We start from the raw sequence: 57,671 nt of genomic DNA on the forward strand, positions 1-57,671 counted from the left end.
TGAAACAAATTTGACTCGTATTGAAAGCTTCTTAGATAAGTATTCAGATGTTCCTGTGGAGATATTTAAGACACATACTCTTGGAGCAAATAAGTATGAAAGTTTAGGACTACATGTACCTAAATTGAAAGTGGTATCAGATGAAGTGGTTGATAATATTGCAGAACGATTCAGAAGAAAATCAGATAATGTTATAATTAATCAAATGTAGATGATATTGAATATTATCAAATAGTTTTAATATATATATTATGGAAATAAAGATATCTTTGATACTCCCATCATTAAATGTATCTGGTTATATTCAAGAAACCTTAGAAAGCGTAAAACTGCAATCGATCCGTGAAATTGAGATCATTTGTATAGATGCCGGATCTACGGATGGAACAGTTGAGATAATAGAAAGTGCAGCTAAAGATGACACTCGTATTCGATTGATTCATAGTAGCGTACGCAGTTACGGATACCAGGTCAATTTGGGGATTGATGTGACCAAAGGCGATTATATTGCTGTTGTTGAAACTGACGATTTTGTTGATCCGGATATGTTTCGCAGGCTATATGATGTTGCAAGGGCCAATGATGCGGATTATGTAAAGGCTGATTATGATGCCTTTTTTACTCAGGATGATGGGACCCATTACTATTTTAGTAAACATTCTTTTCACGATACAAATATGTACGATAGGGTGCTGCTTTTCAAGACATAGGATTTCTGTTTTGGACAGGCATTTTTGCAGAGAGGGCTATCTATTTACGTAATATTTTATATCACTATCGTATTGATCGCGAGACCGATTCATCATATTTAGGGAAAGGTTTACAATTTTCATATACAGAGTTTTATACAATTAAAGACAAATTAAGTCATATGTCTAAAGTTGATGATAAAGTATATCACTTGCTTTTTTCCAGGATGGCAAAATCATTTGTATCTTCTTACTGTTGTATTGATAAATCTGTCATATCCAAAGAAGAACACAAGAATATATATGAATGGTTTTGCAGTGAATTAAAACATGCATTAAACCTAGGATATCTGACAAAGGATGAAATTCTAATCGGCCAAATGGGTAAGTTAGATTGCCTGCTTGAATCTGAGGAGGAGTATCTTACAAGGTATTCGGAGAAAGAGATTGATTCTTGTGTAGAGACGCATGAGTCGTTTGTAATATTTGGCTGTGGGGATTATGGTTAAAAAGCATATAATAAGCTAAGGAGTAATGGGAAAACAGTATTATTATTTTACGATAATAATTCGATGCTTTGGGGCAAAACTTTCGATGGGATTTTGATAAATAATCCTGAAAAAATGACAGATATAAACAAAGATTGTATAGTGATAATTGCAAATGAAACTTATTTTAACGAAATAGAGCAACAAATAATGAAGCTCGGAATACAAAAAGAGAGAATTATTGTCTTGGACTCATAATCGGGAGGGTAGCCTTAAATTGGATAATTCATCTAAAATCATCATATATGGTGCCGGCATAATAGCAAGGCAGTTGTATTATAGCCTGGTCAGGCATAACAAAAAGGATGAAATCTTTTGTTTTGCTGTGACTAGTATGCAAGGCAACCCTTCAGAAATTGACGGAATAGATGTTAAACCATTTGAAGAATGCCTGCCGAAGGCTAAGGATTGTTACATATATCTTGCAATGGGTGAGAGGCTGTGGAGTACAATAACAGGTTTTATTGAAAAACATGGCTGTAAGGTCTATAGAAAGTATGGATTCAGGCAAATAAACGAGCTTGTATTTGATGATTTTATTTATGATTTTAATGAAAACAACTCGTTAATAGAAATACTTGATGATGTATTTGATGATACGTATCAGAACATAGTGGAAAAAGGTACGTCTATCGATGACCTGCAGGATATATTGAATGTTCAGCATTGTAAATACCTTATGCTTGTTGCTAAGGATTCTAAGTGGCTCGAAAAAGGGTTTGCCGGCTTTGATTTAAGAGAAGATTATGAAAAACAACTTGGAAAGTATAGAAATGCGCATGATATTCTCTCCAAAGCCGGTAAAAAGAATATTAATACAACTTCTAAAAATAATTCGGTAAATGTCTTTATGTGTACCAGCCACTATAATAAGGCTGACAATATAACCGGTGAACTGCCGGAATGGGTAGTTCCGGTTCAGGGTGGTGCATCATTAACAGATTGTCGTATAGCTGAAATCCGGGACGATTTAGGAGATAATATTTCTGATAAAAATCGTCTTTATAGCGAGATGTCAGTAATGTATTGGGCTTGGAAAAATGTGAAAAATGTGTCATATAAGGGCCTTTGCCATTATAGGCGACGTTTTATTTTGAGCGATCAAGAGGTTGATATATTACCTGAAAGTGTTATCAATGTGATACTTACAACTCCTCGTGTAACTACATATGGACTAAGGCATCTGTTTGTGGATGAGTATCCCCTTACGACTAACGATTTTTTGGAAGATGTTACAAATGCAGTTGAGCACATGCATCCGGGAGAAGGAAAGATATTTGCATGTTATTTGGATAACAGATTCTATTATCCCAATAACATGCTGATAGCACAGGCTTGTGTATTTGATGATTATTGTGAATGGATATTTGGGATACTTTTTGAGCTGGAAGAAACGTATCGTGTGCAATGTATCCCTATCAAAGAAAGAAGTATTGGTTATGCAGCGGAATTGCTAACGGGCTATTATTTTATGAAGATGAAAGATAAACTGAAAATAGCGGTTACAGATTATAATTTTTATGATTAAATACCCAGAGAAACATATGGAAGAGGCATTGAATGATTTTTTGCAAAAGCATAAAGGGACGAATATCGCTCTCTACGGTCTCGGCACGGAGACTGAACGGTTCATTAACAAATATTCTTCACAGATCTCAATCATTGGCCTTCTCGACGGTTATAAGGATTCCGGAGAAATCTATGGCTATCCTATAATTCCACTATCTATAATCCTGGATTATGATATAAAGCTTATCATCGTAATAGCCCGCCCCGGTTCCTGCAAGGCCATAGCCAAAAGGATCGGTGATTTCTGTCGCGAGAATGATATAGCTCTGTTTGATGTCCGTGGGCGTGATTTATTGGATACTGCAGCAGTAGCGTTTGACTTTAAGAACGTCAGTGGTGCATCCAAAGAAGATCTGATAAATATGTCATCCGATGCAGATGTTATCAGCTTTGATCTTTTTGATACGCTGGTGATGAGGAAAACCAGATCTTATACGGAAGTGTTTGAACTTCTGAATATCCAACTCCGTGATGAAGGCATTATCATCCCTGATTTTGCTAAACATAGACTCTTTTCGGAAAAAGAATTGTCAAAGGATAAACCACCCAGACTAGAACAGATTTATGATCATGTTTTGAAGTCTTCAGGTGGTTGTTCTTTTAGTGCGGAAGATTTGTCAAAACGTGAATGGGAGCTTGACTATTCATTGTTAGTGTGTCGTGAAGCAGTCAGAGAAATGTTCGAGTCCTTTGTATCCAAGGGTAAGAAGGTGGTTATAACCACAGATACTTATTATTCAAAGGATCAGATAATTCAGATTCTGGACAGAAATGGAATTAGTGGATATGAAGACATTCTTGTATCATGCGAATATGGAACCGCCAAGACCCAGGAATTGTTTTCTGTACTATCAGACAAATATATTGGAAAAAGGATACTTCATATAGGTGATGATGAATTTGCTGATATTGAAAAAGCTAAAAGTCATGGCATAGATGCATTTAGGATTTATAGTGCTGTAGATCTGTTTGATGCCCTTGGAGGACTCGGAACTGAAGGAGAGACTATAAGTTTATCCGACCGTGTAAAGATGGGTCTTTTCCTGGCACGTATCTTTAATGATCCGTTCCGGTTTGAGGATGAAGAGCGGAAGTTGTCCGTGAAAGATGCTTCTGATATAGGTTATCTGTTTTGCGGACCCATGATCTCTGATTTTACACTTTGGATGAACGATAGCATTGAGAGACAAGGATATGATCAAGTTCTCTTTGGAGCAAGAGACGGATATCTTATAGAGAAATTGTTTCAAATGCTGAGAACTTCCACATCACACTATTACTTTCATACATCCAGAACCGCTGCGATCCGGGCAGGAATGGAGTCTCAAGATGATATTGACTATGTTGACAGCATGAAGTTTTTCGGATCTTCTGAAGAAACATTAAAAGTACGCTTTGGTATCGATGTGAATGATTTAAATACCATTGATCGCAATTCAGCTATTTTGGAAAAAGGAAAGTATCAAAGGGCAAACTATCATAAATATATTGATAAGCTTGGCATTGCTGGTGGTGACCTTGCATTCTTTGACTTTGTGGCAAAGGGCACTACACAAATGTATCTTCAAAAGCTATTTTCTCAACATATGAAAGGATTTTATTTTCTTCAGCTGGAGCCTGAATTTATGGCGGATAAAGGATTGGACATAGAGCCTTTCTATTCGGATGAGGAAAAGAACTCAAGTGCTATCTTTGACAATTACTATATACTGGAGACAATATTGACTGCGCCATATCCTCAGATGGAGGAAATGGACAATGAAGGGAATCCGGTTTTTGCAAAGGAAACACGAAGTGCTCAAGACTTGAGAGTATTTGACCGGGCACAACGTGGTATCATGGAGTACTTTGAGGATTATCTGAGTATTCTGCCTGAATCAGCTCGAAAAGAAAACAAAAAGCTTGATGAGAAGCTTCTTACTCTTGTGAATAAGGTGCAGATACTTGATGAAGATTTCTTGTCCCTGAAAGTTGAGGATCCTTTCTTCGGAAGGATGACGGATATCAAAGATGTTATAGGATGATAAGGTTCATGACATTTTTGGGGACAGTTGTTGCTCTGTCAAGAGAAAATTGGTAGATCTATCAACCCCGGGTCAAGTGACCTTTTTTCTTTTTTATGCTAGACTAAAGCTAGAATTTTTGGATCTAAAGACAGATTCATGTAGCTTGGGAGATGTGGTATGGGCATTTACTTGAATCCGGGAAAAGAATTATATGAAGAAGCAGTGAATTCAGAAATATTCATTGATAAAACCGAAATGATATTGTACCTGAATTCAGTTTTGAAGACCAAGAAGAAATATGTCAGCGTTTCGAGACCACGAAGGTTTGGAAAATCAATGGCTGCTGATATGATATGTGCCTATTATGACAGGGAGGCAGACAGCAGGGAGCTTTTTGAATCAAGGTTGATTTCTAAAAGCAAGCCTGTAAAGAATGGGACAAGGACATTATCCTGGGATGAGTATTTGGGGAAGTTTGATGTTATCAGGATAGTGATGACAAAGTTTCTGAAGAAGGATGTTACCATAAGAAAAGCTCTGGAGAACATGCAGCGCCTTGTGATCAGAGATTACAAAAAGGAGTATCCCGACATAGATTATTTGAGCGATGACGACCTTATTCAGACATTGGACGATGTCTATTCAGAAATTGACAGACAGGTAGTCATCGTTATTGATGAGTGGGATGCTTTTTTTAGAGAGCGAAAGGAAGAAAAAGAGGAGCATAAAGAGTATTTGGATTTTCTTCGCGACCTTATGAAAGATAATGTTCATGTTGCTCTTTCATATATGACCGGAATATTGCCCATCAAGAAATACGGTAAGCATTCTGCTCTTAATATGTTTACAGAATACTCTATGATGTTTCCGAGAGAGCTGGCACCATACACCGGTTTTACAGAGAATGAGGTTAAGGAGCTGGCTGTCAGGTATGGCCGTGACTACGATAGTATGAAAGCCTGGTATGATGGATATGTGGTTAGTGACATCATTCCTCCGGACCCCGATCATAGAGAGCAGAGAGCTACTGGAAAACGTCCGGAGTCTGTGAAATATTATCTTTATAGTCCTTTATCTGTAGTTGAAGCAACAACTACAGGAATCATTAAGGATTATTGGAATAAAACGGAAAGCTATGAAGCTTTGGCTGAGTATATTGGAAAAAATCTTGATGGCCTGAAAGATGCCATAGCTCTTCTCATGGATGGTGGCCGACTTAAGATTGATACATCAACATACCAGAACGATATGACCACATTCACCGGACGTGATGATGTGCTGTCGCTTCTGATTCATCTAGGATACCTTGGCTTTGATGATGAAAAAAGTGAGGTATTCATACCTAACCGCGAAATAATGGACGAGTTCAAGTCTTCTACAAAAGATGCTGAGTGGGTAGATGCATTTGCCTCCTTCAGAACTTCATTGGAGCTTGTAAAAGCAACATGGGCAGAGGACAGCGATAAGGTAGCAGAGTTTCTGGAAAAAGCCCATAACAGAGCGGATAATAAAACCTACAATGACGAAGCGGCACTCAGCTACGCTATTCTTTATGCATATTATGCGGCAGAAAAGTATTACACCATGCTTCCTGAACTGGATGCGGGGAAAGGGTATGCTGACAGGGTATATATTCCACGCCCGCAGTATGCAGACAAGCCGGTTCTTATAATTGAGTTGAAATACGAAAAGGATGTGGATGGTGCCATCGCTCAGATCAAACGGCAGGAGTATCCGGACAGACTGGAAGCCTATAAGGGAAATATCCTTCTTGTGGGGATAAACTACAACAGGGATGCTAAGAATACAAGTGGTGAATTTAAGCATCACACATGTGATATTGAAAGAGTGTAATCAAAAAAGGTCACTTACCGGTCAACTCCGGGTTAAGTGACCTTTTTCTTTTTTTATGCTAGACTAAAACCAGAATTATTGAATTAAACAACAGATTCATGTTGCTGGGGAGATGGATTATGGGAATTTATTTGAATCCGGGAAATGAAATGTTCAGGCGGGCGTCATCGGCAGAGATTTATGTAGATAAGTCCATGCTTCTTAAGGTGACTAATCGTCTGATCGATGCAGATAACAATCTCATATGTATGGCCAGGCCCAGGAGGTTCGGGAAAACTATAGCTCAGAACATGATAGCAGCCTACTATTCGAGAGGGTGTGACTCAAAAAAGTTGTTTGATGGCTTAAAGGTTTCAAAAGATCCTGATTTCGAGAAGTTTCTCAATAAATATAATGTTATCCAGCTCGATTTAAATAGTGAATATCAGAACACTAAGGATAAAGTGAATCTGATAGGAGGCATTCAGGAAAAGGTAAAAGACGAGATTAAGACCACATATCCTGAGATTTCAATTGAAGAAACGGATTCCTTGGCGGAAGCAATACTAAAGATTTATTCTAAAACGGGAGACACTTTCATCATCCTCATCGATGAATATGATGTTTTGGTTCGTGAACAGGTACCACAGAAGCTTTTTGATGAGTACCTGAGCTTCCTGAATGGTCTTTTCAAGAGTAATACCCTGCGTCCGGCCATATCCATGGCATATCTCACAGGTATCCTTCCGGTTGTGAGAGACAAGATACAGAGTAAACTCAATAACTTTGATGAGTATACTATACTTGGTGCCGGCAGGTTTTCGGAGTTCATGGGATTTACTGGGGAAGAGGTGAAAAATCTCTGCGCAGAGTACAACATGGATTTTGACGAGTGCCGCAACTGGTATGACGGTTATGTTGTGGATGGATGGGATATTTACAGTCCTGAATCAGTCATAAAGTCTATGAAGATGCATAAATTTGGAGGATATTGGGGGAAGACATCATCTTACAAGGTTATCGCAGATCGTATAGAACAAAATTTTGCAGGAACCAAAGACGATATCATAAGGATGCTTGCCGGCGAAGAAGTTGATGTCAATGTAACAAGCTATCTCAATACCATGAACGACTTTGCCACAAAGGACGATATGTTCACATATCTGATCCACTTAGGGTATCTTGCATATGATGATGAAGAACAAACCTGTCGCATCCCAAATCGTGAAGTGCGTCAGGAGTGGTTCAATGCTATCGCCGTAAGTCATGATTATAAAGTGACGGATGAGATCATCAAGAACTCGAAAGAACTTTTGAAGAAAACTCTTCAGGGGGATGGAGAGGCCGTGGCAAAGGCATTGGACATCTCCCACATTCATGTGGCATCAAACAGAAGCTACAATAACGAGGACGTGTTCCAGAGTGCAATTTATCTTGCCTTCATTTATGCACTTAATGAATATGATGTCAGGAAAGAAATGACAACCGGCAAGGGCTTTGCTGATGTAGTTTATATTCCGCTTAACAAGAAGCTTCCGGCCATGGTGATAGAGCTGAAACACAACAAATCCTCGGAGAGCGCCCTTCAGCAGGTAAAGGATAAGAAGTATTTTGACTCCATGGAAAGATATACCGGAAAGGTTCTTCTGGTGGGAATCAATTATGATGAGCATACTAAGGAGCATACCTGTAAGATAGAACAGTTGGTGAAAGATTAATTTCTTTTCCATACAAGGATTATACAATTATTTTTAAAGTCGAAGATATCTATGTACGCATGGATATTTTCGGCTTTTTTATTTATGTGGATATATGGTAAAAAGAACCACCCTGATCCATGACACCCATCGACAAAAAAAGATCCATTAAGAAAATACAAGGAGTATAGACAATGAAGGTAATAGGTAATAAGCTTCGTAAACTATTGGCCCCGGCCATCGCTTTGTCGCTGATCGCTTATCCGGTGTCATTGAATTTTGCCGTAGCTGAAGAGACGGATCAAAGCGCCTTGGCCTCCGGATCGGAGGTTGAGAAAGTTTTCATCAAGGATTACTGGACCAAAGACTCTCAGGCTGCGAAAAAGATCAATGATTACATAGGTGCAGTGACGGATGAAGCTTCATCAGATTACATCCCCGTTAAGGATCGTATAGCGGTTTTCGATCTGGACGGAACACTGATGTGTGAAACCGATCCTTTCTGCTTTGAGTATATGGTTTTCGCAGATTATGCACTGAGCCATTCGGATGACATGTCTGAAGAGGTCCTGAGTGTTGCCCATGAGATCATGGAAGCTACAGGCAGGAAAAAACCGGATGGCATGAGTACCAGACAGGCAGAAGCAGCAGCCAAAGCTTACAAGGGAATGACTATGGAGGAACTTGCTGAGGTTGTTGAAAACTTCAAGTCAAGTGAAGCCTGGGGCTTCACGGGCATGACGAGAGGCGAGGCCTGGTACAAGCCCATGGTGGAGCTTTTTAAGGAGCTTCAGGATAATGATTTCAAAGTCTATGTAGTCACTGCCACGGAGCGGAACATCGTGCGTCAGATTGTCGCCGATACTCTGGACATCCCACCGGCACAGGTTATAGGCACAGAGTATGGTTACACCGCAACCAATCAGGGAGATGCTGAGGATACTGATTATACTTTCACATCTGAAGACAAGATAGTGTTTGACGGTAACTACTATGGTGAAAATGCCAAGACCAGTAAGGTGGACGCCATCGTGAGAGAGATCGGGCAGCAGCCGGTGCTTGCATTCGGCAATTCCTCCGGAGATCTCGCCATGGCGGTTTACACCATCTCGAACAATCCATACAGAAGCGAGGCTTATATGATACTCGCTGATGATCCTGTAAGAGAATATGGAGAATCTGACATTGCTAAGGAAAAGAAAGAGTCCTATGAGAAGGTGGGTGTTGACACTATCTCCATGAAGGATGATTTCCTTACCATCTATGGCGATGGCGTAATGAAGAATACCATGGCGCGCTATAAGCTTGAACAGGTGGTGGCTCTCAGCAGACATAACCTTCGTGCTCCTTTATCAAGTAATGGTTCTGTCCCACAGGAGCTCACACCCCACGAGTGGATCAGGTGGACAGCTAAAGCCAGTGAACTCACCACAAAGGGCGGGATCCAGGAAACAAACATGGGACAATACTTCAGAAAGTGGCTTGATCAGGAGGGACTGATCCCGGAAAACAGTATCCCTGAAGAAGGTGAGATCCGTTTTAATGCAAGAGAGAAGCAGCGCTGCAGAGCAACAGCCAGATACTTTGCCTCAGGAATGCTTCCCCTTGCGGACGTTAAGGTGGAGTATCCCACAGCCACAAATGGTCTCGAAGACTTTATGAAACCGAATCTTAAGTTTTATTCGGAGGAGTACGCTTCCGATGCTGAGGAACAGGTCAGATCCATGGGCGGTGATGCAGGCTTTGACGGACTTACGGACGAGTTGAGGGATGCCATAAAGCTTATCATGGATACCGTTGATATGGAGGACAGTGAAGCCTATAAGGATGGGAAGTACGGCGATCTTTTAAAAGACAGTTCAGGCTACAAGATGGCTGAGGGTCAGGAACCTGATATAACAGGTGCCATAAAGACAGCAAGTCAGGTGGCAGATGCGCTGGTTCTTCAGTACTATGAGGAACCGGATCTCAAAAAGGCTTCCTTCGGGCACGAACTCAGTGAATCAGACTGGGCAGAGATAGCAAATGTACTTACAAGATATGAAGAAATAAAATTCGGTGCACCGCTTGTATCGGTAAACATTAGCAATCCACTGGTCCGGGAACTGGAAAGTGAACTTAAGAATGAAAAGAGGAAATTCAGCTTCCTCTGTGCTCACGACTGTACAGTGTTTACGACTTTGACTGCTCTCGGAGTGAAGCCATATACTCTTCCGGACAGCATTGAAACAAAAACACCGATAGGCGTGAAGGTGCTTTTTGAGCGTTGGCGTGATCCGGAGGGTGAGGCATGGTACAGGGTCAATCTGGTTTACAGAAGCACTGAACAGATCAGAGATTCAGCAGTTCTGTCACCGGAGAATCCTCCTATGAGATATAACCTTAGCTTTGAGGGTGTGCCGACCAATGAAGACGGCCTGATCTCAGAAGCTGATCTTTTCAGTATGTTTGACCGTACCCTGGCTCAGTATGATGAGCTTCAGGAGAAATACACGAAGGAAACATGGGATGCAGCGGCTTAAGTGAAACAGATATCCACAAGATATATTCTTATGAGTGAGGAAGAATGGAATAAATATGATACCTATCGACAGTTTTCCCACCAAAAAACTTAAAGGCATAGAATACAAGGCGGGCCGCGTTTTCCCCTTCGGCGCGTCCATAGTTCATGATGCAGTAAATTTCAGCATATACTCAACAGAGGCCACAGGCTGCACCCTGCTCCTGTATCACAAGGGAGCGGAGAAGCCTTTCGTGAAGATCCCATTCCCCGATGAATTCCGGATAGGCGACGTTTTCACCATGATGGTTTTCGGCCTTGACATTGACGACCTCGAGTATGCCTATCTCATGGACGGTCCCTATGATGAAAAAAAGGGCCAATGCTTCGATAAGGAAAATCCTCTCCTGGACCCTTACGCTAAGGCTGTGTCAGGAAGAGCTGTCTGGGGCGGGGAAATGCATAAGTACCTGGACGAATCCGACTACACCGGACTTGAGAATATCCTTGAGGAGGAACCTGAGGCAGAATACGGAAAGCGCCGGCAAAAACGGAAAAAAACCGGCAGAAACATTGGCTTCAGAGGCCGTGTGATAATGGAGGATTTTGACTGGGAGGGCGACAGACTTCTCAACATTCCTAAGAAGGATCTGGTCATCTACGAGATGCATGTCAGAGGTTTCACCCGTCATGAATCCAGTGGCGTAAAATACAAGGGCACCTATGCCGGAATCTGTGAAAAGATTCCTTATTTAAAGGAGCTTGGAGTTAACTGTGTCGAGCTTCTGCCCATCTTTGAATTTGACGAGCTTCAGAACGACTTCTCAGTGAGGGGTCAGCAACTCTACAATTACTGGGGCTACTCCACCGTGAACTTCTTCTCCCCCAAGGCCGGCTACGCTGCTTCCGGCAGCCTCGGCTTGGAGGTTGACGAGCTGAAGTATACCATCAAGACGCTTCATAAAAACGGAATCGAAGTGATCCTTGACGTGGTGTTCAATCACACCGCCGAGGGAGATGAAAAAGGTCCGGTTATTTCCTATAAAGGAATAGACAACAGAACCTATTACCTCCTGACCCCCGACGGCCACTACTATAACTTCAGCGGCTGCGGCAATACCATGAACTGTAATAATGCTGTGGTCCGGAGCTTCATCAAGGATTGCCTCAGGTATTGGGTTGCTTCCTATCATATAGACGGATTCCGTTTCGATCTTGCATCCATCCTCACCAGGAATCAGGAAGGGGCGCCAATGATCTCGCCCCCTATTCTTGAGAGCCTCGCTCATGATGCGGTTCTCGGAAGGGCAAAGCTTATTGCGGAGGCCTGGGATGCCGGCGGACTTTATCAGGTGGGATCATTCCCCTCCTGGAACAGGTTCTCTGAGTGGAACGGAAAGTACAGAGACTGCGTAAGAAAATTCATAAAAGGAGAGGCAGAATGCGCTCCCGAGCTTTACAACAGGATAGCCGGATCCGAAGATATGTATCCGGGCAAAACTCCGGCTGTATCCATTAACTATATAACCTGTCATGATGGCTTCACCCTCCGGGATCTGGTTTCCTACAACGAAAAGCATAACGAACAAAACGGCGAGGGAAACCTTGACGGTGCCAATGACAACAACAGTTGGAACAGTGGAGCAGAGGGAGATACTGACGACGAAGAGATCCTCAACCGCCGAAGAAGACAGATGGAAAACCTGCTGACAATTCTGTTCCTTAGCCGCGGTGTGCCGATGCTTCTCTCCGGAGATGAGATGGGCAACACCCAGTCCGGCAACAACAATGCATATTGTCAGGACAATGAGACCACCTGGCTCGACTGGACCGGACTTGAAAAGTATGATGATTTCCATAACTTCGTGAAAAACATCATTTCCTTCAGAAAGGCCCATCCGGTTTTGAGAAGCGAAGACTTTTTCAGAGGCCACAACGGCACCGGCTACCCTGAGCTTTCCTTCCATTCGGAAACTCCCTGGCAGCTGGACATGAACGCCCCAACCCACGCCTTCGCCTTCATGTACGCAGAAGACCATAAGAAATTCCGGGTCAAAGAAGACAGCTATATCTACGTCATGGTAAACGCCCATTGGGAACCACACACCTTTACCATGCCCATAATCCCCGAGGGCTTCACCTGGCACCTCGTGACAGAAAGCGCCGGACGCTCCTACCCCGCCGGCAAAGAAAAAGACATGGGACTCCCCGCCGAATGGACCCTCGGCTGCCGCATGACCGTCGTAATGATAGCCAAAAAGCGAGGATAATTGTATCTATTCATTCGTAAAAGTAAATTAGGCCGGAGCAGGAGGGATGCCCTCCTGCTCCGGCCCTCGTTTTATTAAATAAATAATATATCACACAAATACTTATCAGAAAAATATTCTTGCCGATAAGGAAATTGTAGAAACTAAAAAACTGTTGAATCTCAGGCAAGGATTGCCGGAAGTAAGAACAGTACGGAACGTGACAAGGCCGAAAAGCAAGTACGCTCCATATATTCGGGTACAACATAGCTTAGGACAGCGCAGGAGGAAACAAGATGCAAACATTTAGGAACATGAAGGTCAAAGACAAATTCATCACAACAATAGTGATCATAGCGGTTGCCATCATCGTACTGGTTGGAATTTCATTCGGCTCTTTCTCAAAGATGAGTGGAATGATGAAGCAATTTTCAGGTGTACAGTACAATAACACCAAAGCACAGATGGGAATGCGTAAGGATATACAGACAATCAACAAACGTCTGCTCCTTACCATGCTTGATCCCGAAAACAATTCTGTGGCCGACCAGAGAGCGGATTTTGATGAGCGATTTGCAGATATGCAGGACAGCATCGATTCCATCGCAAAGACTCTGGGAGACGCTCAGCTGACCTCAACTCTTCAGACGAGATTTAATGAACTTAAGACCGACTCCTACAAGATCTTGGATATGATGGATGCGGGAGATAGGGAAGGTGCGGCAACCTATTATAAGGATGGATTTAATGTCATCACCTCCGAGAACTTCTCAGGAGCCCTTGGAGATGTAGGAAGCCTTTCAGATAAACAGGCGGCTGACCTCATCGAGAAGTCTGAAACATTTGAAAAATTTGTAACAGTACTGCTTGCAATCCTCGGAATTGTGGTAATCGTTTTGGTGATTGTGGTATTCATGAGTCTTGCAAACATGATTATCCAGAATGTCAAGCTTGCCAATGCCACTATGGAAAATATCGCACAGGCAAAGTTCGATACCGAAATCGACAGAGACAAGCTTTCAAAGGATGAGCTTGGTGTGATGGTAGGCAACATGGCCGATGTCAATATGAAGCTCCAGTTCCTTATCGATGACCTCAGTACCATGCTTACAGCCATGAGTACCGGAGATTTCTCCGCAAAGCTTAAGAATCCTCAGATCTATGTTAATGATACAGCACCTATCAGAACCGGCTTCGAAAAGATTTCCGAAAACCTTTCAGAAATCTTCGCCAATATGAATGAAGTTGCCGCAAGAGTTCAGAACGGTTCTGAGCAGATCGCAGCAGGATCCATGGCTCTCAGCCAGGGTGCTACAGAGCAGGCAGCTACTCTTCAGGAGCTTTCCGCAACTGTAGGATCACTTAATACCAAGGTTAAGGATAGTGCAAGATCTGCACATGAGGTTGAAGACTTCTCCGCAGGCGTTGCCGATAAGCTTACCGAGCAGAATGAACAGATGGCAAAAGTTCAGGATGCAATGAAGGAGATCGAAGACAAGTCCAATCAGATCGAGAATATCATCAAGGCTATCGATGACATTGCCTTCCAGACCAATATCCTTGCACTTAATGCCGCTGTTGAGGCAGCCCGTGCGGGAGCAGCCGGCAAGGGCTTTGCGGTTGTAGCTGACGAAGTAAGAAATCTTGCAGGTAAGTCCGCAGATGCCGCAACAGAAACTTCAACTCTTATCCAGTCTGCAATTGAGGCTATCCATAAGGGTTCCAAGATGGTTGGATCCGCAGCCCATGAGCTGGATGCTGTTAAGGATAATGCTATCAAGTCCAAAGAACTGGTTGCTTCCATTGCCGGCGAGATGCAGAAGGAAGCCGAATCCATTTCCGAGATTACAACAGGTCTCGAGCAGATCTCCCAGGTGGTACAGCAGAACAGCGCCACAGCCGAAGAGAGCTCCGCTTCCAGCAACGAGCTTAACGATCACGCAACACTTCTCAAAGATATGGTTGCAAAGATCACTTACTAAAAAATATTATAGAGAACTTATATATAATAAGTAAAAACACAAGAGCTGCCACCCGGCAGCTCTTTCCTGTTTTAAGCATTTACCGGTGGTTTTCTCATCCGGCATCTATTGCTTGTTTTAATGGCACAATTTAAAACAACACAAAAACTTTGTGCAAATTATCTTAAATTTCAGCATTAATTCACCGAAATTTAACTACTTTTATATTTTCCTTGTTGCATGCTGTTTTGAATCATGTTATAGTGATACTAATAGAAAACTCATAATTTTTAATAGAAATTATAAGTAATTTTTTACGTAAGTTATTTAATAGTCTGCTGCAGGGAAGCAGCAGAGATCATCTTTTAGAGAGGGACGGATCCAAGTCTAGGGCATTCAGCCTCAGGAACCGTGTATTGACTCCATGAAAAGTTAGTTTCCAAGGACGGGCGAAACACACTAAACGCTATTTATAAAATTTAGCGTACTATTTGCTTAGTTAAAAATTAGGTAAAATTTACAATTTTTAAGATTTAAGAGGGCCTTGAGTATGGAAATTAATGATCAATTTATCACACCAATGAAGCCGTGGGATCTCACTGAAAAGGGAACCATTCGTAATCAAAGACCTGAGGAGACTGAGGGCGCAAAACTGTTCAAGGAAGTTCTGGATCAGACTGTGAACAATGTTAAGACCACTCAGGCAGACGTTGAGAACAAGCAGTATCTCCTTGCAACAGGACAGCTTGAGGATGCACATTCGCTTCCTATAGCTGAGTCTAAGGCTGCCATAAGTCTGAGCCTTATGGTTACATTACGAAATAAGGCATTAACCTCATATAACGAACTTTTGAGGATGAACAGCTAACATCGGGGATGGGGATCAGAGTGGAGTGAACTTTGGAAAACTTTAAAGAGCAATGGGGGAAGTTGTCTAAACGGAGCAAGATAGCCGTTATAGGCATCATTGCAGCAACGGTGATAGCCGCTGCTGTGGCAATTATTTATTTAAGTTTAAATAACAAACCAAAATACAGTGTTTTGTTTACGGGGCTGAGTACCGAAGAAGCATCACAGGTGGCAGGTCTTCTGCAGGACGAGCAGATCCAGTATACCTACAATGCTTCCGACGGATCCATCAGGGTTCTTTCGGATAAGGTAGAGGCAACGAGAGTTTCTCTTTTAAGTAAGGGTTACCCGAAGAGCGGTTTTGCTTATGACATGTATATAAGCAACGCCGGTCTCATGACAACAGAATCAGATAAAGAGCTTTACACCCTGTACGATCTTCAGGATCGTCTGGGAGCAACCATCCGTCTCTTTGACGGAGTACAGGATGCCAAGGTAACCATAGCTCAGGGGTCGGATGACAAGTTTGCATTGAGTACCACCGAGACTATAGATGCCTCCGCATCGGTAGTTGTTACCATGAAGGAGGGGAAGACTTTATCGAAGGCAAACGCCAACGCCATCCGGAATCTTATTTCAAGATCCGTTAAGGGCATGAATTTCACAAACGTTTCGGTCTTTGATGCCGAAACCATGGAAGAAGTTGGCATAGATAAAGAGGAAGAAGATACCAGTAAGCTGGTTCAGGATCTCACCCGTAAAGTTGAGCGCGAAATAGCAAACAACATCAAACACGTTCTCGGAAAGCTTTACGGAGATGACAATGTAGCTGTATCCGTAAAGGGTACTCTCGATATGACAAAGCTCATATCGGAAAATACTGAGTATACTGTTCCGGATCAGCCGGAAACAGCTGAGAACAGAGAAGGTCTTCTCAACACAGAGAAGTACAACCGTGAAGATTCCGGTACGGCAGCAGACGGAGCCGCCGGCGTTGTAGGCACTGATGCCAATGCTGACACTCCGAGATATGTGAACCAGAATGGAGAAAACACAACCATCAACGGATATTCATACAATGCTTACGAAAGAGAATGGCTGTTCAATGTTCTTAAGGAGCAGAGAGAGATCCCGCCTGGAGCTCTCAAGGATGCTTCGGTGGCTGTAGTTATCATGACTAGCGACACCGCGGTTCAGCAAAAGGACCTCATCAATCTGGTTGCAGATGCGGGAGGTATTCCGAGGCTTGAGGCCGCAAATAAGATAACTGTCATTCGTTCAACTCCTGCACCTGAACCTACTGAAGAAACAGGAGAAGGAGCGGAAGGCGAAACAGAAGAAGAGGCTAAGGTTCCTCTGGTTGCATTTATTGCAGCTATAGCCGGAATCGTACTGCTGCTTCTTATCATTATCCTCCTCGTTCTTCGTAAGAAGAAAAAGAAGAGACTTAAACTTGAGGCAGAAGCTAAAGCTCAGGCAGAGGCAGAGGCAGAGGCACAGGCAGCAGCGGAGGCAGAGGCAGCAGCTGCAGCAGAGGCGGCAGCAGCGGCAGAAGCAGAAGAAAACAGCCGCGAGAAGCAGGAGGAGAGAGAAATCGGAGCAGAGGAAGAAACCAGTGCGGCAATGCAGCATGGCATGCGCCTGAAGCAGAATATCGGAGAATTTGTTGATAACAACCCTCAGGTAGTTGCAAAGCTTATCCAGAGCTGGATGCTTGAAGACGATGATGATGAGGGAGAGGAGATAAACAGTGGCAGAAGAAAAGACCGTTCCGGTAGAAAGTAAAGCGGAAGAAACTATCTCGATCGATCCTGTGAAATATATTGCAAACAGAAAGCTGACTCGTAAACAGAAGGCAGCACTTGTCATTGTATCTCTGGGAGCAGATCGTGCATCACAATTATATAAGTACCTTAGTGAAGCGGATATCGAGGAGCTGACATATGAAGTAGCAAGACTGGGAAAGACTACGAACAAAGAGGTAGAGGATACCCTGGACGAGTTTTACAAGCTTTGTCTCACTCACAAGATGATGACTGACGGTGGAATCGACTACGCAAAGGTAGTCCTTGAAAAGGCCTTTGGCGAATCCACCGCCAAGAACCTTCTCGAAAAGGTTTCAAAGACCCTGGCTTCCAAGCCCTTCAACTTCTTTGCGAAGGGTGATCCGAAGGCACTTCTGTCACTGCTTGGAAACGAACGACCACAGGTTATCGCCCTCATCATGTCCTATATGGAGGCAGAGCAGTCTGCCAAGGTTCTTGAGAACCTTCCCGAGGAAAAGCGCATTCCAACAGTTACAGCCATGGCAAACATGGACCGAGTTTCACCGGAGGCCATTGCCATAGTTGAAAGCGAAATGAAGCGTAAGTTCAGTTCTATCATTACCAGTGATGAGAATATGAACCTCGGTGGTATCGATTATGTGGCTGATGTCATGAACCATATCGACAGAAGCTCTGAAAAGAAGATCTTTGATGAACTCGATGTATCGGATCCCGATCTTTCAAAGGACATCAGAGACAAGATGTTCGTATTCGAGGATATACTCTTTATGGATGTTCGTTCCGTTCAGAGATTTATCCGCGATTGCGATACAAAGGATATCGTATTTGCCATGAAGACTGCAAGCGAAGATATGAAGACCATATTCTTCAACAACATGTCCAAGCGTCAGGCAGAAACGGTTAGAAGTGATATCGAGACTACAAGTAATGTTCGTCTCAAGGATGTTGAGGAAGCTCAGCAGCGTATCGTTAACCTTATCCGTAAGCTCGAGGAACAGGGCGAGCTTGTAATCAATAAGGGAGGAGGAGATGATGAAATCATTGTATAAGGTGAAATCGTCTCGATCCATAATCAAGGGTGGCCGTAATGTAAGTGTTCAGACCTTTGTTCCTCCCATAGAAAACTTCAATAAAGATGAAGTGGAGGAGGAACCTGAGGTTATCGTAAATCAGGTGGAACCGGAACCCGAACAAAAAACAGAAGTTGCCTATCAAACCTACAAGGATGTGCCAGTAACTAGTCCGGAGCCTGAAAAGCAGAGCGAACAGGTGAAATCGGACGAGGAAATAGCCATCTTGCAGCGTAAGATGCTGAGGGATGCGGCTGACAGGGCGGAAAAGATCATTAACAGGGCCAATCTGGAAGCTGAACAGATCAAAAAAGAAGCCTATGACGAAGGTTACAATGCCGGACATCAGGAAGGCATGGCGGATGGTCACAGGGCAGCACAGCAGCAGGCAGAGGCGGATTTCAAACTGACTATAGAAAAGTACCAGACCGCTGTAGCTCATTCAATCATTCAGATAGGTGAGGAAAGAGAGGAAAGCTTTCACAGATACCTGGATGAGCTGAAGGATGTAGCAATAGCCGTTGCCGAAAAAGTCATTCATATAAGCCTCGAAACCTCCGGTGAGATCATTAAGCGTATGATCATAGCCGAGGTTGAAAAGATGAAGAAAACGGAGTGGATCAAGATCTACATAGATAAGTTTGATTATGAAAAGCTTCTTTCGGTAGACGAGGACGTGGCTGCAGACCTTGCAAGAATTTCGGACAATGTCAAGTTCGTTGTCCAGGATAAGGAAAGCATGGGTTATGCGGTTATAGAAACACCAAGTGAGATGATCGATATAGGAGTTTCCTCACAGATTGACAATATCAGAGAGAATCTCAACAGTATCGATATCATGGAACAAAACGAAGAGGGTAATGAGTAATGTTTGAGAAGCTCCCGGAGATAATCCGGAAGTCGGAAACAGTGGGTCGTGTAGGAAAGATCGAGAACATCGTTGGAATGGCTATCGAAGCTTCCGGCGACAGGGCAAGTGTCGGTGACATCTGCATGATCCACAATGAGGAATTGAATAAAAGTATCCCTGCTGAGGTGGTTGGCTTTAAGGGGGACAGAGTTCAGCTTATGACTTATGAGGCTACATCGGGTATCACATCCGGAAGCTTCGTGAGAAACACAAAGCACAGACTCAGAGTTCCGGTTGGGAATTTCCTTAAGGGACGTATCATTAACGCTCTCGGGCAGCCTATGGACGGAGGCCCCGCATTTCCCGGAAATGCTTCTACCTATACGGTTAACAGCGGATATACAAATCCTCTCGACAGACCACCTATACGCTCAAGACTGGACTTCGGTATAAAGGCCATCGATGGTCTCAATACCATCGGAAAGGGTCAGCGTATCGGAATCTTCGCAGGATCCGGAGTAGGTAAGTCGACTCTCATGGGCATGATAGCCAAGAATGTCAAGACAGACATCAACGTCATAGCCCTCGTAGGCGAGAGAGGACGAGAGGTTCTGGAATTCGCACAGAGAGACCTTGGGGAGGAAGGTATGAAGCGTTCGGTGCTGGTGGTGGCTACCTCAGACCAGCCGGCGATGCTGAGACTTAAGTGCCCGCTGGTTGCCACAACTATTGCAGAGTACTTCCGTGACAGGGGGATGGATGTACTTCTCATGATGGATTCATTAACCAGATACGCTATGGCACAGCGAGAGATAGGTCTCGCCACAGGGGAACCGCCTATAGCGAGAGGTTATACACCATCCATCTACGCAGAGTTTCCGAGGCTTCTTGAAAGAGCGGGGCAGTTTAACAAAGGCTCCATTACAGGCGTTTATACGGTTCTTGTGGAAGGAGATGATACCAATGAACCTATCGCCGATACAGTACGTGGTATTCTTGACGGACATATAGTTCTGTCGAGAGCACTGGCGGCGGAGAACCATTATCCCGCCATAAACATTGGCGCCAGCGTAAGCCGTCTTATGGCTGAGATCGTATCACCGGAGCATTACAAATATGCTTCCAATATGAGAAACCTTTTGGGACTCTATCAGAAAAATGCAGATCTCATTTCCATAGGAGCTTACAAAAAAGGTACCAATGCTGCACTGGATGAGGCGGTGAGCAAGTACGTAGACATCAATAAGTTTTTGTGTCAGGGGACAAAAGAATCTTTCAGCTATGATGATGTGCTTAAACAGATGAAAAGAATTGTTGGTTAAAAGATAAAGGGAGAAAGGAAAAAAGGCAGTAACAATGAAAAAGTTTCAATACAATCTTCAGTCAGTGCTTGAGTATAAACAGAGGATACTTGATGATCTCAAGGAACAATATGCTGTAAGAATGAAGTTTGTGGAAGAGAAGAAACTTGAGATCCAGAACTTAAGAGCCAAGGCAGACGCCCTTACGGTTGAATTTGATGAGGTTAAAAAGACCGGGGCAGCCATAGAAAAGTTCCTTATGTATTCATCAATGATCGACAATCTTGATAAACAGGTTGAGATGGAAAAAGAAGCACTTAAGATTTTGCAGGCTAATGCCGATAAGAAAAAGGATGAGGTTGTGGCAGCAAACATCGATGTCAATAAGTTTGTAAAGCTTAAGGAAAAGAAGCAGATGATCTATAAGGCTCAGGAGCAGAAGGATCAGGAAGCTTTCATCGATGAGTTTGTATCCAACCAGGCGAATTCCATCGGGAGATCGGCCTGACAACGCAGAGTAAAAGGTGATCCTCATGCAATGCATGGATTACATATATTTAAACCATATTATTCTATTATAAGAAAGGAGGCAAAATTTGGAACTTGTTAGTAACTATTTTTCAGGTTCTGCGGGAACAGTGACCTTTGGTCCGGGCGGATCCGGCTATAGTTCTGATAACAGCTCATCCGGAACAGGCGGAATTGATTTTTCAGCCCTGATCTCTGAAAAGAGCGGAGCAGACTACCGGAACACCAAAACCAATGCGGGAAACAAGACACAGAACGGTCCCTCAAAAGGAAAGGACGATACGGTCAAGGCTACAGCCAAACAAACAACAAAACAGACAACTAAGGAAACAACAAAACAGACAGCTAAGGAGACTCGGGAAACAGATAATTCCGATGAGATGAAGGCAAGGACAGAGGAGGATATAGCAGCTCTTCAGGCTCTTGTAAGTGCCATGGAGGCAGACAGGATCGTATCTGACGTAAATACCGGAGTCGAGCTTGCAGAAGAGGATGACACAGCTGCTCTTAGTGCACTGGTAAGTTCCCTGGAAGCCGACAGGATCACTCCTAACGGTAATGCCGGAGTAGAACTTGTTACCGAGAGACTTGTGACAGAGGCTAAAGCACCTTCGGTAACAGCTCAGACAAAGGTTTCAGACGATACTTCAGGACCTGTGCCGGTACTTCAGAATTCCGTTCCGGTAGAGGATGGAAATTCAGTTACAGTGACTGAAAGAAACGGAGAAGATACGGAAGCCGCAAACAAGGCAGTACTTGAGACTGAAAGAAACGGTTCGGCTGTCACAGATGCCAAAACCGAGAACGTTGGTGATGACACTAGGATAAATAATTCTATAGCAGATAACAGAAAAGGGAACGTTGATGACACAGGTAAGAGTCCTGAGGAGATACTTAAGAGCCTTGAAGGTCAGGGACGTATCGTATCAGAAAGCGGAAGTTCTCCAAGCGGACAACCTTCTACGGACACCAACGGACCTACAGGAAGACCCGGTGACAGCACTATGGCAAAAACAGAAAAAACCGAGGTTGGCTCCAATACTTCAAAGACTAAAGCAAATACAGAGACAGAAGATGATTCTGATCCTACAGCAGCAGTCCCGGTAGGATTTGCAACCCAGACTCAGAAAGTAACTACACAGCAGGAATTACCGGTGGGCACAAACGAGACCATGATGATGCGTACATCGGAGTCAACACTTACAGATGACCTTACAAATCTTGTTTCATCAAGATTCCCCTCAAAGAACGGTCAGCTTACTATCGAGCTTGATCCTGAAAATCTTGGTAAGATCACCATCAATGTAAATTATGACAGCGGACATGCAGCGGTATCCATCAGTGCTACAAACAGTAAGACCCTTGAAATGCTTACCCAGAGTGCTCCTCAGATGGCGAATATCATTCAGCAGAAGACCGGACAGGAAACCAGCGTATTTGTACCAAATACACAGCAGAGCAACACAAAGCATGACATGGCTGAAGGAAGAGAGTCAAACGAGAACAGAGAACAGCAGAAGTCACGTCAGAATGAGAAGCAGTCAAGAGCTGATGAGACAAACAGCACAGCATTTCTTCATCAGATGAGGCTTGGACTTGTGTAATGGTGACTTAACAACACTCATTAAAGCCGATTCATGAAGTTATGAATCAGAAAGGAGAAATATATGGCAGATGTATCGGGAGTATCCGGAAGTACCAGTCCGTACAACACCGGAAGCTATTCCGTAGAATCCAATGATAAGAACACACTGTCCATAACCAGTTACTTTAAGCTTCTGGCAGCGCAGCTTTCAAGCCAGGATATGACCAATCCCATGGACAACAGTGAGCTTCTGGCGCAGATGTCCCAGATGGCCATGGTGCAGTCACTTTCCTCCATGACAAAATCCGTTGACAGCCAGATAGCATTTGCTCAGCAGAGCTACTCGGTTGGGATGATCGGTAAAGAGGTAACGGTTCTTGTGGAAGGTGAAGCCGGATCCGGGCAGTCCACCACAACCAAAACAGGAATTGTGGAATCTGTACATCTTACGGATGACGAACCTATCATAAGGCTTAAGGGTGATACGACAGATTACAAGATCTCGGATATCGCAAGCATCAGTAACGGTAGTTCTTCAGGAAGTTCTGCTTTAGAGCCGGGATCAACCGGATAGGTTTAAACAATATTTTCAAGAAAGCCGGGACCGACCGGATAGATAAAACAGAATATTGAAGAAAGGAAAGTTATGGATTTTGATCTTACTTCAAGGAGACTGCAGTCAGTAGAATACAGTAATCTCACAAAAAACAGAACTGAAGCAGTCAAAACAAATGATACCGGTACTTCCTTTCAGGAACAATTGACGAAACTACAGAAAGAGGCAAAGGAAGATTTAAGCTTCAGCAAGCACGCAGTGAGGCGTCTCGAGGAGAGAAACATAGAGATGAATGACGGTCTTATGGATGATCTCAGGAATGCGGTTTCGGAGGCGAAGAAGAAAGGCGCAAAGGATGTAGCGGTTATCGGTCGTCAGGGGATTTTCATAGTAAATGTTCCCAACAATGTTGTGGTGACCACCATGGCGGAGGACGATATGAGAAACAAAACACTTACAAATATAGACAGTGCGGTTTTTATGTAGGCAGGACCTTTTCAGGATGCCGGGAGTCCGTCCCGAAGTGACGGCTCCGGGGCTGCACTTATCTATCTAAAACTTATCAGGATGAATAAGGTGAACAGTGACTACGCGGTTTGGATGCCGCAAAACCTGTTCCGGGTATAGAAAGGATTTAGAATTATGTTAAGAGCAATGGATGCAGCAGTTGCTGGATTAAGAGCACACCAGGGAAAGCTTGATGTATTATCTAACAATATAGCCAATGTAAACACCTTTGGCTTCAAGGCTCAGAGCTATTCATTTAAGGATACTTTGTATCATACAACCAATGCTTCCGCACAGGGAACTACAACAACTGATAAAACTGCAGCTTTGACCGGTGGTACTAATGCCGCCCAGTATGGTTACGGATCACTTACAGGAAGTATAGCAACAGATTTCACATCTTCAACACCTTCCTATATCGGTGGTTTTAATGCTTCCATAAACGGCTCCGGTTTTTTCATTACAAGCCCGCAGAATATCGTGGCCGGAATAAAAATAAATCAGGAGAACACTACGGATGCTGTTAAAGAGACAACAAATATAATGAAAACAACCGGTTTTAATTATACAAGAGTCGGTCAGTTCAATGTGGACAGTAACGGTATGATAGTGGATTCCAACGGAAATTTCGTATATGGATACAGACCGGATTCTTTTACGGATGCGAAGACTTATGGAATGCCAGAAACCGGTTATAATAAACAGCTGGTTCCGCTGAGAGCTCCTGTGGCAGGTACCAATGTTGTTAATCCGACAAACGGTGACCCTGTTACCACAACAGCTGCGATGTTTCAAGGGCTTCCTTCGATTCCGATAAAAAGTATTGAGATAGGAAATGACGGAATTGTCAAGGCGATAGTTGAACAGGAGGTTCAGACAAGCGGCACTGCCGGTAAGATCACCAAAGAAATTTCCATAGTTATCGGTAAGGTTGCCATCGCTTCCTTCCAGAACCAGGAGGGTCTCATGAAGGCCGGAAACAATACCTTCACAACAGCATCAAGCGACAATACCGGTGATGTTACAGCAACCGAGCCGGGTGTTGGTGCCACACCTACCCTTATGGCAGGCTACCTTGAGAACTCCAATGTTGATCTCGCAAAGGAATTTACCGATATGATCACCTCTCAGAGAGGTTTCCAGGCAAATTCCAAAGTTATTACGGTTTCTGACGAAATTCTGCAGGAACTTGTAAATATGAAGAGATAAACTTATAATATCTCTTAAAATGCATAAAAATCTTGATAGCGGCGTTATATATAACGCCGCTATAGCCGATAAATTGAGAAGGAATACTATTTTATGATCGAACTCATCCGATTAAACGGTGAACCACTGTACGTAAATTACCTCCAGATACTGTCGATCGAAAAGATACCTGAAACCAAGGTGAAGCTTACCACGGGAGATTATTATCTGGTTAAAAATACATTGGAGGACATCGAAGCTCAGATTATAGGATTTCTGCATGAGGTAGTGATCTTCAGGGGTGTGGATGTTCCGGGTGAGAAATTATAAGATAAGAGGGGTTACAGGAGGCTTAGCTAGATGGATTTAACTCTTATAATCGGTTGGATTATAGCGGCAGCGCTTATCGTCAACGGTATCACTTTCGAAAAACTTGGAAACTTCGTTGATATACCGTCTCTGGTCATCGTTGTTGGTGGTACCATAGCCTGTCTGATAGCTTGTTATCCTTTCAGAATGCTGAAGGATATTCCGAAGCATATCGGAACCTGTCTCAGAGGCCCGAAGAAGTATGATGTTCCGAAAACTGTAGAGCAGCTTGTGGACCTCGCCATGATAGCAAGACAGAGCGGACTTCTGGCACTGGAAGAAAAGGCAGGAGAGATAAAGGAGCCGTTTTTCAAATCGGCGGTACTTATGATCGTGGATGCAAACGATCCCGATAAAGTAAGATTTGTTCTTGAGAGACAGGTTGAAGATATGATGACCCGTCATGATGAGGCAAGAGGTATGTATGTTAAGGGTTCAGCCCTGGCACCGGCTTTTGGAATGATCGGTACACTGGTTGGACTTGTAAACATGCTTAGAGGTATGGATCTTTCCGGATCCGGAGGTGCAAGTACCCTCGGACAGGACATGGGTGTTGCCATGATCACAACATTCTACGGTTCTGCCCTTGCAAACGTTATATTCCATCCTATCGCACAGAAGCTTGCGGTAAGAGAAGGAGAAGAGGTTCTTTACTGTTCTACGGTTATTGAAGGCGTTATATCCATTCAGTCAGGTGAGAACCCCAAGTATATCAGAGAACATCTTCTTGCATCATTGCAGAGAGGACAGCAGACCAAGCTGCTTAAGAAGGCAGACGGAGGAGGTAAATAACAGATGAAAAAGAAAGGCGGAGGAGGTGACGAAGGCGGAAGCTGGATGGACACGTATGGTGACCTCGTAACCTTGCTTCTGTGCTTTTTCGTTCTTTTGTACTCCATGTCAAGTGTTGACAGCCAGAAATGGGATCTCTTCGTAAGAAGTATCTATCCGGATGGCAAAACCCCTAGTGAGAGAGCTGCTCAGGAAAAAGAGGATACTGCTCTTGTCAATGCCCAGGTTGTGGAAGAAGGGGTGCCGCCGGAGGGTATAGTGGGAAACCCCGAGATTGAGGAGAACCTTCTGGAGAAGTCGGATCTGTCGGAGATTTATCTTCAGATAGCCCAGAAACTCAATGAGGCCGGTATCGAAGGGGTAACCGTAACCCGGGGTGAGGACTACACCTTCGTGGTTTTTAAGGATAAAGCTTTTTTTGCCGGTGACAGTTCTGTATTATCTGAACAGGGACAGAAGACACTGGACATATTATGTGATACAATAAGCAAAGATAATGAATTGATATCACAGCTTAATGTAATGGGTCATACCGCACAGGCTGATCCGAGTAAGATAAACAATGCAAGAAACGACCGTATGCTTAGCGCCATGAGAGCAGCAGAGGTCTGTATCTACATACAAAATAAAGAATTCCTGGATCCGGATAAGCTGGTAAGCATCGGATACGGGCAGTTCAGACCTCTTGAGGACAATTCCACACCTGAAGGAAGAGCTGCCAATCGAAGGGTTGAGATACTGATCATAGATAAGGACGGTGATGTCAAGGATCTGGATGAGTATTATAAGGAACTGAATGAAGGCATTAACGCTGACACCACTATCATTACAACCGGTGAAAGCGTAGCAACGGCAGATGATGGATTGTCTGCCGGTATAAGTGAAAATACGGTGATGCTGACTCCTGCCGGAGGAAGTGATACATCGTCTGTTACCTCATCCGCCGAGGGAGTGTCGGGTCAGGCTGATTTAGAAAGTTATGCAGCAAACGCAGTGAAGGATTTAACTTCACTGGATGCCGCTTTACAGGCCGGACCGTAGTTTTATTTATTATACGCCTGCCGTGTAAAGAGGTGTGTTAACCTGGTATGATAAACAATGAGGGGTGTTTAACATATGGCAGACGTATTATCCCAAAGTCAGATTGATGAACTTCTGAAATCAATGTCCGGTGGCGGCGGATCTTCAGCCAAAGAAGAAAAAGCTGAGGAAACCAAAGCATCAGCGGAACCGGAAAAGAAAGAAGAAGAAAACTTTAATAAGTATGATTTCTATAGTCCTCGTAAGTTCACAAAGGATAAGATCAAGCTCCTTAGAAGTATTTATGAGAACTATGCAAGAATCCTTACATCTCAGGTAAACGGTGTATTCCGTGTTCTTACGGATATAACTGTTATAGAGCTTAGAGAAAGCCGTTACTATGAGTATGTAAACATGTTCCATGAGAATGACTGCATGACCATAGTTGATGCTTATATCAGCGAAAAGGGCAAGAGTAACGTGCCTCTCATGATATATTGCACACCGGGTCTTATCATCACACTTATAAATCACATGCTGGGTGGAGGTGATTCGGTTGTTCGTGTAGAGGATAACTATCGTTATTCCGACGTGGAGATGGCACTTTACAAGAAGGTGCTTGACTATGTTATCCATTCCATGGACGATGGATTCTCCAATTACATAAACATTGACTTCAAGATGCAGAGAGTGGAGGAAAACCCCTCCATGACTCAGGAGATAGGTCTTGATGAGACAGTTGTTATCCTGGTTCTCAATGTAGACGTTTCCGGAATTGCTGCAGAGAAGATAAGGATTTGTATACCGGGTACATTGCTTGAGCATATCTTTAAGATTATTGATAACCGTAAGCATATCGCAAGAGGCTTCTCTTACGAGAACAATTCGGATGTTATCATGAATCATATAAAGGATACCAAGTTCCCTATCACAGGTCAGCTTGGAGTTATAAAGCTTGATATAAGTGATATTTATCATTTGCAGGTGGGTGATGTTATAGATTTGAACAAATCCGCCAAAAGTAAGGTCAAGCTCTATGTGGGCAGACAGCCCTGGTTCATGGGAACCATGGGTGTCCACAAGAAAAATATCGCGGTACGTATTGAAGACAGAATAAGGCCCACCGGGAAGGATAAACCCACGGAGGAGATTATCGCGGATCTTTTGAGTGAGTCTGTTGAGCAGAAGACAGGTTGATGCTTCTCTCACAGTTCATGATATATAACGTATATTTTATTAAAAGCTAGGAGAAAAAAGTATGGCTAAGATTATGCTTGTTGATGATGCTGCATTCATGCGTATGATGGTTAAGAATTCCCTTACAAAGGGCGGCTTTGCTGATTGTGAATATGTTGAGGCACAGGATGGTGCCGAAGCAGTAAAGAAGTATGATGAGGAGAATCCTGACCTTGTTATCATGGACATCACCATGCCCAATATGGATGGTCTTCAGGCTCTTAAGAAGATCAGAGAAGCTCATCCTGATGCAAAGATCGTTATGTGTACCGCAATGGGTCAGGAATCAATGGTTGTTGATGCGATAAAGTCCGGTGCAAAGGATTTCGTTGTAAAGCCATTTAATGCAGAAAGAATCACTTCTACAGTAAAGAATATTCTTGGTGCTTAAATGAACCGGAGCGACATGTTCCTTTGTGCTTTTAAGGAAGAGAGGGAATGATATGTCATTTTTGAGTTCGTTCGATATAGCAGCCTCCGGAATGAGCGCCCAGCGCCTCAGGATGGATATAGCTGCTGAGAATATAGCCAATGTTGATACGACCCGCACTGAATCAGGCGGCGCATATCAGCGTAAGGATGTTGTGTTTGAAAGCTACGGAGAGGGATCTTTCGCTGAAGCATTCAGAAATGCCCAGCGAGGCAGAGGCTTTCGCGCACAACAAAGATCGGGAGTCAGAGTCTCGGAGATCATTACTGACACCCGTGAGATGAAACGAGTATACAATCCTTCCCATCCCGATGCGGATGCGGATGGATATGTGGAAATGCCCAATGTTGATGTACTGAAGGAAACAGTAGACAGTATGTCCGCTACCAGATCTTATGAAGCGAACGTTACTGCTCTTAATGCTATGAAGGCGATGGCACAGAAGGCACTTGAAATAAAGACTTAACTACTATTTTTGAGGGGTAAAGGAGAGTAGGAATGGGTGCTGGTCGCTTTAATGAAATGGAAATGGACGCCATAGGCGAGATAATGAATATCAGCCTTGGCTCTTCGGCAACAGCATTATCAACGATGCTCGGTACGAAGGTCAATATTACAACGCCTATAGTTAAGGTACAGAGTAGAACGGAGTTCGAGTTCAGGGAGCTTGAACCCGCTATTGGCGTTGAGATTTCCTACGTAAAAGGTCTTGACGGAAAAAATGTCATGATGTTCAGCCGGAACGATGTGCGTGTCATCGTCAGCATGATGATGGGCATGGACATTCCGGAGGAAGAGTTTGTGATGGATGAGATGAATGCATCTGCCATCCGTGAAGTCATGAACCAGATGATGGGATCTTCCGCAACAGCGCTTTCAGAGTTCCTGGGAACAACTGTGGACATTTCTACGCCCGTATCTTTTGAAATTCCAAACGAAAAAGAATTTAAAGAAAAATATTTCCCCGGTGATAATGAAGAAGTTGTAGTTCGCTTTACTCTCGAAATAGAAGATAAACAGCTGGAAAGTGAATTCCTTAATATCATGTCCGTATCGCTTATGAGACGACTGCTTCAGCCCTTTGCTGAGCAGTTTGGTCTGGAGCTTAGCGATGGAGGTGATGACGAGGAGGATAATGCTGCAGCAGAAGCGGAAGTTCAGGAGCAGGCAGCAGAGCCTGCACCGGCAGCAACTGCTTCCTCAGGACCTTTGGATCAGGCAGCGGTAGATGCGCTTCTTAACGGAGGAGCGTCAGAACCTGCTCCGGCCCCGGCAGCATCATCAGGACCGCTGGATCAGGCAGCAGTGGATGCACTTCTTCATGGAGGAGCGTCAGAACCTGCTCCGGCCCCGGCAGCATCCTCAGGACCTTTAGACCAGGCGGCAGTAGATGCACTTCTTCATGGTGGAGCTTCGACAGAACCTGCACCTGCGCCTGCAGCGGCAGCTCCGGCGCCCGCACCTGCCCCGGCCCCTGCACCTGCACCTGCCCCGGCAGCACCTGCACCACAGCCGATACCTGCCCCGGCAGCAGCGGCACCTCAGTATGTTCAGAGTGTAGCAGCGGCCCCTGATCCTCTGACCTTGCAGCTTCTTAACCAGATGCAGCAGTCACAGACCCAGATGATGCAGCTTATAAAGGACATAGAGGAAGACAGAAAGAATGCTAGAAAAGAACCGAGACCCGGTGTCAAGGTTCAGTCTCTCAGTTCACCTGAATATGCTGATTCCGTTGAGGGTGAAGAGCAGGAAGAAAACAGAGAGATGCTTATGAAGGTTCCTCTGGATATCTCTGTTGAGATAGGAAGGACCAAGAAGCTTGTCAAGGATATCCTTGAATTCACACAGGGTTCCCTGGTGGTTCTTGATAAGATGGCCGGCGAACAGGCAGACCTCTATGTAAACGGTGAGTGTATAGCCCGTGGAGATATAGTTGTCGTTGAAGATAACTTTGGTATCCGTATCACCGAGATCATTAATAAAGAAATAAGTACGGAAGGTTTGTGATAGCTATGCATAGTACTATTTCACTCTTATCCGGATTTTTGGTATTTGTAATCATTCTGCTGCTGGCTTATGTCTGCAGCAGATATTTAGGTAAGACCTGGCAGTTCCACGGAACCGCAAAATATATGGAAGTCATAGATCAGCTTGCAGTTGGACAGGATCGCCTGCTGCTGATCGTTAAGATTAATGAAAAGCATTATCTTATGAGCTCCTCTTCTCAAGGGGTTTCTATCCTCGCGGAGCTCGATGGCGATTTCTCGTCGGAAGAGAGTACGGGTCCTCATATGACCGGCGATTTTTCTCAGTATCTGAACAGATATTGGAAGCAGTTCAGAGACGGAAAGGATAGCAGTAAATAATGGGGGATTTACTGACCGGATTAAATGGCGGAAACGTTCCGACCCTAGATTTGATATTTATGCTGACAATGGTGGCCCTGGTGCCATCCATTGTTGTCATGATGACTTCGTTCACTCGAACAATTATTATCCTGTCTTTTACCAGAACAGCAATGGGTGTTCAGCAGACACCGCCCAACATGGTCATAGCAGGTATGGCCCTGTTTCTTACGCTCTTTATCATGAGTCCCACAATTGCCCAGATAAACGAACAGGCATATCAGCCTTACAGAGCTGGAAGGATCAACCAGGAAGAGTGCATCAGACGTATGGTGGTTCCCGCCAAGGAATTCATGCTCAGAAATACGGAAAAGGAAACCCTCGACAGATTTGTGGAGATGGCTGAAGTAGCGGTTCAGGACGATGTAAGAGATTATCCCATTACCATCATAACCCCCGCTTTTATGACATCGGAACTTAAAAGAGGCTTCACCGCAGGTTTCCTCATCTATCTTCCCTTTCTTCTTATAGATATAGTTGTTTCCACAACTCTTATGGCCATGGGTATGGTAATGCTGCCACCCGCCATGGTTTCCATGCCTTTCAAACTTTTGCTTTTTATATCTGTGAATGGTTGGGAACTGATGTTTTCTACCATCATCAGGAGTTTCAGATAGACGACAGGCTCACAGTGACACGTCGGACACCTTCTGACAGGATCGCAGCGGACAAAAAACAAATACAGGAGCCAATCAGATTAGCATCTGAATGTCAGAAATAAAGGCGAATAACATTCGCCTATAGAGGAGATATATAATGACCACCGGAGTTGCACTTGACACATTGAGAGAGACATTTATGCTGGCTCTGGAAATAGCTTTGCCGCTCTTACTTATAAGTATGATAGTCGGTGTAGTGCTGGCTATATTCAGTGCTGCCACTTCCATAAATGAGCAGACCCTTACATTTGTGCCTAAGCTTTTATCCATTCTTATTGTGCTGGCACTTCTTGGAAGTACCATACTTGTAAAGATCCAGGAATTTTTTGTGAAGATTCTAGATATGATAGCTTCCGGAGGCTGACATGATCATTCTTTTCAGCTACATAGTAATGCGTGTTACGGGAGTCATCACCTTCAATAATGTGATTGCAAGAAATGAGTTTTCACCATCCATAAAGGGCATGTTTGTATTTATGCTTTCCGCCATGATGTTCATCTGGAATGAGGGCCTTCTTTATACGGAGCCGGAGACTCTTCTTGAATACGGAATGCTGCTGGTTAAGGAGCTTGCCATAGGCGCCTGTATAGGATTCGGAATGGATCTCACCTTTGCCATTGTTCGTTTCGGAGGTACGGTTATTGACTTTGTTATGGGTCTCAACATGGCACAGGTATTTGACCCTGCGTCAAATCAGCAGTCAACACCTACATCAAATCTTCTTGCTATTTTCATGAGTATGGTGTTCTTCACTTCCGGAGGACATATAAGATATATCGGTATTTTGTTTAATTCAGTGAAATACATCCCATTTGGACAGGTGCAGCTGAATTTCGGCATAGCAAGATACATGTTTGAACTGTTTTTTGACTGCATGGTGCTTGGACTACAGATTGCATTTCCGATACTTGCAATCGAGCTTTTGGCTGAGATATCCCTTGGAATTCTTATGAGGATCAATCCTCAGCTTAATATTTTCTCAGTAAACTTTCAGTTAAAGATCATTGCCGGCATGGTAATGCTTCTGGTGCTTTTTACCCCGATGTCGGAAATGATCATCCGGATAATGGAGGGTATGTTTACACATCTTGATGAAATAGTGAGAGTCCTGGCCGGGTAGCAGGTTTGGATCACGAATATCAGAAACTGCAGGTTCCTGTCCCGGACGTTGAACCTGTGAGCGGAAGAAACAGTAACAGGAGGACGATACATGGGTGACGAAGGCGCTGACAAAACCGAAGAGCCTACCGCGCATAAGTTAAGCGAGGCGAGAAAAGAAGGTAATGTCTGTCAAAGCAAAGATGTAGCAACAGTGGTCATGCTGTTGGGAGTCTTTGTCATGATCCGTATAATGCTGCCAACTATCTACAAGTTCATAAGAAGTATGTTCACTTTTGTGATTGAGTGTATAGGGTACACTAAGTATGATCCATTGGGACCTCCACTTTTTTACAGATTCATACTATATGCTCTCGTATGTAGTATGCCCATACTTCTGGTTTCTGTGATACTGGCTATACTGGCACACGGCGTACAGACAAGATTTAATTATTCAAAAAAGGCAACCAAGATTAAATTCAGTAAATTAAATCCTATATCCGGGATGAAAAAGCTGTTTTCCATGAGTAAGGTTGTAGAGACCATAAAAAGCATTCTGAAGATCTCGATCCTGCTGGTCCTTTTGTATGTGATCATAAAGGATAAGCTTCTTCCCATAGCCAGGATGCTTGATATGAATCCATTTAATTCCACACTGATACTTTTGAGTTTTATCTGGGATCTCATACTCCGGGTTGTTATTGCATTTTCTGTCATAGCATTTCTCGATTATCTGTACCAGAGATATAAATATCATAAAGATCTCATGATGACTAAACAGGAAGTCAAGGATGAGATGAAGATGATCGAAGGTAACCCTGAAGTAAAGAATAAGATGAAACAGAAGCACAGGGAAATGTCGAATCGTCGTATGATGCAGGAAGTACCTACAGCGGATGTTATCGTCCGTAACCCGACTCATGTGGCAGTAGCATTAAAATATGATCCGGAAAAGCACGGCGCACCCTATGTTATTGCAAAGGGACTTGACCTTATGGCTCTCCGTATTGTGGATATAGGTGAGCATAATGATGTACCTTGGATAGAGAACAGACCTTTGGCAAGAGCACTTTACGCAAGCTGTGAGATAGGGCAGGAAATTCCCATTGACTATTACAGTGCTGTGGCGGAGCTTCTGGTTTACATCTATAAACAGAAGAATAACGGAGAAGTTCCGGCCTGATAATGCTGAGGTACCCGGGCATTGAAAGAAAAAATCTTTCAATTTGTGCAAGATGTAAAAGTAAATCAGAGCTAAAATTATTAATTTTGAGCAGTTTTTGATTCAAATTAAACATTTTTTCAAAAAAATTAAGGGATTTTATAACTTTTTCGAGACAAGTTATTAAAAAACTATTATAATGAATGTATATCTTAATTTTGTTCGTAAGGTATAGAGAATAGAATAACGAGAAGAAAAGAAACAGATCACAGACTATGAAATGGACTAAATTTGTAGCGGATAATTCCATAGTTGTTATGGCTCTGGTAATCATCCTGTTGCTGATCATCCCTCTTCCGCCTTTTATGGCGGATCTGGCTATAGTTCTTAATATGGCCATCTCAATGATGATCCTTGTAATCACGATGACGATCCACAGTCCGCTGGAATTTTCGATTTATCCTTCATTGCTTCTGTTGACTACACTGTTCCGTCTTGGCATCAATGTTTCAACAACCAGAAACATCCTGTCTAACGGCGGTTCCTCCGGACAGGTCATCGCTGCTTTTGGTGACTTCGTTCTGCAGGGAAATGTTGTTGTCGGTCTTGTAATCTATATCGTCATTGTTCTCATGAACTTCACGGTCATCACAAAGGGTGCCGAGCGTGTAGCAGAGGTTTCAGCCAGATTCAACCTCGACGCTATGCCCGGTAAACAGATGGCCATCGACTCAGACCTTAACGCAGGTCTCATCGATGAGCAGGAAGCTGCCCGTCGTAGAATGAATGTTCAAAGAGAATCCGATTTTTACGGCTCCATGGACGGTGCTACGAAAATTGTTAAAGGTGACGGCGTCATGTCGCTGATAACCACTGCGATAAACCTGGTGGGAGGCAGTATCATTGGTATCGTTCAGTCCGGACAGGACATAGGTACCGTATTAAACACATACACAATTGCAACCGTTGGTGATGGTCTTGTGGGACAAATCCCATCACTTCTTATTTCTACCGCAACCGGCATGATCGTAACCCGTGCCGTGGCAGAGGGATCACTTAACGAGGACATATCAAAGGAGTTTTTGGCACAGCCAAGATCATTTATGGTCGCAGGCGGTGTTATTTGTGTTCTCTGCATTATTCCCGGTATGCCCCTGATCCAGATCCTTATAGTAGGTCTTGGATTTATAGCAGCGGGATATGCAATGCAGCGGAGAATACTCGAGGCACCTGAAGCAGTAAGGGCAGAGGCCTACAGGGCAGCTAGTCAGGGAGCGAGACAGAGGATCGGAAATGTCGGCGTCGAGGAGCCTGAAGCTGCGGGAGAAGAGCAGGCGCAGAAAGCACCTGAACAGACACAGGAAGAATTTTTTAAAGATGTTAATAATGTATACCATTTGCTTCAGGTCGAACCTATCGAGCTGAATTTCGGATACAGTCTCATACCTCTTGCGGATGAGTCCGTTGGAGGAAGACTTATAAGCCGTATTGTAGTATTCAGAAGACAATACGCACAGGAGATGGGTTTTGTCATTCCTTCTGTAAGACTCAGAGACAGTGCCAAGCTTGGAACAAATGAGTATATGATAAAAATTAAGGGCGAGTCAGTTGCAGTGGGAGAAGTTCTTACGGATTTCTATCTGGCACTGGAGCCTGAGCATCTTGAAAGGGAGATCGATGGTATCGATACCATTGAACCGGCCTACGGTATCCCGAGTAAATGGATTAAGCCTGAACAGAGAGAAAGAGCGGAAATGTACGGATATACCGTTATCGACCCGTTATCGGTTCTCGTTTCACACATGAGTGAGGTTATCAGGCAGCACAGCTACGAACTTATCACAAGGCAGGAAGTTTTCCGACTTGTGGAAAACCTGAAGAAAACAGCGCCGGAGCTTGTTAATGAAGCATTTCCGACACTGGTATCCTACAATCTCTTACAAAAGGTTCTTACGATGCTTCTTAAGGAAGGAGTATCTATAAAGGATCTTGAGACCATAGTTGAGACTATGGTAGACGTGATCACAGAGACAGGACTGCCGGTAAAGGATATCGACTCGCTGGTTGAACAGGTAAGAATATCATTAAAACGTACTATCACAAGAATGTATTGTGAAGACGGAAGCATGAAGGTGGTGACTCTTGATGCGGATCTGGAAAGATCCATGGTCAGTTCACTGTCTAAAGGTGAAAGCGGATATTATCTTGCATTAAGTCCTGATGTTTTACAGAGTCTTGTAAGACAGGTATCCGAGGAAATCAAGAAATTCAAAGAACTCTCGCAGACTCCGGTTATTCTGACCTCAGAGGTTATGAGAGCACATTTCTATCACCTTATAGAACAGTTCTATCCTCAGGTAAGAGTTCTTTCCTTCAACGAAGTTGCAAACAATGTCCAGATTCAGGCGATAGGGAGTCTGAAGCTGGAGGAGAAGTAAAAGGAAACAGAAGTAGATGTAGAAAGTTAGAGGGGATGAGATATGATCGACACTATTTACAGGGGAGCAGTTGATGATCTCGAAGCGATGACCAATGAAGAGCTTTTCGAGCTGTATCAGAAAAGGCATGATAACCGTATCAAACAGGAGCTCACCATGCGCTACGTTTATATAGTAAAAAGCGTAGCGTATCAGATGAGGGATGTTTACAGTGATTCCATGCAGCCTGAGGATATCATTAACGAAGGCGTGATTGAGATCATGAAGGCCATCGACAGATATGATATCGAGAAGGACAATAAGTTCGAAACCTTCATATCCAGACGTATCAGGGGTATGGTTATCGACCTGATACGTAAAAATGACTGGATGCCCAGAAACTATCACAGAGACCGGAAGAACATCGAGGATGCCAGAGATGAGCTTCAGCGGAAGCTGGGACATGCACCCAGTGATGAAGAGATATCCAAGTATTACAAGATGGATGTCAAGAAGATCAAAAAGGTGGACAGAATGCGCACTATGGTGAATGTTCTGTCCCTGGACATGACCTATGATGACAATGATGAGACTCTGTTCCAGGTGGCTTCAGAGGACATCAACACACAACCGGAGGGTAGTTTCTTGCAGAACGAGACAGTAGCAACATTGGCAAAAGCCATTGATTCATTAAAAGATAGTGAAAAAAAGGTTATTTCTCTTTACTATGTTGACGAATTAAATATGAATCAGATTGCTGAGGTTATGAATATCAGTCAGCCCAGAGTTTCCCAGCTTCATTCCATTGCTATAGAGAAGCTCAAGGGCTACATGTCAAAGATGTCATAACAAAGCTTTGCAGTATTTTTTTCGATCCGCTATTTAAAAAATTAAGTGGGTCATTTAAAGGGTGGGACCCTAAAAGGAGTAAAAATGTATCAGGGATTTTACAATCTGACATCCGGAATGCTTACACAGCAGCGCAGACTTAATGTTGTCAGTAACAATATGGTCAATATAGAGACGGCAGGTTATAAAAAGGATACTATGACTTCCACTACTTTTCAGGAAGAAATGCTGGTTCGTACCGGAAGGTATAACAAGGACAATCCTACTGACCTTGCCACAACATCCAAGATTGTCACTGCACAGCAGACCTATACCAATTTTGAACAGGGCGCATTCAATCCGACAGACGGTATTTATGACTTTGCCATAGGCGGAAATGGATGGTTTTCCATACAGACAGATCAGGGAGTGCGTTATACAAGAGACGGTGCTTTTTCCGTAGATGAGGAAGGCTATCTTCAGCTTCACGGTCTTGGACGGGTACTTGGCTCCGATAATCAGCCTGTAAGGATTCCTACAGAGAATTTCACGGTTTCAGAAGATGGAACTATATGGGTGGACAAAACTCAGGCTGCATTAACTACCGGAAAACCCGAAGATCCCACTAATGAAGCTCCTGAAGCTCAGGAACCTGAACAGCGTGAATCCTATGGACAGATCAGGCTTGTGGATTTTCAGGATTACGGACAGCTTCATAAAGAGGATAACGGTTTGTATTCCACCAATCAGGCAGCCGCTGTTGTCAACGGACAGGATGGCACTGCTCTTCAGTGGGGAATGCTTGAAAGGGCCAATGTTGACATGGTGGATGAGATGACTACCATGATTTCATCCCAAAGGGCGCTGCAGAGTGCTGCACAGATGCTCAAGATGTACGATTCAGTTATGGCAAAATCTTCTTCAGATGTCGGAAGACTCTGATAAATACTGATCAGTTCAGTGTTTCTCTGTATTACTGATCAACAAGGAAGCAATCAGATCAGCATTTGCATGTCGTAAATGAAATGAAGAACATGCAGTAATAGAGGAGTATAGAATATGAATATGTCATTTTGGACCGGCGCGGTTGGGGCGGATCATTTCAAAAACAGTCTTGATGTGGTTTCCAATAACCTTGCCAATATCAATACAGTAGGATATAAACCAAAAAACTCTCATTTCAGAGAGCTTATTAACTATAACCTGAACGACTCAAGAGAAGCGGTTACAGAGCTTCAGGCAGGAGCGGGAGCCATCGTTAATGAGACCCCTTCCAACTATAAATTCAGCAGTATGAATGTGACCAATATGGAAACAGACTTCTGTCTCATGGATGACAATACTTTCTTCATGCTTCAGGATCCAAACGACAATTCTATAACTTATACAAGAAACGGACATTTCCACAGGGGACTTATGGAGGATGGTGAGTTTTATCTAATGACTGAATCCGGCAAGTACGTTCTAGATCAGAATGGTCAAAGGCTGAAGGCAGATGTTATCGATTTCGAAAAGCTTCATGCAAAAAGTGAAGACGAGAACGGGGAAACAACCGAAGAAACCGAAGAAACTCAAGAAAATGAAGAAAAACCGAGAATTGGCGTTTATACTTTTCCTCATCCGAGCCGATTAATAAGTCAAGGGGACAACGAACTGGCAGTCCGGGAAGGTGACAATCAGAATACTCCGGCTCTTGTGAGCTATCCACATCTGGAGAGTGGAGTTCTGGAAAGCTCAGGTACGGACATGGCATTGGAGATGACAAAGATAATAGAGAGTCAGAGAGCATTTACCTATGCCTTAAAGATGGTGACTACTTCCGACGAGATAGAAGGTACCATCAATCAGTTGAGAGGATAATTAATTTAGTGGGGAACGAGTAATGAGGATACGCGATTATGGGGAAATGAACCTTCAGGACCTGGATGTCATGAGGGAGATTGGAAGTATAGGTACAGGACATGCAGCAACGTCACTGTCAAATATGCTTCAGAAGGAAGTTCGCATTACTTTTCCTCAGATAAAGATACTTGGTTATGATGAAGCTGTTGACTCCATCGGTGGCGATGTTGAGGAAGTTGTCGGAGCAACACTTGTAAAGATGGACGGAGAAATCAATGGTCTCATGTTGTTCCTTTTCAATCTGGAGTTTGCCAATACCATCTTTGAAAAGATGATGGGCGTGTCATATCCCAGTTTTGAAGCCTTTGATGACATGGCACACTCGGCAATAACAGAGATAGGAAACATTATCATCTGCTCCTATGTTAATGCTTTTACAGAACTTGTAGATCTTAATATCAGTCTTTCAGTTCCCAGCTCGGCAGTAAGTATGCTGGGAGCCATACTTACCGTACCTATCGCAGAGTATGGATATGAGACTGACAAGCTTATGTATTGTACCGCTGACTTTGTGATTGAGGGTAAGACCTACAACGACTGGCTCCTTATGCTGCCTGATATCGCATCCCTGAATAATATATTGAAAAAACTTGGGGTTGAATAATTTATGGACAGACAACTTAAGGTCGGGATCGGCGATATGAAACTGACCCGTGGACAGGGAGAGATAATCACCTATGCCCTTGGTTCATGTATCGGAATCGTATTTTATGATCCTGTTCTGAAGTTAGGGGCACTGCTTCATATCATGCTACCTGTGAGGCAGAACAAGGATGATCCCAATTTGCTGAAATATGCAGATACAGGTCTTGCTGAGACTATACGCAAAATGACGGCTTTTGGTATGCTTAAATCAAGGGCGATCGTAAAGATCGCCGGTGGAGCAAAGATGTTCTCCATCAGCGGCAATGCCAGTTTCGGTAATATCGGTGAAAGGAATGCAGAAACAGTCCGGGAGATACTGAAAAGGGAAGGTTTTCGTATCGCTGCAGAGGATTGCGGATCGAATTATGCAAGAACAATGAGTCTGGATGTGGCTACGGGGGATGTGGTTATAAAGACCTCAGGGCGTCCGGAAAAACATTTATAAATTTATCCGTTAGGAGGAAACCTGAATTGAAGAAGAACAAAAAAGACGGAATCTTGCTTGAGTCCGGTACGAACGAAATTGAGATCATGAAGTTCAAGGTCATGAACGAGTACTATGGCATCAATGTTGCCAAGGTTGTTGAGATCATGATGACGGAGAAGGTTAAGCCTATGCCTCATTCACATCCGTCAGTTGAAGGTTTCTTTAAACCGAGAGATGTTCTCATCACAGTTATCAATCTGGGACAATATCTCACAGGCGAGCGTAAAGAATACGGCGACAGAGACCTGTTTATCATTACAGGTTTTAATAAGATGATGGTAGCTTTCCGTGTTGACAGCATCGAAGGTATAAGCCGTATATCATGGAAGAGTATCCAGAAGCCTGATAAGACTCTGGGTTCTGGTGACGAGTCTGTAGCTACAGGTATCGCACAGTGTGACGACCAGCTTGTAACAGTTCTCGACTTTGAGAAGATCGTAGCTGAAATCTCTCCTGAAACAACTATCCAGGTTTCAGAGATTGATGAGATGGGAGACCGTCCTATCAATCAGGCACCTGTTGTTATCGCAGAGGACTCTGTTCTTCTGCAGAAGATGATTCTCGATTCTCTCCAGAGAGCAGGCTTTACGGATGTCCGTATGTTCAATAACGGCCAGGAATGCTGGAATTATCTTGATGGTATCAAGGATGATCCCGATGTTTATGAAAAGGTCAGCATAGTTATCACAGACCTTGAGATGCCTATGATGGATGGTCACAGACTTACTAAGCTTATCAAGTCAGATCCACATCTCCGCCATCTTCCGATTGTTATCTTCTCGTCCCTCATCGATGAGCAGATGCGTGCAAAGGGTAAAGAGCTTGGCGCCGATGAGCAGCTTTCAAAGCCTGAGATCGGACATCTGGTTCATATCATGGATACGCTTATCAGCAGATATGAAGAGCAGAGAAAGAATGATTTTAAGGGCGTATAATCGTCTATATTGTTGGGGCAGGCCAGGTCAGGAGCCTGTCCCTCTTTTTTTCGCGATAAGGCTGTCACGCGTGCGTTGTGTTTGTACATACCACCGGGGACGGTGGTATTGTGATGTCGAATAGTGGGGGAGGACTATGAAACAGAAACGGATTGCTCTGGAAAACAGGATCATTATCCTTATATTGGGTCTTTTGATGGTGCTTTTGTACTCTGAAACAGCATCAGCTGAAAGCTGGGTATTTGAAAAAGGAAAATGGTACTATTACTATACCTATGATGAACCTGTTGAAAACCAGTGGATAACCTATGGAGGAAATGAGTACTATATCGGTTCAAAAGGTCTCATGTCTACGGATAAATGGGAAACGGATAAGGATACCGGCAGAACGTATTATGTCGGAACCAACGGTATCAAACAAAGAAATGTCTACACTGCAAAGGGAGACAAGTTTGTGGGTGATGACGGAACCGAGCTGGTTACATTTGACGACTGGAGAAAGGATGCAAAAAAGAAGCTTAAAGAGGTGATAAAAACCTTAAACAAGAAACATACCGTAACCTCTGATCAAAAGGCCCTTCTTGCTCAGTTTAATGCTTCTAACGCGGCATTTGCACTGTATGACCTAAATGGAGACGGATTCAGAGATATCATCGTCATAAATAAAGCCTCTTCTGACAACCAGGTGCTGGACATACTTCTGTGGAATCCTGAGGAAAGAGAATTTTATGCCATCATGGAGCTGGATTTCATCTCAGATGAAAGTGCGGTGCTTAAAAGAGAACCTTACAATGGGAATGTATGGGCTGTTGTGACAAGAGGAATAAACGATATTTCTTTTTGGCAGTTAAGACTCCAGGAATATAATTTTATTGATGTAGAACACTACCATTTCGGTTATAATGAATACGGAGATGTAATATATTATATTGATGATGGTGAAGTGGAGGCCGGTTTTTGGAATTCCTCACTTATAGAGAGGACACAACAAGTCGGATCAGGCATATTGACAGACTACTATGACCTGGATGAAGCTTCCATCAACGCGCAGGTAGATGCATACCCTCTTGATGCAGAGCTTTTTCTGTTCCAGGAGGCAGATACAGATTAGTATACAGATTTCGGGATGCAGCTCCTGCGACAAGGAGGAAATTGTGAGTACAGAATCATTAAAGGATGAAAGACCTGAGAAGGGAACCTTTGAATCAACTGACGAAGCTCAGGAATTTGCGGCAAATATAGCAGATTCCATCAAAAACGGACTTAAGCAGGCTCCCAAACAGTTTATTTCTGGTGCTGCAGATAATTTTGATGCCATTGAGGCTGAAAGCATAAATGTGAAAGAAATTAAGGATGTCGGAAAAGATGGGAATACAGCTGCCAAGGGAACTGCCATCGATTACCGGCCATACGGACTTGATGATATCAATCTCAGAAATGAGATCGTACAGGAAAAGGAAAAAGAAAAGAAAAGAGCCATAAGGGTAGAATCCTCAGAGGACAGAGATGTTCTTTCGGATGCGATCCAGAGAAGACTTGAGGCCAAGATTTTCGGTGAGGCAAAGGTTCATGAGGGTTTTCATATTGTAAACATCATGCAGGAGTGCTTAAAGAGCGAGGATATACTTGCATACATGAAGAAGTCCAACTGTTGTACCTGTGAAAGATGTCAGGCAGACGTACTTGCCGCAACATTATCACACCTTCCATCCATGTATGTTGTTATGTATAAGAAGTCCACTTCCGCGAGAATAAGCTTCTACCATGAAAACTATAAGATGGATATCCTTTCTGCAATCATGAGAGCCATCAGGGATGTCAGCGAGCATCCTCACCATGGAAATGACCGTATACAGTAGTTGTAATTATCTTGCGGAATAATGCACTGAAATACGTGCAGGCTGCACATCATATATCTGAAAAATTAAAAGCTTTGGGATGATTTTCGTATATCCCAGAGCTTTTTTGTTTTATGATTATAAAATTAAATAATCTGTCGATAAATGTAGTGAGGAATATTGTCTATAGGCCAGGGAAGGTCTTTGTTTTAATTATGAAGGAGCATTTTTATGAACGTATCATCAAGCAGCAGCTCAAGTACGAGCTCATTGGGAAATACCTCCTTAAAAGGTTTTGGAGGACTTGCATCCGGCCTTGACCGTGATGCGTTGATCGAACAGCTTACATTAAACACCAACAATAAAATAACCAAGACTAAGCAGAATATAACCAAGCAGGAATGGCGCCAGGAAGCGTACAGAAGTATCACTGATCAGATGATCGATATGGAAGATGACTACCTGAGCTACTCCGGTAAGACCAGTATCGTTAATAACGATCTGTATGCAAAGTCAGTAATCACCACAACAGGAAACAGCTCCTCGGCTGCGCTTCTTTCGGCGACGGGAAGCTCCAATCTCCTTGATTATGTTTCCGTAAAGGGTGTAAGCCAGCTTGCTTCGTCAGCTGTTAGGACCTCTGGTAAAATGAATGAAATCTCCACAGGGAAAACTGCATCGGCGTCATCTAAGTTAAGTGATCTTGGATTCTCTCAGGATGATATTTCCGGCATGACAATTAACGGGAAATCCTTTGAGCTTACAGGGGAGTCGTCTGTTAATGATCTTGTAAATGCAATTAACAAGAGTGATGCAGGTGTTAAGGCAACTTTTGTTTCAAGTACGGGACAGTTGATGCTCTTTGATAAGACTACCGGATCAGAGAGTAAGATAGAACTTAACGATAAGGCAAATGCTATTTTCGGCGGAGAGGGCTCAAATTATACAGCAGGTAAAGATGCTGAGATGTATGTAAGCTATGGTGGATCTGATCCTGTAAAGGTAACAAGCCATACCAACACATTCAACGTTGATGGTCTCAAGATCACAGCAAGCGGAACCTTTGGCGATATTGAGGTGGATGGAGACGGAAAGGTCACTAACTATGATGCCAATGCAAGTGTAAGCTTTACTGCTTCAGCTAATGTTGATAAGGCAACAGAGCGTGTCAAAAACTTTATAGAAGCTTATAACAAGCTTGTGGATGAGGTTAACACTCATGTAACCACAAGACCTGCCAAAGGTTATGATCCTCTTACCGAAGAGCAGGAAGATGAGATGACCGAAAAGGAAATCGAGAAGTGGACAGATAAAGCAAAGGAAGGAATCCTCTATAATGACAGTGAGGTACGTAATCTTGCTTATGAATTCCACGGAATGATGAATGATATCCTGAATGGTGGCATAAATTACAATGATCTTGAGAGTATAGGTATCACCCTGAGTTCAGATCATGCGGATGGCGGACAGCTCAGCTTTGATGAGGAAAAATTCCGTAAGGCTATGGAAACAGATGCCGATAAGGTTGCAAACATAATGTGCGGAACCGAAAACAGTACCGGATTCGGATCAACTATCAACAAGCAGATGACACCTTACGCAACAAGATATTCATCCAGAAACGGTAATTCCTATGGTCGTCTTGTAGAAGTTGCAGGTTCTGACAAGCTTGTGGCTACAAAGAACAAAAACGAAATCTACAGCAAGATAAAGGGATTTAACGAAGATCTGGATAAGTGGAAGGATAAACTTCAGTTGGAAAGGGACAGATACATCAAGCAGTTCTCCAATCTTGAAACACTTATTAATAGCATGAATACTCAGTCAAGTTATCTATCCAGCTTATCTTATTGAGATTTTTGCCGATATACAATATGTAGTAAAGAAATTTAGTTGATACATATTTTTAAAGAAGGTGTAGCTCATGTCTTATGAAAAGTATAAAGAAAATACCTTATTCTCCATGTCTCCTGTAGAACTTCTGGTTCTTTTATATGATGAGTGTATGAAGGACTTAAGGAAGGCACATATAGCACTTGAGGATGGAGATATGACTATGTTCGAGGAGTATGTTGGAAAAGCTCTTAAGATCATAAGATATCTTATAAATACTCTTGATATGTCTGTTCCTGTCAGCAGTGATCTGAGAAGGCTGTATGATTATATCATATATGACATTTCAAAGGTAAGGGCATCCGGCAAGCGTATGGCGGGAGAAATTCCCAGGATTATCGAGATCATACAGGATCTTCGTGACGGATTTGACGGTGCCAGCAAAGTAGTACAGGATACACATGAAGTGAGACAGGCAAGCGTTGTAGGTTGATGCGTTATCGGTGGTAAGTATGGAAGATGTTTTGGATGTTGAGAATCTCGCTGTTCTTTGTCAGAGAAAATATACATTCATGAAAGATGTTAAGGATCTTACTGATGAAATAAGCGATGTTCTGTCAGGTAATGACGGTTATACGGCAGAACTTCTTCTTGAAGAAAGAATGGACAAACTCAGAAAGGTTCAGGATACAACAGAACGGATACAGCTGTTGGGAGAAGCAGGACCGAAGGCAGCATATGCGGCGCACAGACTTATATATTCCGAGCCCGAGAATATAGAACCTGAGAATCCCGATGAAAAGCTTGTGAAAGAGATAAGGATCAAAACAAGGTCTCTGATAAAAGAGTTACAGGATCAGGACAGGCGTTTGAACATGCAGCTTGCAAGGGATCAGTCTTTTTACAAGGAATAAGCCGTAGGCTATATGGGAAAAATACTAAAAAGCATAGTTTTTAAAGACATTTATGGAATCACGGAGATTTTCTCCGTGATTCTTTTATGTTAAAATGATAGAAAAGAAATCCCATCAGAATCTGAACAAGTAACAGGATTTTGAGGAAGGAAAGAAGCATGAATCGTACAGTTTTTGAAGGACGGTATCTTGTAGATCTTGTGGGGTCGGTGATAAAACAAAAAGACTTTACCAAAAAATACATGAAGATGGATTGGGAGAGACTTTTTCATCTTGCCGACTATCATAAGATTGCCAATATCATATATATCGGCATGCTTGGTGCTTCTGAGCATGTTCCCAAGAAGTGGGGAGAGAGGTTTTTTGAACGTTATCAGGAAAGCCTCATGTATTCTTCAAGCTATGAAAATTCCGAGCTTGAGATTCTTACCATGCTTAATATGCATAAGATTTCCGCAACCGTCCTTGAGTCTTCAGCCACAAGACGACTTTACAGGATTCCGGAGAGTGCCAGCAACAGCCCTCTGAGAATCCTTATGAGTGAAAAGGATTACAGTCTTGCCAAGGGCTTTCTCATTGATCTCGGTTATCTCACAGATCACTTTTATCCAAAGTTTGGTGAACATATGAGAGCCGGCAACGGATTTACGGTGGAAATCTACTATAAGCTTCCTTTCATTACAAAGAACTATCAGAAGTGCATGACCTCATTGATGGAGAAAGCTTATATAGATAAAACCTTCAATTCCATGCACACCTTTTCCCTGGAATCAAGCTTTGTGTTCCGTATGGCAGAAATCTGTTACAACTATTGTGAGGATGCTCTTACCATTCGTAAACTCCTTGATGTTTTCCTTTTCTATCATCAGTTCAGGTCCAAGATGAATCAGGATCTGATATGGACAAGATTTAAAGAGTTCAAAATCGATGTCATAGCCGAATGTCTGATACATATTTCATCAATATGGTTTGGAAATAGGGCAGATGACATGCCGGAGCTCACCATCGAGGATGCAGATGTTTATGACAATATGGAAAGCAGGATCCTGAGTAACGGTGTCATCGGAACCGATATGGTAAATCAGGCAAGTATTCTTAGAAATGAAATACAGAGAGAGCTTGATAAAGAAAAAAAAATAGAAGAAAAGGCGCTTCGCAAACAGGAAAGAGGTGAATTCTGGCATAGATTTAAACAGGAGCTCCTGTGGATATTCCCTGAGTATAAGTATATGAGTTCCCTGTATCCAACCCTGGAAAAATTGCCGGTGCTGCTCCCGTTTTTCTGGATCATCAGAGGCTTAAGGATGATGAAGGAGATGATGGGGTTCGGATCACGTAAGAAAAGGGATGCTTCAAAGGAAGTTTCCTACGGATCTACCAAAAAAGCTGAATCCTCAGGCGGTATATCTTACCTTCCCAGGGAGACCAAAACTACCAAGGCTATCAAGGAAGAGAGCATGAGCGGTGTGGCAGTTTCTTTAGATGATGGCGGCAGATCAGGAAAGATTTATGATTCGGTACAGGCTGATAAAGAACAGAAATCAAGGCTTGACGAAGAAATAAAATCAAGTGTCGGAGAGAATGTCACTGAGGCTGACTTCAGGATGGATGAAAATGCCGAAACCTCTATAGGTCTATGGGAGTTCCCTAAACTTAAGAATGTTCAGGAAGCAGCATCTCAGGTACAGAATAAGGCTGCTGCAGAAAAATCCCGCATTGAGAAACCTGAAGAATATGAGGGAAATGATCTCCTGGGTATGGATGTGTCACTCTTCAACAATATCCTTTCCAATGATAAAAACAGAACCTCAGATAAGGTTACCATAGTACCTGAATACACTGATTCGGGAAAACTCGAGTACAGTTTTAAAAAAGAGGGAGAATCATCAAAAACAGAGAGATCACAGGAACCTGAGATAGTTGTTGCGCAGGATGAGAATCACAATTCCATAGGTGTTCAGAAGTGGCACTTCCCTACGCTGGAAGAAGTGGAAGAGAAAGAAAAAAATTCATAGTCTTTTAAAATTTAAACCCCTTCGCCATATGTAAGGCGAAGGGGTTTTCTTTATGATTTACTGGGTTTATCTTTTGCGTCTTCAGCCGCTTTATCAGCCGTTTCATCAGGTTTATCTGCTGCAGCTTCAGTCGGTTTATTCTTTTTGAAAGTAATATGTTTAAGAGAATCCTGAAGTCCTGTAATGGCAGTGAGATGAGGTGAAGAAGCATTTTTGTTTTCCTGCTCCGCTATGGAAAGTTCCTCGCGGAGAATAGAAATCTGTTTTGGTGCATCGATAGCAAGTCTTACACCATCAGAAGCACTTTCCACCACAGTTATTCTGATATTATCACCTATCAGTATACTTTCATTCTTTTTACGTCTTAATATCAGCATTAGATCACCTGCCCTAAACTATATTTATCGGTATGCCGATCGTCATGCTTCAGGATCCGAATTCTTAAGACCTTCCTGAACTGTGGAGAAGGAACTTAATTTATGTCTGAAATCATATTCAGACTGATTAAGTATAACCTGCATGGCTACACGTTTATCCGGATTGATAACGATCGGGGCTTTCATATTAACGGTATTGTCCAGGTAATTACTGTGTAATACACAAACTACATAATATGAAAGGTCATTCTCGGATTTGACATTGAGATAAGACAACTCCTCCGGACTTAACACAGGATTGTAATCCGGATCCAATGAAAACGGATTAACGACTGCAAATGCAATGTCTGTGTTTTCAAGGGACTGTAAAAGAAGGATAGTATTGTCCTCGTTTTCATCAAGCACAAGAGGAATATAATCCTTTAACTCATTGAATCCAAAAAGCCCGTCCGGGAAATGGATGATATCTGACTCCTCGTACTCGATTGTTCCATAGTCTCTGGTTTCTAATGTCAACATGAATGACAACCTCCATTAAGTATATCTTATAAAATTAAATATTGCTATGTTTTTGATGGAATTATTGTTCTTACTGAACAAAATCAAAAAGGGAATTCTGCATTATCTTTGAACCCACCTGCATCGCTGCATTGTAAGAGTACATATTCTGGTACATCTGTACTATGGCTTCATAAGTATCAATGTACATATGATCGTTATATTCTTCAATGTAAGTGTCCTGGGCAGTCTGCAACTGGTTATCTACTTCATTAAGAGTCTGAGTAGCTACACCGATACGACGGAAGGTATTGCTGACGCTGATCATGGCATGATCCCAGCCTCCCAAAACATAGGCAAGGTCTTCACCCAGCCTGTCGTAGGCAGCCTGCTGCTCTGCTTCTGTTCCGTAGAAAGAATCATAATAGGTTTTTGTTGCATCCACAGCCTGTGCATTCAGACCGAAAGCAGAGGTGTTCATGGCACTTTTGATGGCTTCCTTTGCGGAAGCGTCATCCATGGCACGAAGCTTCTCCGAAGTGAGACCCGTTACCATGTTTAAACCACCGTAGTATGTATCCGGAAGAGTTTCCACGGTGTTGATATCGCCGTAGCCCAGGGACATTCTTCCCTGTTCACGCATTGCTGTAAGAACCTTGCTGAGAGCCTGATCTTCTGACAATGTACTGCCGTCTGCAGCAGTTCCTCCGAATGTAAAAGATTTTGTTGTCGGGTCATATGTCATGTCTATAACCGTGGCCTTGCTGTCTCCGGGGAACTTGTGATGATAGCTCAGTTTCATACCGGTTTCATCCATGGTGAAAGGAACCGTGGTCTGGTCATTTCCGCCCATGACATAGTAGTTCTCATAGGTAGCGTTGAGATCCTGAGTCATGGTCTGCTGCTTGTTAAGCATGTAGGTATGCATGGTATCTACAGTACTTTCCAGACCCTGATAGGATGAAGAAGCCATCTGTTCGTATTTGATATTCAGGTCACTCATCTCCGAGTAGAAGGTTCTGGAAGTGGATTCCTGCTGCTCCAGACGGTTGATAACGTCCTTTATCATGGTATCCTTTGTAACTACATCGTTATAGAGATTGTCTATCTTTTTTCCCGCATAGTAGTCAAGAGGACTTTCGTAAGCATTATCATACTTTTTTCCGCTGGAAACCTGCTGCATACTTTTGTTGTATTTGGATTTCAGATCCTGAACAGATTTCGCGTAGTCTTTGTAAAAGGTTGAAGCTGTGACACGCATAGGAGTATCTCCTTTCTATAAGATCAGACGATTCCAAGAAGAGTCTCCAGGGTTTCGTCAAAAGCAGTCATTATTTTTGCGGCAGCGTTGTATGAGGAAACATAGATCATCATGTTGGCTGCTTCTTCATCCAGGCTTACGCCGGATAACTGATCCTTGGAGCTTGTAATGCTGTCAAGAACGATCTTGTTGGTATCCATGGCATCCTTATTGTTGTACTGGTCATTGGCAAGTCTTGTGGAAAGACTGTTCATGTAGTTTGCAAAGGTTTTATCCGCAAGCTCTGAATGAGGCTGGGTAAAGGATCTCAGCATATTGAGGACAGTCTGGTTGGAGTCGGCACCCTTAAGACCTATTTTTGTATCGCCGTTTATCCACTTCTTACTGAGGGAAATATTTTCGGCGGTGATCTCATCGAACTTTCCGGTCTGGGTGCTTCTGTTAACAAGCATAATGTAATCAGTTGCGCCGCCATCTATGGCAGATTCTGAGGCAGCCCTTGCCTGAGCTTCAGTCTGAGTGGGGTAATCCCAGGTATTACCCATATAATTATATGTATTCATCTCATCAGCAAGAGTCTGTGCCAGATTGTCCAGATTATCCATATAGTAGTCATAGCCATAATAGGTTCCCTGCTTTAAGCCGCTGGTGGCTGTGCCGTTTGGATCTGATTTGGCAAGCATATCGAGGCCTGCCTGAACAGAACCTCCCGAGAAGGTGACTTCACCGTTTCCGGGTGTTGTAGCACTGTTGGCGGTTCTTATGGTTTGGGCTGATACCTGAGTTCCTTTTTTATTTGTTGCTGCTGAAATAAAATCAAGCTGTACATCCAAAGGACCGGTTCCCGATGTAGCAGGGTTTGTGCTGTTCCATTTGGTATAGGTAGGAGGGTCATTATCTGCTCCTGTCAGCTTTACTTTACCGTAGTTAAATCCATTGGCATCATCATAAGTGCCGTTTACCAGGATTATACTTTCATTATTTACAGTACCGTCTGCATTAGTTGTGGTGTAATCAAGAGATATACGTAAATCCGACGGCCAGTCAGACCTGCCGGCAATCTCACCGGTCTGGTTGTATATGTAGATTTTCTGACGTTCTGTTACTTTTGTTTCCGTTTCATAAACAGGATTGCCATCGCCATCGACTAATGGATTACCATCTCCGTCAGTAGCCTGAATAGGATTACCATTGGAATCAGTAGCGGTCACGGTCTCATATACATTATAGGTCTCTGAAAAGCTTTCAACAGTTATGGGTATATAAGATGAGAGTTCATCAATCTTCAGGTTTCTCTCGTCCAGAAGCTCCAGAGCTTTACTTCCCATAAGCTGGTTATGTTTGATCTGTTTATTGAGATCACCTATTTCCCGAAGAAGGTCATTGATTTTCTCAACGGCACCACCCTCAGAGGTTCCTTCACCATAGAGCTTCTCAAATTCGTTATCTTCGGCTGTTTTTATCTTGTCTGCTGCAGAATTAAGGAGCACGCAGGTAGCATTCAGGGTAGATTGCAGCTGGCCTTCATATATGGGATCCTGAACCTTGGAAGTATCCTGCATGATAGTGAGAGCTTCCTGAACTTCGTCAAGAGATGCTCTGATTCCGTCCATATTGGACTCGTCCATAAAACTACCCAGAGTATTCAGTGAGTATTCGGTTGTGTCGTTGTAGGCATATTTTGTATTCTGATCCCGGTACTGAATATCCAGGAACTGGTCACGAAGCTGAACTACTTCGTCCATGGAAACACCGAAGCCAACGTTCACATCGTTTTCGTTCATGTAATAGGATGTGGGATTATTGTAGTTAAGGCTGGAGGTCTTTAATTGCTGCCTGGTATAGCCTTCTACGTTCATATTGGCGAGGTTCTGCGAGGTTACATCAAGCTTTTTTGAGTTTGACTGCAGGGATGTGAGAGCAGTCTGGAAACCTCCGAATGTTGGGCGAACCATAAATTTACCTCCTGTCTATAGGCATGCTTTCGCATAATCATCTTATTTCTCTTATATATATCGTCGGTTTTTCAAAAAACATTAGATATCAGGGGTAAAATTAGTATAAAGAAAGAATTTGAATGTTGTGGGCAGTAAAGAAAGAATCCGGACATAGAAGAAAGGCAGCTGCACACTTCCATGTACAGCTGCCTTATGTCTCATTTATGATTTTAAAGGGTAAAATCAAGCTAAAGTATCCTGAAATGCTTTTGGAATTTTATTGGTGGATATCGCAACATTAACATCATTTAGTCTGATACGCATGATCCTTTCAGCAGACACCTGACTCTCTTTCAAGATTTCAAGAGCTTCCTTCAGATCATCAAATAAGGGACTTAATACCGACTTTTCCTCTTCGGACACCCGGGACAGTATCTGGCTGGACCGAAGACCCTTCCAACCAAGCTTTTCGGCAAGCTGGACACGTTTTTTTTCGAGACTTCGAAAACTGTAAAGATCGGGCTGGGCCTCTTTGACAAGGACATCAAGTTTTTTGGGGTCATCATGTGAGGCGGAAACGGTCATTTCCCGCTCCAGCCTGATGAGTTTTTTCACAACGGATACCTGTCCTGTAAGTACCTTTGTGAAATCGTTAAATGTTGCAGAGTCTGTCATACTCACTCCTTAAAGGGTATATCATCCTCTGTATCCAAGCATACGTTCCGCAATTCTTGTTGAATCCACATTATATGTGCCGGACTGAACCTGTGCTTTGAGCTCCGCAACCCTGCTGGCGCTCACGCCTGATTTCATAGAAGCGGCGGTTTTTGAAGCAAGCATCGATGCGAAGCTGTCATCGCTGACAGAATTTGTTGAGAAAGATGCCTTATCAAAACTGCTCACATAAGATGCGGATGATGCGGAAGAGGATTTTGTTTTTTTGTTTACATTCTTGTCTGTATTGGTATATCCAACCTTACCAAACAGAGTAGTACGTAAATTGACGTCCATAAATTGCCTCCTTGCATAAACGCACAATTAAATCAATGAGTTCCTTCTGCTTATAATATCGACAGTAGTTTCAAAATAATAACTTATATTTAAAATTTTTTCATTAAAAAATTGTGCTTCTTGTTTTTATTTAAACATATTATCGTCCTTTGCTCAGACAATATAACATCAAGAATTGGATAACGCTATAAAAATTTTAAATTGCACATGTTAAACGGCAAATTTTCCAAAAAATATAAGTGTATTTTTACATTTTTTTCTAATAGTTCATAATCAAGAAGTCGATATAATACTATTAGGAAATTAACTATGCGATTTATGCGATCAAGATCGCTTAAAGGAGATAAATAATATGGCCAATATATTACAGGTACAGAATCCTACCATGGGTGGTCAGGGTATAGGCTCCCCCGGAGTGTATCCCCATTCGCCGCAAACCCCTCAGATACAGTCGCCGGACAGGGTGATCCCTTCTCCCCCGGGGGAAAACGGTGAACAGATAGGTCTTGAAGTAGGGGAAGGTACCATAAACTTTGAATCGAATTATACGAATTTTATTCAAAGGATGTATGAAGGCATGCAGCTCACCATGGAAATGGAACAGCTTCTGTTTACGGACGGGGTTGCATTGCAGACCATGGGAGACACAGAGATTCAGGAAGTTCTGACCCAGCTTTTCACAGAGATGGAGACTACGGAGCCGGAAGAACTGATGACTCTTATAGAATCACAGCAGCAGGCGCAGGTGAAATTTTCAGGAGAGCTCTTCGATGGATTACGGGATATCCTGAATGAAAAGATTTCACCCTCCTTTAGAGAAACGATTCTCGATTTTGTAAAAACCTATAACAATTATGCGTCGAGTGAGCATCTGCTCAATCAAATGGAGTCTCTCGGTAAAGACATCGAGAGTTTGCTCCTTCCTTCTTCAAGAGAGAGTTTTTCCAAACTGATGGAACAGTTGGACAAAAACGCAGCTCCCGGAGATATTGAAAAAAATACAGAGGTCATTAACAAAGAGATCATACCTTTTCTGTCAAAGTATGTCTCAAAAACCCATAACTATGGTGCTGTCAGGACCGCCAGTGTCCTGTTCTCACTTTATGCCGTAAAGTATGAGGCAGGAGACAAGAATGTGCTTCAGCAGCTGTTTACCAAGATGATCAAAAACGGTGACTTCCGAATGTTCTTTAAAGGAGATCCGGAGGAGGCCCTGCAAAAGGCTATGGAGAATCTGAGACCACAATCGGAGAAGGCCAAAAATTTGCCGGAGATGCTTACAAAGCTTATACAGAAGGGGACAGAAGGAAGCGCGGGATCAGAAAGTGTAGAAAAATATTATAAGGTACTGAATCATCTTTTGATGAATGAGAGTGTCTATATGCCGCTTCTTCATTTGCTGGTTCCCTTCAGATATCAGGATAAAAATGTTATGTCGGAAATGTGGATAGATCCGGATGCTGAGAGAGACAGACCTGATGCTGCAAAAAAACAGAAGCTGTTTATTAAATTCAGTATTCAGAATGTCGGCAATTTTGAGCTGATATCCATGGTGAATAACGGTAATGTCAATATGCAGATATTTGTCCCGCCGACACTTACGGAACCTCAGGAAAACATTTCCAGGAGTATCCAGGACATCATCACAAAAAACGGTCTCAGGGTAAGCACCATGGAACTTGGGGTACTCACAAGAAGTCACAGGGTGGATGAAGTATTTCCTGAGATAAAGGAAAAGGAGAAAGGTATAAATGTCGCCGTCTGAACCTATCAGAAAGAAAAAGGCAGCAGCCTTAAAATATGATCCCGATAAAAACGGAGCACCGGTAATAGTTGCTTCCGGAATGGGATACACAGCAGAAAAGATCACTGAAACGGCCATGAAGGCGGGAGTGCCTGTGTATGAGGATGATTCTCTTGCTTCACTCCTTACGCAATTAAAGCTTGGAGCCGAGATTCCTCCGGAGCTTTTCAGTGCAGTTGTAGAAATATATGTTTATTTCCTGAGATTCGCTGAAAGAGAAAACAACAAGGTAGCTGAGCCGGAACCGCCTAAGGAAGTAATGGGAGATGAAGATATCATTCAGTCGTAAAAAAATGAATAAGGAAACAGGATTAAAGGCAAAAGCAAACAGGAGCTTCCTGCGGAAACTTTTGCCGGTGCTTCTGATACTCCTTAGCCTTACCGGAATAGCTTCCTTTGCCGCCACACAGCCCATCAATACTGTGTCTGTCAAGGTTAAGTCAAAGCTTGAAGCAGGCAGGATGATCCCTGAAGAAATCAAAGTTGAGAAAACCTCTGTGGATGATAATGAGATCGCCGTATCAACCGGCGGCAATAAGTATTCTATTACAGAAGCGGAGTGGACAAGTGGGGCAGATACGAGAGCCAAGAGCGGAGAGACCCCTACCATGAGAATCACCCTTCAGGTTTCGGATATATCGAAAAACTATTTTCTTAGCAGCTACAGAAGTTCCAACGTATCCATAACCGGCGGTACCTTCGTGAATGCCACAAAAAGTAAGGATGATCTCATTATCACTCTTAAGATTGATCCCATAAAGGGAGATTATGATTCTCCGACGGATGTATTCTGGAATGATAATAAGCTGGGTGAGATAAGATGGACAAGGCCGGATAACACCTCCGGGACTTACGAACTTAAGCTTTTGAGAGATAAAAAGAATGTTACCACCGTCACAAGTTCGGGGCTTCTCTATAATTTTTATCCTTATATGACTCAGGAAGGTAAATATCAGGTAGAGATGAGAACCATAGTTACCGACAGCAAGGAAAAGAAGTATACCGGTAACAGTGAATGGGTGAGTTCTACAGAACTGGTAATCACAGACAGAGATGTGTCTGACGGAACAGGCCGGGGAGGAAGCGGCGGACAGGCAAAACCTTTATATCAGTTTGGATGGTATAAAGACAACGGCTTCTGGTATTACAGATATGTTTCGGATAACACACTCCAGGGTGCCGGTTGGGCATACATAGATAATGACTGGTATCTCTTTAATCAGTATGGACAGATGCAGACCGGTTGGCAGGAAGTTAACGGAAGAACCTATTTTCTTTTAAAGAACGGTGCTATGTATACAGGCTGGATGAAAAACGGTTCGGACTGGTACTATCTGATCCCCAGAGATGAGCTTAAAACCGGTGAGATTTACGGTCAGACAGCCAATAACGGCTGGCGTATCATCAACGGCCAATACTATTATTTCAAGAGTAATGGTGCCATGTATACAGGCTGGCTTTATGAAAACGGAAAATACTATTTCCTGAACGATATTGATAATTCACTTCTGGGAGTTATGTTCACAGGATGGATTCACAGAAACGGCAAGACCTACTATTGTGACTCTGACGGAACTATGGTTGAGGGATGGCACAGTGTGAACGGAAACTATTATTACTTCTACCCCGGAAGCGGACAGATGGCTACCAATGCTTACATTGGTGAGTATTATGTTAACAATGACGGAATCATGCAGTAAGAGAGGCACGACATGAAGGATCCATACAACAGAAACAGACCTTCATACAGAGACCGTATACGGGAACAAAGGCAGGAGGAGCTGGAAAGGCTTGAAAAGGATGCAAAAAGATCCAATAAAGCTGCAAAGCTCTTCATGCTTCTGCTTATTGTGGCATGGTTTTTGCTTACTCATACAAAAACTGCCAAAGCAGATGGCAGTATCATCGATAAGATCAAAGTAGATATAGAACAAAATTATGGAGATCCCGGTGAGATTCTGGCGCCTACCATTACCACAAGTACAAGTAATATTGATATAGGAGAGATTGATTACTCAAAGGATATCGAAAAGTGGAAACCGGGAAACAAGGTTGTTATCACTATAGATTTTCATGCGGATGAGGGTTACTACTTCGCGAAAAACTGGAACAGATCGACGGTGACTTTAAAGGGAGCCGAGTTTAACCATTGCGGAAGAGTAGATGACGGAGATACTCTGAGATTAAAGGTATACTATATGCCTTGTACCGTTCTCGACTGTACCACATCCGCAGGATGGGACTACAATTTCAAGAAGGCTGTGTGGAAAGAAGTTGATTACGCACCGGGGTACGAGGTTACCCTTTATGAAAATGACACCTCTGTTCTGACAAAAAAGGTAAGGGGCACAACATTGGATCTCTCTGAAAAGATACCCGAGTACACAAAAGATACTTACTATTATGAAGTAAAAGCCATACCCATGACATCGGATGAGAAAAAGTATCTTAAGGAGGGAGAGGCGGTTACTTCGGAAGAGGATGTTGTAAATTCCCGCACAGGAACAAAGGGTGTTACGCCTAT

54 protein-coding genes and 1 pseudogene (2 of these 55 running past the window's edge) are annotated in these 57,671 nt (G+C 43.1%); 49 read left to right on the plus strand and 6 right to left on the minus strand.

Features of this window, described 5'->3' with window-relative positions:
• The 45 genes from T357_RS0104550 to T357_RS20010 all read left to right on the plus strand — a co-directional run.
• Positions 1-211: the end of a 4Fe-4S cluster-binding domain-containing protein gene (locus T357_RS0104550; RefSeq protein ID WP_049962269.1), read on the plus strand. The gene continues 557 nt to the left of window position 1, outside the view; only the last 211 of its 768 coding nucleotides appear in the window; its start codon lies off the left edge, out of view; the stop codon is at positions 209-211.
• Positions 212-251: 40 nt separating this feature from the next.
• Positions 252-710: a glycosyltransferase family 2 protein gene (locus T357_RS0104555; RefSeq protein ID WP_081828045.1), complete on the plus strand. Its 459-nt coding sequence runs from the start codon at positions 252-254 to the stop codon at positions 708-710.
• Positions 711-871: 161 nt separating this feature from the next.
• A complete protein-coding gene (locus tag T357_RS0104560; protein WP_031549218.1) occupies positions 872-1,198 on the plus strand; it encodes a hypothetical protein in 327 nt (108 codons plus the stop codon).
• Between the two features lie 256 nt (positions 1,199-1,454).
• Positions 1,455-2,765 (plus strand): DUF4422 domain-containing protein, encoded by a 1,311-nt coding sequence (locus T357_RS0104570; RefSeq protein WP_031549219.1) that lies wholly within the window; start codon positions 1,455-1,457, stop codon positions 2,763-2,765.
• Between the two features lie 16 nt (positions 2,766-2,781).
• Positions 2,782-4,830 carry a hypothetical protein gene (locus T357_RS0104575; protein WP_031549221.1) on the plus strand — a complete coding sequence of 683 codons (2,049 nt, stop codon included), beginning with the start codon at positions 2,782-2,784 and terminating at the stop codon, positions 4,828-4,830.
• A 159-nt stretch (positions 4,831-4,989) separates the two neighbouring features.
• A complete protein-coding gene (locus T357_RS0104580; protein ID WP_031549223.1) occupies positions 4,990-6,666 on the plus strand; it encodes an AAA family ATPase in 1,677 nt (558 codons plus the stop codon).
• Positions 6,667-6,785: 119 nt separating this feature from the next.
• On the plus strand, positions 6,786-8,363 hold the full coding sequence (locus T357_RS0104585; RefSeq protein ID WP_031549224.1) for an AAA family ATPase: 1,578 nt from the start codon (positions 6,786-6,788) through the stop codon (positions 8,361-8,363).
• Between the two features lie 173 nt (positions 8,364-8,536).
• Positions 8,537-10,864: a histidine-type phosphatase gene (locus T357_RS19995; RefSeq protein ID WP_049962270.1), complete on the plus strand. Its 2,328-nt coding sequence runs from the start codon at positions 8,537-8,539 to the stop codon at positions 10,862-10,864.
• 55 nt (positions 10,865-10,919) lie between these two features.
• Positions 10,920-13,112, plus strand: a complete 2,193-nt coding sequence (gene glgX / locus T357_RS0104595; protein WP_044916103.1) for a glycogen debranching protein GlgX — start codon at positions 10,920-10,922, stop codon at positions 13,110-13,112.
• Positions 13,113-13,387: 275 nt separating this feature from the next.
• A complete protein-coding gene (locus tag T357_RS20000) occupies positions 13,388-15,073 on the plus strand; it encodes a methyl-accepting chemotaxis protein (RefSeq protein ID WP_049962271.1) in 1,686 nt (561 codons plus the stop codon).
• A 529-nt stretch (positions 15,074-15,602) separates the two neighbouring features.
• Complete coding sequence (gene fliE / locus T357_RS0104605; RefSeq protein WP_031549233.1) at positions 15,603-15,920, plus strand: flagellar hook-basal body complex protein FliE; 318 nt, start codon at positions 15,603-15,605, stop codon at positions 15,918-15,920.
• A 32-nt stretch (positions 15,921-15,952) separates the two neighbouring features.
• Positions 15,953-17,686, plus strand: coding sequence for a flagellar basal-body MS-ring/collar protein FliF (gene fliF, locus T357_RS0104610; protein ID WP_031549235.1), 1,734 nt, complete (start codon positions 15,953-15,955; stop codon positions 17,684-17,686).
• A 13-nt stretch (positions 17,687-17,699) separates the two neighbouring features.
• On the plus strand, positions 17,700-18,737 hold the full coding sequence (gene fliG, locus T357_RS0104615) for a flagellar motor switch protein FliG (RefSeq protein ID WP_155991251.1): 1,038 nt from the start codon (positions 17,700-17,702) through the stop codon (positions 18,735-18,737).
• The gene (locus tag T357_RS0104620; RefSeq protein ID WP_139297901.1) at positions 18,718-19,626 is read left to right on the plus strand and encodes a FliH/SctL family protein; all 909 of its coding nucleotides are present in this window, start codon (positions 18,718-18,720) and stop codon (positions 19,624-19,626) included. The genes fliG and T357_RS0104620 overlap by 20 nt, the downstream gene beginning before the upstream one ends.
• Positions 19,626-20,930, plus strand: coding sequence for a FliI/YscN family ATPase (locus T357_RS0104625; protein WP_031549240.1), 1,305 nt, complete (start codon positions 19,626-19,628; stop codon positions 20,928-20,930). Before T357_RS0104620 ends, T357_RS0104625 begins: the two co-directional genes overlap by 1 nt.
• A 34-nt stretch (positions 20,931-20,964) precedes the next feature.
• The gene (locus T357_RS0104630; protein WP_031549242.1) at positions 20,965-21,417 is read left to right on the plus strand and encodes a flagellar export protein FliJ; all 453 of its coding nucleotides are present in this window, start codon (positions 20,965-20,967) and stop codon (positions 21,415-21,417) included.
• Positions 21,418-21,505: 88 nt separating this feature from the next.
• Positions 21,506-23,041 carry a flagellar hook-length control protein FliK gene (locus tag T357_RS0104635; RefSeq protein ID WP_031549244.1) on the plus strand — a complete coding sequence of 512 codons (1,536 nt, stop codon included), beginning with the start codon at positions 21,506-21,508 and terminating at the stop codon, positions 23,039-23,041.
• A gap of 63 nt (positions 23,042-23,104) precedes the next feature.
• Positions 23,105-23,596: a flagellar hook assembly protein FlgD gene (locus T357_RS0104640; protein WP_031549246.1), complete on the plus strand. Its 492-nt coding sequence runs from the start codon at positions 23,105-23,107 to the stop codon at positions 23,594-23,596.
• 72 nt (positions 23,597-23,668) lie between these two features.
• The gene (locus T357_RS0104645; RefSeq protein ID WP_155991233.1) at positions 23,669-24,064 is read left to right on the plus strand and encodes a TIGR02530 family flagellar biosynthesis protein; all 396 of its coding nucleotides are present in this window, start codon (positions 23,669-23,671) and stop codon (positions 24,062-24,064) included.
• Positions 24,065-24,220: 156 nt separating this feature from the next.
• Positions 24,221-25,294: a flagellar hook-basal body complex protein gene (locus tag T357_RS0104650; protein WP_031549250.1), complete on the plus strand. Its 1,074-nt coding sequence runs from the start codon at positions 24,221-24,223 to the stop codon at positions 25,292-25,294.
• Positions 25,295-25,387: 93 nt separating this feature from the next.
• Positions 25,388-25,603 (plus strand): flagellar FlbD family protein, encoded by a 216-nt coding sequence (locus T357_RS0104655; protein WP_031549252.1) that lies wholly within the window; start codon positions 25,388-25,390, stop codon positions 25,601-25,603.
• Between the two features lie 30 nt (positions 25,604-25,633).
• Positions 25,634-26,434 carry a motility protein A gene (locus T357_RS0104660; protein WP_031549254.1) on the plus strand — a complete coding sequence of 267 codons (801 nt, stop codon included), beginning with the start codon at positions 25,634-25,636 and terminating at the stop codon, positions 26,432-26,434.
• 3 nt (positions 26,435-26,437) lie between these two features.
• Positions 26,438-27,475 carry an OmpA/MotB family protein gene (locus tag T357_RS0104665; protein ID WP_049962272.1) on the plus strand — a complete coding sequence of 346 codons (1,038 nt, stop codon included), beginning with the start codon at positions 26,438-26,440 and terminating at the stop codon, positions 27,473-27,475.
• Positions 27,476-27,550: 75 nt separating this feature from the next.
• Positions 27,551-28,651, plus strand: coding sequence for a flagellar motor switch protein FliM (locus tag T357_RS0104670; RefSeq protein WP_031549258.1), 1,101 nt, complete (start codon positions 27,551-27,553; stop codon positions 28,649-28,651).
• Between the two features lie 61 nt (positions 28,652-28,712).
• The gene (locus tag T357_RS0104675; protein WP_029202086.1) at positions 28,713-29,081 is read left to right on the plus strand and encodes a response regulator; all 369 of its coding nucleotides are present in this window, start codon (positions 28,713-28,715) and stop codon (positions 29,079-29,081) included.
• Between the two features lie 52 nt (positions 29,082-29,133).
• Positions 29,134-29,586, plus strand: coding sequence for a flagellar basal body rod protein FlgC (flgC, locus tag T357_RS0104680; RefSeq protein WP_031549260.1), 453 nt, complete (start codon positions 29,134-29,136; stop codon positions 29,584-29,586).
• 32 nt (positions 29,587-29,618) lie between these two features.
• Positions 29,619-31,127 (plus strand): flagellar motor switch protein FliN, encoded by a 1,509-nt coding sequence (gene fliN, locus T357_RS0104685; RefSeq protein WP_031549262.1) that lies wholly within the window; start codon positions 29,619-29,621, stop codon positions 31,125-31,127.
• A 5-nt stretch (positions 31,128-31,132) separates the two neighbouring features.
• Positions 31,133-31,486, plus strand: coding sequence for a FliO/MopB family protein (locus T357_RS0104690; RefSeq protein WP_155991236.1), 354 nt, complete (start codon positions 31,133-31,135; stop codon positions 31,484-31,486).
• Complete coding sequence (gene fliP / locus T357_RS0104695) at positions 31,486-32,142, plus strand: flagellar type III secretion system pore protein FliP (RefSeq protein ID WP_029202089.1); 657 nt, start codon at positions 31,486-31,488, stop codon at positions 32,140-32,142. The genes T357_RS0104690 and fliP overlap by 1 nt, the downstream gene beginning before the upstream one ends.
• A gap of 139 nt (positions 32,143-32,281) precedes the next feature.
• On the plus strand, positions 32,282-32,548 hold the full coding sequence (locus T357_RS0104700) for a flagellar biosynthetic protein FliQ (protein ID WP_031549265.1): 267 nt from the start codon (positions 32,282-32,284) through the stop codon (positions 32,546-32,548).
• A gap of 1 nt (position 32,549) precedes the next feature.
• Positions 32,550-33,305, plus strand: a complete 756-nt coding sequence (locus tag T357_RS0104705) for a flagellar biosynthetic protein FliR (protein ID WP_031549267.1) — start codon at positions 32,550-32,552, stop codon at positions 33,303-33,305.
• A gap of 90 nt (positions 33,306-33,395) precedes the next feature.
• Complete coding sequence (flhB, locus tag T357_RS0104710) at positions 33,396-34,466, plus strand: flagellar biosynthesis protein FlhB (RefSeq protein ID WP_031549269.1); 1,071 nt, start codon at positions 33,396-33,398, stop codon at positions 34,464-34,466.
• A gap of 254 nt (positions 34,467-34,720) precedes the next feature.
• Positions 34,721-36,883 (plus strand): flagellar biosynthesis protein FlhA, encoded by a 2,163-nt coding sequence (gene flhA / locus T357_RS0104715; RefSeq protein ID WP_031549271.1) that lies wholly within the window; start codon positions 34,721-34,723, stop codon positions 36,881-36,883.
• 42 nt (positions 36,884-36,925) lie between these two features.
• On the plus strand, positions 36,926-37,711 hold the full coding sequence (locus T357_RS0104720; RefSeq protein ID WP_044916110.1) for a sigma-70 family RNA polymerase sigma factor: 786 nt from the start codon (positions 36,926-36,928) through the stop codon (positions 37,709-37,711).
• A gap of 84 nt (positions 37,712-37,795) precedes the next feature.
• On the plus strand, positions 37,796-38,632 hold the full coding sequence (locus T357_RS0104725) for a flagellar hook-basal body protein (protein WP_031549275.1): 837 nt from the start codon (positions 37,796-37,798) through the stop codon (positions 38,630-38,632).
• Positions 38,633-38,749: 117 nt separating this feature from the next.
• Entirely contained in the window at positions 38,750-39,550 is an 801-nt protein-coding gene (locus T357_RS0104730) for a flagellar hook-basal body protein (RefSeq protein ID WP_031549277.1), read from the plus strand.
• Positions 39,551-39,572: 22 nt separating this feature from the next.
• A complete protein-coding gene (locus tag T357_RS0104735; RefSeq protein WP_031549280.1) occupies positions 39,573-40,196 on the plus strand; it encodes a chemotaxis protein CheC in 624 nt (207 codons plus the stop codon).
• Positions 40,197-40,199: 3 nt separating this feature from the next.
• A complete protein-coding gene (locus tag T357_RS0104740; protein ID WP_031549282.1) occupies positions 40,200-40,682 on the plus strand; it encodes a chemotaxis protein CheD in 483 nt (160 codons plus the stop codon).
• An 86-nt stretch (positions 40,683-40,768) separates the two neighbouring features.
• Positions 40,769-41,659, plus strand: a complete 891-nt coding sequence (locus tag T357_RS0104745; RefSeq protein ID WP_081828056.1) for a chemotaxis protein — start codon at positions 40,769-40,771, stop codon at positions 41,657-41,659.
• A gap of 136 nt (positions 41,660-41,795) precedes the next feature.
• A complete protein-coding gene (locus T357_RS0104750) occupies positions 41,796-42,770 on the plus strand; it encodes a hypothetical protein (RefSeq protein WP_031549286.1) in 975 nt (324 codons plus the stop codon).
• A gap of 43 nt (positions 42,771-42,813) precedes the next feature.
• Positions 42,814-43,518 (plus strand): late competence development ComFB family protein, encoded by a 705-nt coding sequence (locus T357_RS20005; protein WP_049962274.1) that lies wholly within the window; start codon positions 42,814-42,816, stop codon positions 43,516-43,518.
• Positions 43,519-43,728: 210 nt separating this feature from the next.
• Positions 43,729-45,351: a flagellar filament capping protein FliD gene (gene fliD / locus T357_RS0104760; RefSeq protein WP_049962275.1), complete on the plus strand. Its 1,623-nt coding sequence runs from the start codon at positions 43,729-43,731 to the stop codon at positions 45,349-45,351.
• Positions 45,352-45,421: 70 nt separating this feature from the next.
• Positions 45,422-45,823, plus strand: a complete 402-nt coding sequence (locus T357_RS0104765) for a flagellar export chaperone FliS (RefSeq protein WP_031549292.1) — start codon at positions 45,422-45,424, stop codon at positions 45,821-45,823.
• Between the two features lie 19 nt (positions 45,824-45,842).
• Positions 45,843-46,244 (plus strand): hypothetical protein, encoded by a 402-nt coding sequence (locus tag T357_RS0104770; RefSeq protein WP_031549294.1) that lies wholly within the window; start codon positions 45,843-45,845, stop codon positions 46,242-46,244.
• A 158-nt stretch (positions 46,245-46,402) separates the two neighbouring features.
• A complete protein-coding gene (locus T357_RS20010) occupies positions 46,403-48,259 on the plus strand; it encodes a nucleotidyltransferase family protein (protein WP_049962276.1) in 1,857 nt (618 codons plus the stop codon).
• A 161-nt stretch (positions 48,260-48,420) separates the two neighbouring features.
• Here T357_RS20010 and T357_RS22130 read toward each other — a convergent pair.
• The 6 genes and pseudogenes from T357_RS22130 to flgM form a co-directional block, all read right to left on the minus strand.
• Positions 48,421-48,636, minus strand: a pseudogene (locus T357_RS22130) (carbon storage regulator); the annotation flags it as partial.
• 42 nt (positions 48,637-48,678) lie between these two features.
• A complete protein-coding gene (fliW, locus tag T357_RS0104785) occupies positions 48,679-49,155 on the minus strand; it encodes a flagellar assembly protein FliW (RefSeq protein ID WP_242840062.1) in 477 nt (158 codons plus the stop codon).
• 70 nt (positions 49,156-49,225) lie between these two features.
• Entirely contained in the window at positions 49,226-50,395 is a 1,170-nt protein-coding gene (locus T357_RS0104790) for a hypothetical protein (protein ID WP_031549304.1), read from the minus strand.
• A 23-nt stretch (positions 50,396-50,418) separates the two neighbouring features.
• The gene (locus T357_RS0104795) at positions 50,419-52,350 is read right to left on the minus strand and encodes a flagellar hook-associated protein FlgK (protein ID WP_031549306.1); all 1,932 of its coding nucleotides are present in this window, start codon (positions 52,348-52,350) and stop codon (positions 50,419-50,421) included.
• Between the two features lie 225 nt (positions 52,351-52,575).
• Positions 52,576-53,007 carry a hypothetical protein gene (locus T357_RS0104800; protein ID WP_031549308.1) on the minus strand — a complete coding sequence of 144 codons (432 nt, stop codon included), beginning with the start codon at positions 53,005-53,007 and terminating at the stop codon, positions 52,576-52,578.
• 21 nt (positions 53,008-53,028) lie between these two features.
• Positions 53,029-53,343: a flagellar biosynthesis anti-sigma factor FlgM gene (gene flgM / locus T357_RS20015; RefSeq protein WP_049962277.1), complete on the minus strand. Its 315-nt coding sequence runs from the start codon at positions 53,341-53,343 to the stop codon at positions 53,029-53,031.
• 352 nt (positions 53,344-53,695) lie between these two features.
• Between flgM and T357_RS0104810 the strand changes: the two genes are divergently transcribed.
• The 4 genes in view from T357_RS0104810 to T357_RS0104825 are tightly spaced (at most 12 nt apart) and all read left to right on the plus strand, a layout consistent with a single transcriptional unit that may run on beyond the window.
• Positions 53,696-55,108, plus strand: coding sequence for a hypothetical protein (locus T357_RS0104810; RefSeq protein ID WP_031549312.1), 1,413 nt, complete (start codon positions 53,696-53,698; stop codon positions 55,106-55,108).
• Positions 55,095-55,436, plus strand: coding sequence for an EscU/YscU/HrcU family type III secretion system export apparatus switch protein (locus tag T357_RS0104815; protein ID WP_031549314.1), 342 nt, complete (start codon positions 55,095-55,097; stop codon positions 55,434-55,436). Before T357_RS0104810 ends, T357_RS0104815 begins: the two co-directional genes overlap by 14 nt.
• Positions 55,414-56,847 carry a PspC-like choline-binding domain-containing protein gene (locus T357_RS0104820; protein WP_081828049.1) on the plus strand — a complete coding sequence of 478 codons (1,434 nt, stop codon included), beginning with the start codon at positions 55,414-55,416 and terminating at the stop codon, positions 56,845-56,847. Before T357_RS0104815 ends, T357_RS0104820 begins: the two co-directional genes overlap by 23 nt.
• Before the next feature lie 12 nt (positions 56,848-56,859).
• Positions 56,860-57,671: the 5' portion of a hypothetical protein gene (locus T357_RS0104825; RefSeq protein WP_049962278.1), read on the plus strand. Its footprint extends 382 nt past the window's final position; 812 of the gene's 1,194 nt are visible here — the first part of the coding sequence; its start codon is at positions 56,860-56,862; the stop codon falls past the right edge of the window.

This window comes from Oribacterium sp. FC2011 (genome assembly GCF_000701645.1).
Lineage (GTDB): Bacteria > Bacillota > Clostridia > Lachnospirales > Lachnospiraceae > Oribacterium.

Coding starts and splice junctions, on each gene's coding strand:
- T357_RS0104705 (WP_031549267.1), top strand. CDS start 32,550: ATGATCATTCTTTTCAGCTACATAGTAATGCGTGTTACGGGAGTCATC.
- T357_RS0104765 (WP_031549292.1), top strand. CDS start 45,422: ATGTCTTATGAAAAGTATAAAGAAAATACCTTATTCTCCATGTCTCCT.
- T357_RS0104560 (WP_031549218.1), top strand. CDS start 872: ATGTCTAAAGTTGATGATAAAGTATATCACTTGCTTTTTTCCAGGATG.
- T357_RS0104585 (WP_031549224.1), top strand. CDS start 6,786: ATGGGAATTTATTTGAATCCGGGAAATGAAATGTTCAGGCGGGCGTCA.
- flgC (WP_031549260.1), top strand. CDS start 29,134: ATGTCATTTTTGAGTTCGTTCGATATAGCAGCCTCCGGAATGAGCGCC.
- T357_RS0104675 (WP_029202086.1), top strand. CDS start 28,713: ATGGCTAAGATTATGCTTGTTGATGATGCTGCATTCATGCGTATGATG.
- fliD (WP_049962275.1), top strand. CDS start 43,729: ATGAACGTATCATCAAGCAGCAGCTCAAGTACGAGCTCATTGGGAAAT.
- flhA (WP_031549271.1), top strand. CDS start 34,721: ATGAAATGGACTAAATTTGTAGCGGATAATTCCATAGTTGTTATGGCT.
- T357_RS0104810 (WP_031549312.1), top strand. CDS start 53,696: ATGGCCAATATATTACAGGTACAGAATCCTACCATGGGTGGTCAGGGT.
- T357_RS0104640 (WP_031549246.1), top strand. CDS start 23,105: ATGGCAGATGTATCGGGAGTATCCGGAAGTACCAGTCCGTACAACACC.
- T357_RS0104770 (WP_031549294.1), top strand. CDS start 45,843: ATGGAAGATGTTTTGGATGTTGAGAATCTCGCTGTTCTTTGTCAGAGA.
- fliN (WP_031549262.1), top strand. CDS start 29,619: ATGGGTGCTGGTCGCTTTAATGAAATGGAAATGGACGCCATAGGCGAG.
- T357_RS19995 (WP_049962270.1), top strand. CDS start 8,537: ATGAAGGTAATAGGTAATAAGCTTCGTAAACTATTGGCCCCGGCCATC.
- T357_RS0104725 (WP_031549275.1), top strand. CDS start 37,796: ATGTATCAGGGATTTTACAATCTGACATCCGGAATGCTTACACAGCAG.
- T357_RS0104665 (WP_049962272.1), top strand. CDS start 26,438: ATGAAAAAGAAAGGCGGAGGAGGTGACGAAGGCGGAAGCTGGATGGAC.
- T357_RS0104630 (WP_031549242.1), top strand. CDS start 20,965: ATGAAAAAGTTTCAATACAATCTTCAGTCAGTGCTTGAGTATAAACAG.
- fliE (WP_031549233.1), top strand. CDS start 15,603: ATGGAAATTAATGATCAATTTATCACACCAATGAAGCCGTGGGATCTC.
- T357_RS0104555 (WP_081828045.1), top strand. CDS start 252: ATGGAAATAAAGATATCTTTGATACTCCCATCATTAAATGTATCTGGT.
- T357_RS0104625 (WP_031549240.1), top strand. CDS start 19,626: ATGTTTGAGAAGCTCCCGGAGATAATCCGGAAGTCGGAAACAGTGGGT.
- T357_RS0104670 (WP_031549258.1), top strand. CDS start 27,551: ATGGCAGACGTATTATCCCAAAGTCAGATTGATGAACTTCTGAAATCA.
- T357_RS0104820 (WP_081828049.1), top strand. CDS start 55,414: ATGAAGATATCATTCAGTCGTAAAAAAATGAATAAGGAAACAGGATTA.
- T357_RS0104580 (WP_031549223.1), top strand. CDS start 4,990: ATGGGCATTTACTTGAATCCGGGAAAAGAATTATATGAAGAAGCAGTG.
- T357_RS0104720 (WP_044916110.1), top strand. CDS start 36,926: ATGATCGACACTATTTACAGGGGAGCAGTTGATGATCTCGAAGCGATG.
- flhB (WP_031549269.1), top strand. CDS start 33,396: ATGGGTGACGAAGGCGCTGACAAAACCGAAGAGCCTACCGCGCATAAG.
- T357_RS0104645 (WP_155991233.1), top strand. CDS start 23,669: ATGGATTTTGATCTTACTTCAAGGAGACTGCAGTCAGTAGAATACAGT.
- T357_RS0104650 (WP_031549250.1), top strand. CDS start 24,221: ATGTTAAGAGCAATGGATGCAGCAGTTGCTGGATTAAGAGCACACCAG.
- T357_RS0104700 (WP_031549265.1), top strand. CDS start 32,282: ATGACCACCGGAGTTGCACTTGACACATTGAGAGAGACATTTATGCTG.
- T357_RS0104740 (WP_031549282.1), top strand. CDS start 40,200: ATGGACAGACAACTTAAGGTCGGGATCGGCGATATGAAACTGACCCGT.
- fliW (WP_242840062.1), bottom strand. CDS start 49,155: ATGTTGACATTAGAAACCAGAGACTATGGAACAATCGAGTACGAGGAG.
- T357_RS20000 (WP_049962271.1), top strand. CDS start 13,388: ATGCAAACATTTAGGAACATGAAGGTCAAAGACAAATTCATCACAACA.
- T357_RS0104790 (WP_031549304.1), bottom strand. CDS start 50,395: ATGCGTGTCACAGCTTCAACCTTTTACAAAGACTACGCGAAATCTGTT.
- fliP (WP_029202089.1), top strand. CDS start 31,486: ATGGGGGATTTACTGACCGGATTAAATGGCGGAAACGTTCCGACCCTA.
- T357_RS0104655 (WP_031549252.1), top strand. CDS start 25,388: ATGATCGAACTCATCCGATTAAACGGTGAACCACTGTACGTAAATTAC.
- T357_RS20010 (WP_049962276.1), top strand. CDS start 46,403: ATGAATCGTACAGTTTTTGAAGGACGGTATCTTGTAGATCTTGTGGGG.
- glgX (WP_044916103.1), top strand. CDS start 10,920: ATGATACCTATCGACAGTTTTCCCACCAAAAAACTTAAAGGCATAGAA.
- T357_RS0104735 (WP_031549280.1), top strand. CDS start 39,573: ATGAGGATACGCGATTATGGGGAAATGAACCTTCAGGACCTGGATGTC.
- T357_RS0104660 (WP_031549254.1), top strand. CDS start 25,634: ATGGATTTAACTCTTATAATCGGTTGGATTATAGCGGCAGCGCTTATC.
- T357_RS0104690 (WP_155991236.1), top strand. CDS start 31,133: ATGCATAGTACTATTTCACTCTTATCCGGATTTTTGGTATTTGTAATC.
- T357_RS0104745 (WP_081828056.1), top strand. CDS start 40,769: ATGAAGTTCAAGGTCATGAACGAGTACTATGGCATCAATGTTGCCAAG.
- flgM (WP_049962277.1), bottom strand. CDS start 53,343: ATGGACGTCAATTTACGTACTACTCTGTTTGGTAAGGTTGGATATACC.
- T357_RS0104620 (WP_139297901.1), top strand. CDS start 18,718: ATGATGAAATCATTGTATAAGGTGAAATCGTCTCGATCCATAATCAAG.
- T357_RS0104800 (WP_031549308.1), bottom strand. CDS start 53,007: ATGACAGACTCTGCAACATTTAACGATTTCACAAAGGTACTTACAGGA.
- T357_RS0104575 (WP_031549221.1), top strand. CDS start 2,782: ATGGAAGAGGCATTGAATGATTTTTTGCAAAAGCATAAAGGGACGAAT.
- T357_RS0104815 (WP_031549314.1), top strand. CDS start 55,095: ATGTCGCCGTCTGAACCTATCAGAAAGAAAAAGGCAGCAGCCTTAAAA.
- T357_RS0104795 (WP_031549306.1), bottom strand. CDS start 52,350: ATGGTTCGCCCAACATTCGGAGGTTTCCAGACTGCTCTCACATCCCTG.
- T357_RS0104730 (WP_031549277.1), top strand. CDS start 38,750: ATGAATATGTCATTTTGGACCGGCGCGGTTGGGGCGGATCATTTCAAA.
- T357_RS0104750 (WP_031549286.1), top strand. CDS start 41,796: ATGAAACAGAAACGGATTGCTCTGGAAAACAGGATCATTATCCTTATA.